This window comes from Streptomyces sp. B8-7, from assembly GCF_058833805.1.
In genome coordinates, this window is record NZ_JBYRRL010000002.1 from 346029 (window position 1) to 403699 (window position 57671).

Here is a 57671-nt window from a genome sequence, read left to right on the forward strand (position 1 = left end):
AAGGAGAAGTTCGTCGTCCTGCAGGACCCGAAGAACCTGTTCGGCTTCGCCAACGTGACGCCGCTGGTCTACAAGAGCGGCCTGTCCGAGGAGGGCGTCGCCGCGCTGAACGCGGTCTCCGCCGAGCTGGACACCAAGACGCTGCTCGAACTGGACTCGCAGGTGCAGCTGGAGAACAAGGACCCGCTGGACGTGGCCAAGGCCTGGCTGGAGACCGCCGGCCTGAACTGACCGGGCTGAACTGACCGGCCTGAAGGGACCGGCCTGAAGGGACCGGCTTGGAGTGACCGGCTTGGAGTGACCCGGCCTCACCGTGCCGCCCGGCCTCACCGTGCCGCCCGGCCTCACCGTGCCGCCCGGCCTCACCGTGCCGTGCGGGCCCACCGTGCCGTGCGGGCCCACCGTGCCGTGCGGGCCCACCGTGCCGTGCGGGCCCGGCCGGAGCCGGGCGCCGGCCCGCTGCCCGCCGCCCTGCCCCCTCGCCGGGCGGCGGAGCGGCCGGGCGGCGGGCCGGCGTTCAGCGCGCGGCGGCCTCGGCCTCGCGGCGGCGGCGCCTGCGGGAGCGGCGGGGCTCCTGGTCGGGCAGCCAGCCGAAGGCCAGGCAGCTGCCCGTGATCCCCAGCAGCAGGCCGAGCAGGAAGCCGCCGAGGTTGGAGGTGGCCCAGGTGCCCAGTGAGAGCAGCAGGCCGGTGAGCGAGTAGAACAGCCGCTGCGCGGGGCTGAACAGGATCAGCAGTCCGCAGAGCACCATCAGCACCGGCAGCAGGTACCCGGCCAGCCCCTGCATCCCGACGTGCAGCACCACCTTCAGCGACGCCGTCATGGTGAGCAGGATCTCCGCCCCGGCCAGGGCCAGCAGCAGCCCGCCCCAGAACGGCCGCCGGCCCCGCCAGCGGCGGAAGGCGGCCCGTGCGCCGCCCCGGGTGCGCCCCGCGGTCACCGGGTCAGCAACCCGACTCGCTGAAGCGGAGCTTCAGACCGGGCAGCTTGAACACGGCTGCGGTGGTGGCGTAGTTGGTCTGCCGCAGGTCGGCGATGCGCACGGTGTCGGCCTGCTGGCTGAACACGCCGATCGGCCCCTGGACGCCGCCCTTGGTCAGGGTGCTGGCGTCGTTGCCGATCTCGATGTTGCCGAACGAGGCGTCACCCGACAGCTGCGTGGAGTCGGTGGCCAGATGCGTCGCGCTGACCTTCTGGGCACCCCGGCCCGCGGTGATGAGCAGGTTGGTGCCGCCCAGGTCGACGCTCTGGCACAGGTCGGTCAGCGTGGCGTTCTTGATCACGGAGGTGACGACCAGCACCTGACCGCCGGTGTCGCCCTCGTTCGGGCTGCCCTCCGCCATCGAGTCCAGGGCGCCGAACTGTTCGAAGCCGGTGCCCTCCAGCTCGGTGGCGGTGACCGTGAACGGCATGCCGGAGATCGCGAACTGCACTCCGAGGGCGCCCTGCGCGGTGAGGATCGCCAGCCCGGCGACCGCGGCGACGGCCGCGACGGCGGGCACCGCGGCCCGGCGCAGCCGCACCCGGCCGCGTCCGGCCGGCTGTGGGGCGTCCCCCGGGACCGAGGCGGTGGCCGGGGCCCGGCCGGAGCCGCTCTCCGGGGGATCGGGGGTGGGGCCGGGGTGCGGCGGGTGTTCCGAGGACGAGGCCATGACTGCTCCCCTGTACAGGATGAATGCTCTACGGGTTCCAGTGGCGCGGTGTCCTGGCGCGGACGGCGGCCACGGCGGTCCGCACGCTCGCGACTCCCGGCGGACGCAAGGGTTCCTCCGCGTCCCGCAGTGGCCTGTCCCGGAAGTTACCGGGGGTTACAGGGAGGGGTCAATGGCCCTCGGTGCTTTTGTTGACGCACCATCAATTTGTGTTCGAAGCATTGACGTTGACGGAACGTCAGCTCTACAACACTCGATGTCTCGTCCCGGATCCGTGGCGCCGGATCCGGCCCGTCACCGCGGCACGGCCGCGTACCCGGACCGGCACGGCCGCCACTCCCCTCCGGAAGAAGAGGCATCCCTCATGCGCACTCGCACGCTGCTCACGCTCGCCGCGGCCGCCGCCGCCCTCGCCCTGCCCGCCACCGCCGTCCCGGCCGGCGCGGCCGCCGGCCCGGTGCTGACCACCGGCTCGGCCGGCGGCACGCCCGTCGCCGTCGGGGACACCCTGACCGCGTCCCTGGCCGCCGGTACCGACGCCACCTTCTACTCCAGTGCCACCGGCACCAGCGGCATCCGCTGCACCGCCTCGCAGTTCACGGCCACCGTCACCGGCAACCCCGCCGCGCCGGGCACCGCCACGGAGTCCGTCACCTCGCACACCTTCGACGCCGCGAGCTGTTCCAGCAACGTCCTCGGGGTGACCGGCGTCCTCGGCATCACCGTCGACAACCTGCCCTACACCGCGAGCGTGACCTCCGCCGGCGTCCTCACGGTCACCCCGCCCAGCGGGTCCGCCATCCGCACCACGGTCCGGCTGCGCACCCTGCTGGGCTCCGTCACCTGCGTCTACCAGGGCCCCAGCCTGAACGGCACGGCCGACAACGCCGACAACAGCATCGCCTTCGCCACGCAGCACTTCACCAAGGTCTCGGGCTCGTCCCTGTGCTTCTCCCACGCGTACTTCTCGGCGAGGTACGCCCCGGTGACCGACGCGGGCGCGGCCGTCTTCGTCAACTGAGCCGTCCGCAGGCCCGTTCCCCCGCGCGGCGGCCGCCGCACGGGCAGGGCGGTGCCGCCTCCGGCCAGTGCCCCGGCGGCGGCACCGCCCGAGCGCTTTTCCGCCGCCCCCGCGCGAACCCTCCGCGGGCCCCCGCCCGTTCCCCCGCGCGCAGGGCGGGTCAAAGAGGGCATCCCCCCTCAACCGGCGGACGGCGAGGGTGGGTTTCCGGCCTGATCAAGGGTTTCCCCTGTACCCCTACGCGGGCCCCGTTGCCTATCGTTCCAGCACTGCTGACCCACAGGTAACCCCCACGTCGGGTCGGTGCACCAAGCGCCTGGCCGGCCATCGCGACCGCTTTTCGAACAGCCCCCACCGCTTCGACGACGAAGCGCTCGAACCGCCGCTCCGCGCTGCCGGAGCCGGCCACGAAAGGCACTCACTTGCGAACCTCCCCCACCCCGCGGCGCAGACTCGTGTCCGCCGCCGCGGTCACCGCCGCTCTTCTCACCGCCGCCACCGCCACGGCCGCCGTCGCACAGGACGCCCCCACACCCGTCCCGTCCGCCGGCCTCGCGGCCCGCACCGAGGCCGCCCCCGGCGTCACCGCCGAGCGGCTGATCGTCGGCTACCGGCCCGGCGCCGCCGAGTCCACGTCGGACAAGGCCGCCGAGGCCGACGCCCGGGCCAAGGGCAAGGAGACCGGCGAGAGCCTCGACTTCGAGCGCCGCCTCGGCACCGGCGCCGCCCTCGTCGGCCTCGGCGAGCGGCCCAGCGGTACGGACGTCGCCGACGTCGTCGCCGAGTACGAGGCCGACCCCCAGGTCGCCTACGTCGTACCGGACCGCCTGAACCTGCCGCAGGCCACCCCGAACGACACCGACTACGCCAAGCAGTGGGACCTCTTCGAGAGCACCGCGGGCATGAACGTGCCCGGTGCCTGGGACACCACCACCGGCTCCGGCGTGACCGTCGCCGTCATCGACACCGGCTACGTCACCCACTCCGACCTCGCCGCGAACATCGTCGCCGGATACGACTTCATATCCGACACCGCCGTCTCCGTCGACGGCAACGGCCGTGACTCCAACCCGGCCGACCCCGGTGACTGGTACAGCGCCAACGAGTGCGGTGCCGGCGTCCCCGCCAGCAACTCCTCCTGGCACGGCACCCACGTGGCCGGCACCATCGCCGCGGTCACCGACAACAGCAAGGGCATGGCCGGCATCGCCTACGGCGCCAAGATCTCCCCGCTGCGGGTGCTCGGCAAGTGCGGCGGCTACGACTCCGACATCATCGACGCCATCACCTGGGCCTCCGGCGGCAGCGTCGCCGGCGTTCCCGCCAACGGCAACGTCGCCAAGGTCATCAACATGAGCCTCGGCGGCGACGGTGCGTGCACCACCGCCACCCAGTCGGCGATCAACGCGGCCGTGGGCCGCGGCACCACGGTCGTCGTCGCCGCGGGCAACGACAACGACAACGTCGCCAACCACTCGCCCGGCAACTGCAGCAACGTCATCTCCGTCGCGGCCACCAGCCGCACCGGCGCCAAGGCGTCCTACTCCAACTACGGCTCCCTTGTGGACATCTCGGCGCCCGGCGGCCAGACCAGCACCGGCACCGCCAACGGCATCTACTCCACGCTGAACTCCGGCACCAAGACGCCGTCCACCGAGTCGTACGCCTACTACCAGGGCACCAGCATGGCCACCCCGCACATCGCGGGCCTGGTGGCGCTGATGAAGTCGGCGAACCCCTCGCTGACCCCGGCCCAGATCGAGTCGGCCATCAAGTCCAACGCCCGGGCGCTGCCCGGCTCCTGCTCCGGCGGCTGCGGTGCGGGCCTGGCCGACGCCGCCAGGACCGTCGCGGCCGTCAGCGGCGGCACCGGCACCGGCTCCACCTTCTCCAGCACCTCCTCCGTGGCCATCCCCGACGCCGGTTCCGCGATCGAGTCCCCGATCACCGTCAGCGGCGTCAGCGGCAACGCGCCCTCCACCCTCAAGGTCGGGGTGAACATCACCCACACCTACCGCGGTGACCTGGTCGTCGACCTGGTCGCCCCGGACGGCTCGACCTACCGGCTGAAGTCCTCCAACTCCTCGGACTCCGCGGACAACGTCATCGGCACGTACACCGTGAACGCCTCCGGGGAGACCGCCAACGGCACCTGGAAGCTGCGGGTGCAGGACGTCTACTCCGCCGACACCGGCACGCTCAACAGCTGGAACCTGACCTTCTGAGGTCACCCGGAACGGGTGGGCCGGCCGGCGCGGATGGGCGCCGGCCGGCCCACCTCACCCCGCCCGCCTTCCCCGTCCGGGCCCGGGACGCGGAAGGCGGGACCGGGCGTCCCGTCACAGACAGGGGGTGTGACAGGACGCCGGCGGAGCGGGGTGCGGGGCCCGCCGCCGGAACGTACCCACCGCGCCCTCGCGGCCTTTTCGGGCACGGTTCACGCGATGGTGTGATCACGGTGGGCCGAACGGATGTATCCGGTACCCCCCGGGTAGGGCCCGGCCATGACCCAGCCGTTCGAACTCCCGCACTTCTACCTGCCGCATCCGGCGCGCCTGAACCCGCACCTGGAGGAGGCCCGGACCCACTCCACCGCGTGGGCCCGGGAGATGGGCATGCTGGAAGGCTCCGGGATCTGGGAGCAGGCCGACCTCGACGCACACGACTACGGCCTGCTCTGCGCCTACACCCACCCCGACTGCGACGGCCCCGCCCTGTCGCTGATCACCGACTGGTACGTGTGGGTGTTCTTCTTCGACGACCACTTCCTCGACATGTACAAGCGCACCCAGGACCGCGCCGCCGGCAAGGCCCATCTCGACCGGCTGCCGCTGTTCATGCCGCTGGACCCGGCCGCGCCGATGCCCCAGCCGGGCAACCCGGTGGAGGCGGGCCTGGCCGACCTGTGGAAGCGCACCGTGCCGTCGATGTCCGAGGACTGGCGGCGCCGCTTCGCCGTCGCCACCGAGCAGCTCCTGAACGAGTCCCTGTGGGAGCTGTCCAACATCAACGAGGGCCGGATCGCCAACCCGGTCGAGTACATCGAGATGCGCCGCAAGGTCGGCGGCGCCCCCTGGTCGGCCGGCCTCGTCGAGTACGCCACCGCCGAGGTACCCGCCTCCATCGCCGGCACCCGGCCGATGCGGGTGCTGATGGAGACCTTCTCCGACGCCGTCCACCTGCGCAACGACCTCTTCTCCTACCAGCGCGAGGTCGAGGACGAGGGCGAGAACAGCAACGGCGTGCTCGTCCTGGAGACCTTCTTCGGCTGCACCACCCAGCAGGCGGCCGACACCGTGAACGACGTCCTCACCTCCCGCCTCCACCAGTTCGAGCACACCGCGTTCACCGAGGTCCCCGCACTCGCCCTGGAACGCGGCCTCACCCCCGCCGACGCCGCCGCCGTCGGCGCCTACACCAAGGGACTGCAGGACTGGCAGTCCGGCGGCCACGAGTGGCACCTGCGCTCCAGCCGCTACATGAACGGCGACGCCGCCCCCGCCGCGCCGTGGAACCGGCCCCTCGGCGGCGCGGCCGGCATCCACGCCCTGCTCGCCTCGGCGAGCGCCGAGCGGCTGCGCGCCCACACCCACCGGCCGTTCCAGAAGGTCGGCCCGTCCGTCATCCCCGACATCCGCATGCCCTACCCGCTGCGCCTGAACCCCGGGCTCGACGGGGCCCGCAGCGCCCTGCTCGGCTGGATGCACCGCACCGGCATGCTCACCGAGGGCGTCTGGGACGAGGACAAGCTCGCCGCCTACGACCTCGCCCTGTGCTCGGCCGGCCTCGACCCCGACGGCAGCCAGGACGCGCTCGACCTCAGCGCCCAGTGGCTGGCCTTCGGCACCTACGCCGACGACTACTACCCCCTCGTCTTCGGCACCCGCCGCGACCTCGCCGCCGCCCGCCTGTCCACCGAGCGCCTCTCGGCCTGCATGCCCCTGGACGGCGAGCAGCCCCTCGTCCCGGCGAACGGCATGGAGCGCGGCCTGACCGACCTGTGGCAGCGCACCACCGCCCGGATGGGCCCGGACGCCAAGCGCACCCTGAAGGCCGCGGTCGACGTGATGACCCGGAGCTGGCTCTGGGAACTCGCCAACCAGCTCCACCACCGGGTCCCCGACCCCGTGGACTACCTGGAGATGCGCCGCGCCACCTTCGGCTCCGACCTCACCCTCGGCCTGTGCCGCATGGGCCACGCCCCCGACATCGCCCCCGAGGTGTACCGCAGCGGCCCCGTCCGCTCCCTGGAGAACGCCGCCATCGACTTCGCGTGCCTGCTCAACGACGTCTTCTCCTACCAGAAGGAGATCGAGTACGAGGGCGAGGTGCACAACGCGATCCTGGTCGTGCAGAACTTCTTCGGCTGCGACTACCCGACCGGGCTGCGGATCGTCGCGGACCTCATGAACCAGCGCATGGCGCAGTTCGAACACGTCGTCGCCGTCGAACTCCCCGTCGTGTACGAGGACTTCGCCCTGTCCGCGGAGGACCGCAGGGCCATGGAGAGCTATGTGGCCGCCCTGCAGGACTGGATGTCCGGCATCCTGAACTGGCATCGCCAGGTGGACCGCTACGACGCGGGCTTCCTCGCCCGCCGCGCCCACGGCTTCCTCCCCGACCCGCCTCCCGCCCCGGCCCCGTCCCTGCCCCCGGCCCGGCCGCGCCCCCCGTCCCTGCCGGTCGGCTGACCTCACTCCTCCCACCCCGCCGCGCCGTCCACCGGACGGCCGGGCCGGGGGCGGGGCGCCGTCCCCGGACGTCCCCGGACACAGCCGCCGGACCGTGGTCCGGCCCCCGCCCGGCAGCCGCAGTTCCCGCCCGACGGGTGCGCCCGGCGTGATCCCGCAGGCCCGGCGCCCCGCCGCGGCCGCGGGACCACGCCGGGCGCCGCCGCACCGCCTCCCCGGCCCGCCTCCCCGGCCCGCCTCCCCGGACCGTCCGGACCGGACCCCGCGCACCGACAACCGGTCCAGGAACGCTTCCCGCCGCCGGCCCCGGCCCAGTCTCACTCGTTCGGGGATCGTCGCACTCCGCGGCGCCGGGTAGAGCACCAGCCGGAGGCGAACCATGGACCAGACCGCGTTGCGTCCCAAACCGATGCCCGGCCAGGAGCCCGGCCGACAGGACGGACCCGCGCCCGGCCGCCGCCCGCACGCCGCACGGCGGCGCGGGCGGCGCCTGACGACCCTGCTGCTCGGGCTGCTCACCGGCACCGTGCTGGTGCTGGCCGGGGTGGGGATCGGGGCCGTCGGCGCCACCGTGATCGGTATGGGCCGAGTCGCCGGACTCCAGCACGGCGGTCACCGGCCCGCCGCTGCCGGTCCCGTACCGGCGGCCACACCCGTACCGGCGGCCACCCCGGCCCCGCCGCCCGCCGCCCCGCGGGCCACCCTCGGGGTGGAGGCGGTCGACGACGAGCGGCCCGGTGCCCTCGTCGTCGGGCTGCACACGCCCGGCCCGGGACACGCGGCCGGCCTGGTGCGCGGGGACGTCCTGCTCGACTTCGACGGCACCCGGGTCGACACCGCCGCCGACCTGGCCCGCGCGGTGGCCGCGGCCCGTCCGGGCACCGGGGTGCGGGTGACCGTACGGCACGAGAGCGGCGGCTACCAGCAGTTGACCGTCGTCCCCGGCTTCGTCGTGTGACCCGGGCGCCCCGGCGCCGGCCGGGGCCCCCGCCGCACGTCCCCCTCCGCGGCCTCCCGGTCTTCGCGGCCTCCCGGTCTTCGCGGCCTCCCGGTCTTCGCGGCCTCCCGGTCTCCGCGACCTCCCGGTCTCCCCGGTCTCCACGGCTCTCCGGCCCCGGGCGATCCGCCGCCGGGGCGGCACGGGCCCGTCCGGGGAACGGTCCGGCGCCGCCCGGACGGTCCGCCGGCACCCGCCGCCGGGCACCGGCCCTCACCCCGCCGTCGCGCCACCCGCCCGCGTACGTCCGGTGGGCAGCCGATGCCCTGCCCCGCCCCGCCCCGCCCCGCCCCGCCCCGCGAGTTTCCCGCCAGGCGCTTCCGGTCGCGGCGCCCCGTCGCAGCGCCCGGACGCGCGCGAAGTGTGCCCGACCGGCTCGCGCCACCCCTCCCGGCCGGGCAGGATGCTGCCCGTAGGCCCCTCACACCCGCTCAGGGAGGCCCGGATGAACGGCGTGCCCGCGCCCTCCACCGCCGACGGCCCCGGCCCGTACGCCCGGCCTCCGCACCACGGGGCCGGGAACCGGGCTCCGGCTCGCGGCGGCATAGTGGACTGACCGGGCGACCCCGCCCGGACCCCGCACCGACCCCACCTCCGAGCGACAGCGGCGCGACCATGACCCAGCCACCCACACCCACCGCCGACACCGTCCGCACCCTGGTCCACGACCTCCTCAAGGGCGGTGCGGGGGACCCCGCCGGCCCCGACGTACGGCCGATCCCCGAGAGCACGGGGCGGACCGCCTGGTGGGTGGGCGGCCGCCATGTGCTGCGCCTCGCCCCCGACCCCGAGGGCACCGTCCGGCTGCGCCGCGAGCTGCGGCTGCGCGACCTCGTCCGGCCCCACGTCCCCGTCGCCGTGCCGGTCAGTGTGGCCCAGGGCGAGTGGGCGCCCGGCCTCGCCTGCTCCCTGGACACCAAGGTGCCCGGCGGTTCCGGGGACCGGCAGGACGTCTCCGCGATCGGCGAGGCCGACCTCGCCGGGCTCCTCACCGGCCTGCGTGCGGTCCCCGTCGCCCAGGCCGAGGCCCTCGGCGTGCCGCGCGCCGCGCCGCGCTCTCTCGAATCACTGCGCCGGACCGCGGAAGCGGCCGCCGGACGCCTCGGCCCGGCCGACGAGTTCGATCCGGCCCGGCTGCACCAGCTCACCCAGCCCGCGGCCCGGCAGCTCGCCGTGCAGCCCGGCGCCGCCGTCCTCGTGCACCACGCCCTCACCGGCGACCACCTGGTGGTCAACGCCGAGGGCCGGGTGCGCGGCGCCCTCGGCTGGGCGGACGCCGTCGCGGGCGACCCCGCGGAGGACATCGCCGGACTCGCCCTCGCCGTCGGAGCGCCCGCCGCGGTGCGCGCCGCCACCCTCGCGGGCTACGGCGCCCGCCCCTGTCTGCGCGGCCTCTGGCTGGCCCGCTGCGACACGCTGATCCGCCTCGCGGCCCGCCTCGACGGCCGTGACACCGCCGTCGCGCTGCCCCTGCTGCGCACCCAGCTGCGGCACGCCTGGGAGGCCATCCTCCTCGAACGCGTCAGCGATCTGCGCGGGGCCGACGAGGGGGACGCGCCGGCGGACGCGCACGGAGACGCCCACTGACGTCGCGGCGTCCTGACGTCCGCCGGCCCGGTGGCCGCGGTCCCCGCCCGGCCGTGTCCCGGCCCGCCCCCGGCTCAGTCCTGCGCCAGCAGCACGCACGACCGGCCGGGCAGCCGCAGCACCCCGTCCTCGCCGGGCGCCCCGACCGGCTCCCACGCGGCGAGCACCCGCACCGGGCGGGTGCCCAGCGGGACCCCGGCGGGCTCCCGCCCGAAGTTGACCGCGACCCTCAGGTCCCCGCGCCGGAAGGCCAGCCAGCGGGCCTCCTCGTCGAAGGCGACCTTCGTGTCGGTGAGGTCGGGGTCGGTCAGGTCGGGCAGCTCCCGGCGCAGCGCGATCAGCAGCCGGTACCAGTCCAGCACGCGCGCGTGCGGCGCGGCGCGGAGCTCGGACCAGTCCAGGCAGGACCGCTCACGGGTCGCCGGATCCTGCGGGTCGGGCACCTCGTCCTCGGCCCACCCGTGCGCGGCGAACTCCCGCCGTCTGCCCTGCCGTACGGCCTCGGCCAGCTCCGGGTCGGTGTGGTCGGTGAAGAACTGCCACGGCGTGCCCGCGGCCCACTCCTCGCCCATGAACAGCATCGGCGTGAAGGGCGCGGTCAGCGTCAGGGCCGCCGCGCACGCCAGCAGCCCGGGCGGGACCAGGCCGGCCAGCCGCTCGCCCCGGGCGCGGTTGCCGACCTGGTCGTGGGTCTGGCTGTAGCCCAGCAGCCGCCACCCGGCGACCCGCCCCCGGTCCAGCGGGCGCCCGTGGTGGCGCCCCCGGAAGCTGGAGTAGGTGCCGTCGTGGAAGAACCCGCCGGTCAGCGTCTTGGCCAGGGCGGCGACGGGGGCGCGCGAGAAGTCCGCGTAGTAGCCCCGGGACTCCCCGGTCAGGCAGGCGTGCAGGGCGTGGTGGAAGTCGTCGCTCCACTGCGCGTGGACCCCCAGCCCGCCCTCCCCGCGCGGTGTGACCGTCCGCGGGTCGTTCCGGTCCGACTCGGCGATCAGGAACAGCGGCCGGCCCAGCTCCGCGGCCAGCGCGTCGACGGCCGCCGCCAGCTCCTCCAGGAACGAGAACGCGCGCGTGTCCGCCAGCGAGTGCACCGCGTCCAGCCGCAGCCCGTCCAGCCGGTGGTCCCGCAGCCAGGCCAGCGCGCTGCCCACCAGGAACGCCCGCACCTCGTCGGAGCCGGGCGCGTCCAGGTTGACGGCCGAACCCCACGGCGTGTGGTGCGTGTCCGTGAAGTACGGCCCGAACGCGGGCAGGTGGTTGCCGTCCGGGCCCAGATGGTTGTGCACCACGTCCAGGACCACGCCCAGCCCCAGCTCGTGCGCCCGGTCCACGAAGCGCTTCAGCGCCGCCGGCCCGCCGTACGGCTCGTGCACCGCCCACAGCGACACCCCCTCGTACCCCCACCCGTGGCGGCCCGGAAACGGGCACAGCGGCATCAGCTCGACGTGCGTGACGCCCAGCTCCGCCAGGTGCCCGAGCCGCTCCGCGGCCGCGTCCAGCGTGCCCTCGGGGGTGTAGGTGCCGACGTGCAGCTCGTACAGGACCGCGCCCTGCAGCGGCCGTCCCGCCCACGGGGCGCGCCAGATGTGGCTCCCCTGGTCGACGACCGCGCTCAGCCCGTGCGGGCCGTCCGGCTGGCGCCGCGAGCGCGGGTCGGGCAGGACGGGGCCGTCGTCCACGGCGAAGCCGTAGCGTGAGCCGTCGGACGCCCGGGCCCGTGCCGTCCACCATCCCTCGCGTTCCGGATCGCGCTCCATCGGCGTGGCCGCCCCGTCGCACTGGAGCGTCACACGGCCGGCCTGCGGTGCCCACACCTCGAACTGCACGGACGGTTCCCCTTCGTCTGCTCACCGTGATGTAGCCCCACCATGGTGCGGCACCCGAGATCGATTCGCGGGGCGATCCGCAATCCCCGGCGGCCTCCCGGTGGCGTCCGGCGGGCCGTCCGGCGGGCCGGGACGCGGCGGCCGTCCGGCCCGTTTCTGGACAGCCGGGGAGCACTGACCGACAATCACGAGCGTGACGTCGTCCTTCGAGTTCCCCGCCTGTCCCGCGCGGCTCTCCGACGCGGAACGCGACAAGGCGCTGAAGGTGCTGCGCGACGGCGTCGCCGCGGGCAGGCTGTCCCACGACACGTTCGTCCGGCGCATGGAGCTGGCGCTCGCCGCCCGCAGCCCCGACGAACTCGCCGCGCTCACCGCCGACCTGCACCGCGAGAACCGGCTGGCGCGCCTGGTGTTCGGCACGGTCGAGGCGGTGTCCGGGTTCACCGTACGGCTGCGCAGGGCCTGGCAGGCCGAGCGGCTGCCGAAGCTCCTGCTGCCCCATCCCGCCACCGGCCACCCCCTGCGGATAGGCCGCGACCCCGCCTGCGGGCTCCGCCTCAACCACGAGACGGTCTCCCGGGTGCACGCCGAGCTGACCCGCCAGGGCGGGCTGTGGGTGCTGCGCGACCTCGGGTCCACCAACGGTACGACCGTCAACGGCCGGCGGGTGACCGGCTCCGCCGTCGTCCGCGACGGCGACCAGGTCGCCTTCGGGCACATGGCGTTCCGGCTCTCCGCGGTCTGACCGCACCCAGCCCGCACGGCCCGCACGGCCCGCGGAGCCCCGCCCCGGCCCGCCTCACCCCGTCCGGTCGGGTGCGCGAACGGGTGCCGCCGTTCAGGTCGCGCCCGCGCGTGCGTACAGCGCGGCCGCGAGCACGGTGCGCACCTGGTGCTCCACCTGGTGCTCCAACGGCACCCAGCGGGCCTGGAACCGCTCGGCGAAGGCATCGCTCCACTCCACCACCAGCCGCTCCAGCAGCGGCGCGGCACGGTCGTCGGCCGCGCTCAGCACCCTCAGCAGCATCGCCGCGGCCCGCAGCGGCAGCCGCCGGGCGAAGGCCTCCACGCTGCCGACGTACGCCCGGGAGCCGTCCGCGGGCGGAGCGCCGGCCCAGTCCGCGGCCAGGCCGGGCGTCAGTTCCAGTGCCCAGGTCGAGGCCCGCAGCAGCGGCCCGCCGTCCACGCCGTCGAGCCGGGGCAGCGCGTCGGACAGCACCCGCTCCACCTGCCGTGCCTCGCGCAGCAGCCGCTGGGCCAGCCACCGCAGCGCCGCGGCCGGAGCGGGGTGCGGGGCCGCGTCGCCCACCAGGTCGCTCGCCCACATCGGCACCTCCACGACCGCCGTGAGACCGCCGTAGCGGTGCGCGTGGAACCAGGTGCTGTCGCGCGCGTCGTCCGGCATGCTCGGGTACGGCGCCCCCGAGCCGCTCGTCGGCATCACCCGCACACCCGGCCCGGACGCGGGCCAGCCCGCGGCGTCCGACGCGCCCGCCTCCACGGGGATGTTCAGCTCCGCCGCCGACTTCGCGAACGGCTCGGCCAGGCCCGGCACGTCCCGGGTCAGCTGCACCCAGCTGCCGCCCAGGTCGGTGCCGTGCAGGCTCACCTGGAGGTAGGGGCGCAGCTCGTCGATCAGCCCGGTCAGGGTGCGGGTCTCGGGCGGCAGCAGGTCCGGCGGCAGCACCGACGGCGACCACTCCGGCTGCTCGGGCCCGGCCGGGCGGAAGAAGCCCCGGTGGTAGTCGAGCAGACTGTGCGGTGCGGGCGTGTGGTGCAGGCTCGCACCGTCCGGGTCCGCGCACAGCAGGAGGTGCCAGGAGGTGCCGTCCCGCAGCGCCCGCTCGTGCAGCACCCGTTCGGCGAGGGCCAGCAGGGTGGGGCCGCCCGCGGGTTCGTTGGCGTGTGCGCCCGCGACGACCAGGACGGCCCGCCCGGCGTGCCCCACGGACAGCAGGTGCAGCGGGCGTCCGGCCCGGGACCGCCCCACCTCGCGCAGGACGCACAGGCCGGGATGGAGCGCGGCCAGGGTCCGGGCGGACGCGACCAGTTCGGGCAGGGTGGGATAGCGCAGCTCCGGCAGGAGACTCACCCCCGCACTGTCCGGCCGGCCTTCGCACCCGCAGTACCCCACGGAGTTGAGCGGGTGTCAAGAATGTGCGCCGGAGCCGCTGCGGGGCGCCCGGATGCGCCCGGGGGAGCCAGGTGGCGCGGCCGCGCGCAGCCGGACCCCAAGCGCCGCCCCGCCCCGCCGCTGTACGCACGGCTGGCCAAAGTGATGCTCTCCGACATTCCGGGACCCGGGCTGGCTGCTGGGGGTGGCTCTGCCCCCGTGAGGCTGCGCCCTCATCCGCGTATCCGTCGAGGTATACGACGCGCTTGTCGTGGGAATGCGTGCCCGTCATCCCGCCGAACTGCGGCAGATACCGCTTGAGGAGATCGTGCTCGAACACACTGGGAAGCGCTCTATCCGCCCAGTAACTCCCGCCTGTGCCCGACGACATCGCCCCACCCCTAGATGAGCCGTAGTTTTCTGATAGCAGATGGTGAGGCGCCGGTGGGAACAGAGCAAGAGGCACTGGCCGTGCCCGCGTGCGGAACGTGCCGCCCGCTCTCAACGCCTTCGACATCACCTTCGGCGGACGACTCTCAGCCGCCCACCGCTGAAGCTCCGACAACTCCAGAACCACCGTTCACTGGGCTCTGTCTCGTATTCGGTGGTGACAGAGCGTCATCGCTGATGTACCTGGTCCGAGCCGCGCTGACCAGGCCCTGGAGAACATCGGCGTCAACGGCTGTGACGTGTTGCGAGCACTGTGCATCACGAAACGTGCACGGTGCTCGTGGGTCAAGGACTCGCACGGGCAGCGGCCTAGGCGTGGACGGTGAGGAATGGTCGTTCAATCAACGCCTGGCGATCGGACGGCAACGGGTGCTGAGGAACTCAGCAGGAAGATGCGGGAACCGCGGTGGTGGAAAGCTGTCCGTCGTCGCCGGGGGCGGGCCGGGTGAAGCGGTAGCACTGGGTGATCGTTGTGCCCGGGCTGGAGACAAGGATGGAAACCATGACAGAGTCCCGCTTGTGCACTGCGCTCTTGACGTCGTAGGAGCGTAGCCGTCCGGTGGGGTCGAGGGCCTTCTGCACTCCGGTGCGGGTCAGTTCCTCGGCAGGCATCCGCGAGATACGTGTCTGGGTCAGGCGGACCAGGCCGTCGATCTCGGTGCCCGGACGGCATACATCGTCGTCTCGGTCGGAAACCCGCGATGTCCATGCCTGGCCGGGACGGTGAATGTAGGTGAAGACGAAACAGCGGGTCACCTCGACGGGGCCTCCGCCGGGCAGGATGGCCTCTTCGTCGTAGTGGGTGGATTTCGCGGCCGTGGCGGTGAACTCGCGGCGAGACGCGTCGTAGGTGATCACCGGGGCTTCGGAGTGCTGCCAGATCACCCTGGTGAGAGTGTCGGCGTTGGTGGCGCCACTCGTGTCGAGTGCGCGGACCGTGTTGTCCGCCGTGGCACGGGCCTGCTGCAGGATTGACGCGAGTGCCTTCTCCCTGCGGTTGTCGTTGAGGTTCCCGTCGTGCCAGGCCGAATACCACAACCAGGAGACGACGGTGCCGAGAGCGACAATCAGAGCGATCAGAATGGTCAGGCAGCCGGAGGTCACAGGGCGGTTCGACCGCCCTGTGACCACAGCGCTGCCGGTCTTGTCAGGTACCACTAGCTGCCCTTGTATCCGATGTCGGCCAGCGCTTGGTTCATGACCTGGGCGTAGCCCGTGGTGCCGGCGTTCTTCGGGTGGAACGATTCCAGGCTGGCGCAGATGTCTTCACCCGGCCAGGGTAGGCAGGGAACCTGGTTGGCCGGGTCACCGGCGTGGAAGTCGCCGTCGCCGTTCGGTCCGGCCACGAGGCGGTTGATCCACTCGTCGCTGTCGCAGATCCCATGTCCCTGGAACGCGGGGATCGGATCGGCGAAAGCCACCTTGACCCCCGCCTTGCTCAACTCGCCTACCTTGGCCTTCTGCTTGTCGCGGACGTAGTCGGCCAGGTAGTTCAGGGCGTCGAAGTCGGCTGTCACGCAGGGCTCGTCACCAACCAGGCGAGGGTAGCCCATGAGCACGATCTGCGCGTTCGGCGCGACGCTCGCGATCTGGCGGAGGAGGTCCCCGGTAGCCGTGACCGATTGGTCGACGTTGGCTGTGTAGTCGGCCGGGTCGCACACCCCGATGATGTAGCAGTCCGTGACGGCGTTGGTGAAGTTGTCACCGTCGTTTCCGCCGATGGTCAGTATGACCAATGTGGTGTCCGCACTGAGGACGCCGGAGTCGATCTGGCTCTTCTCGTGGTAGTTGCCGATCCTTCCCCACGGTGTGGGGTCTCCGGTGGTCAGCTGCGAGGTGTGCGCGCCGGAACAGCTGACGTCCAGGAAGTCGATGGTGGAGCTGCCATTGTCCGCGAGGTCGCCGAGGCTGGTGCTCTGGCCGGGCAGCAGCACCTTGCGCGGCCAGGAGTTGGCGCTGCGTCGGCACGCATTCCAGCCGCTCTCCCCGTGGTTTCTGTCGGACTCAGGCGAGTATGCCCCGGAACCTTCACCGGAGGTGTAGGAGTCGCCCATGGCGACAACCATGTGCTGCGGCTTGGCCGAAAGCGGTTGGAAGGCGACGGCGTCCCAGGCCACGTCTTCATCGGCGGAGCCGTCCTCGGTGGCGTTGGTCAGGGTCACGCGCGGCGTTCCGCTGAAGCGGTAGACGCCAAGTTCGACCCAGGTGTTGGCGCTGTAGTGGGTGTTGACGTAGCGGTCACGGTCGCCGCCCACGCCCCCCTTGATCACGTAGTGGGCCTGCTGGGTGTGGGCTCCGGTATCCGGCATGTGCGCGAAGACGCGGGTCCATTTGTCCAGGCTCTGGCCGAGGGTCCAGGTGCCGTTGATGGTCATCCGGCCGCCGCTGCCGCCGAGATGGCCGGTGTCGCGGGTGTGGGTGTACCAGAAGTGACCGCCGTAGCCGCCGCCGATCTGGTGCAGATCACCCTTGGCCTCGTACTGGTTGTCGGTGTCGGAGTAGAAGGAGAACTGGAAGCTTCCGTCCGACTCGACCGCGCCGCAGTCGCTCCAGGTGGGCTTGCCTGCCGCGATCGCCTCGACGACGAGAGCCCCAGAGGGCAGACCGGTGTTGAAGCACTCGGGTTCGCCGTACTGGAGGCGGTAGCCGCGGCCCGGCTCCGAACGCAGGGTCACGTACTTGATGTTCTCGTGCCCACAGGCGCGGTCGCAGTCCTCCTTCCACGTCACGTTCGGCGCGTGGAACCAATGCAAGGTGTAGCAGGCTTCGGTGCTGCACTCGGGCGGGTTGTCGGGGTCGCAGTCGTTCGCGGCGTTGCAGAAGGCGTCCAGCGGTGGGCTGACGTCACTGCGCTGGAGGTCATTGACCCACCAGGCGGGGCGGAAGCCGGCCGAGGCGAACCCGGACTCGCCGGGCCAGTCCTGCCGTCCGGAGGTGGCGTAGGAGTAGCCGGCGTCGATGGACCAGGCGGCCCAGCCCATCACCTTCTCCTCGTAGGGCCAGTCCTGCGGGTGTGCCGCGTCGTGGTTGGCATCCGGGTTGAGGCTGGTGTCCAGGAACGGCAGCCGGTGCGGCGGGTAGAGCGGGTTGGCGGGGTTGTTGTACCAGCCCAGGCCCCACGGTTCGCTCGGGGCGCCGGCCGGGTTGAAGCCGAGGTTGTAGTTCCACAGGGCGGCGAACCAGTTCTCCGGCTTGGAGGGGTCGTCGTTGTTGATGGTGATGGTCTGCCCGTTGGTGTGGAGCTCGTTCCACTTGTCCGCGAGGATGTACATGGACGCGGCGATGTTGACCGTGTAGTCGAGGGCGACGGCCCGCTGCACGTTCGCATCCAGGCCGGTCTCACCCTTCTTCTCGTGTCCGGCCAGGCGCATGCCGTCGGTGACCTGGCCGACGCCGTAGCCGCAGTCGGATTCGTCCCAGTTGATTTTCCAGTACGCGTCGGAGGTGCTGCCCTTGTGGCCGTAGAAGCCGGCCACGGCCGCGAGCGGGTTGCCCATCTGGCCCGGTATCGCCCCTGACTCCGCCTGCCACAGGTTCGACTCCTGTGCGAGCACCCCCAGCAGGACCTGGGCCGGGATGCGTCCGTTGCCCTCCAACGTCGGCTTCGGGAACAATCCCTGCGGGTCGATCGTGCCAAGACCGGCCTGAGAGCGCCAGCCGCCCTGATCGATCCAGCCGGACCGCAGCTCGCCGCGGACGGCCATGTCCACGGCCCACTCGACCTGGTTCGGCGTCGGCTGGAGCGCCATGCTGTCCACGTCGTTGCGGGGGACGGAACACCAGCGGTCGGTGTCGACCGGGTTGGTGGAGACACCGGCGGCCACGGCGGTGCGCATCAGATGGGTGTGCGCCGCACCGTCGCTGCCGGCCTCGGTGAGAGCGGGCGAGAGGGTGTCGCTGCCGGATCCGCTGTCCTGCGTCGGCACGGACTGTGTGATCTTCTTTCCGGTCTCCGTTGCCGTGGAGGTCACCGTCAGCGGCTTTGCCTCCCCTGCCTGCGGCGGCTGCGCACTGTCGTCCTGCGGTGCCGGCTCGGGCGTCGTGAAGCCCTTTCCGCTCCCCTTGATCCGCTTCAGGCCGGCGCGGACACCCGGTGAGAGGACCGGGTCGACGGCCAGCCTGCCGTGGCTGGAGACATCGGCGTCGGCCGGCGCGTCGAGGACGGTGACCCCGGTTCCCTTGGTGCCCGGCGTCCCGGCGGGGGCACCGGTGAGGAACACCCGTGTGGTGCCGCCCTGCTTGAGGGCGAGGTCGCCTAGCTTGCCCGAGGCGAACGTCGAGGGGCGGCCCTGCCCCTTCCATAGCTTGGCGTGGGCCGTGTCGTCGCCCTCGCGGTCGAGGAAGGCGACCTGGCCCTTGCCCGTCACCCGGATGTCGAACGGCGCGTTCTCCGTGTCGACGAGGTTCTTGACCTTCCCCGACCGGCTGACGTGCACCAAGTGGCTGCCGCGCGCGGCCACCGTGCCGTCCGCGACCGGAACGGCCGAGGTCACCTGTCCGTCGGCGACCGTGTCGGCCACGGTGTCACCGGACGTGTTGACGGTGACGATACGGCTCTTGTTGTCCCGGAAGGCCGTGAAGGCGGCCGTGCGCGTGTCCGGGTTGCATGTCGGATCGAAGTAGGCGAGCGACGCCGTGAACGGCAGCTTCGCGACCTCGCCCCTCTTGAGGTCGACGACGGCGGTGAACGCACCACCCAGCATCAGGTCCTGATGGTTGGTGAAGGTGCGCGGGGCGTAGGCGACCGCGGCGTGCGTACGGTCCATCACGCACGCGTTGCCGATCCAGGTGTCCGCCGGCATGCCCGGTTCCGCGAGGACGGCAGCGGTCTTCCACGCGTACGCCTCGGCGCTGTCCGCGATGAGGATGCGCAGCCCGTCGGTGTCGGCCACAGCAGTGACGGCTCGGTCCGGCGAGGCCTTCCAGCTCTTGCCGAGCTTCTTGCCCGGATTTTCCACCTGGCCCGCGGAGGCCTGGAGGACGGCCGGTTTGGGTGATGGCTTCGATGGGGGGTCAGCGAACGCCGGTGCGGCCTGTATGAGCCCCGCCAGGACGCTCGTGGCCGCAAGCCCTGCGACTACGACACGACCCTGATGGACCGGTCTGAGCACGTTCAACGCATCCACTCCTATGTGTACTAGGCATGACATGACGCCGTCAGGGCGTGGTGGCCAACTCGAAAGCAACCGGGGAGGCGGGGCTTGTGCGCGGGCCACCCCGGGAAGGGGGTCCCACGCCCGCTCGACCGTTCGGAACCGACTGCCAGCATGGCGACACAGTCCGGTGAACGGCTTACACCTTCAGTACGGGATCAGTGAACTGCCAGCGACCGGAGAAACCATCGCCACTTCGGCGACGGCATATCAGAGCACCCAATACCGGAAAGACGCGTTGTCGTTGTAAACGTTCACGAACCGCGCTCGACTTTCGTACGGATTCAATACGTCCTGCGCGCCTCGGTAGCCGCTGTTGTAATATACGCGGGCGGTGTACTTGTAGTGGTCATTCCGCGCGGATGCCGCGTTGTTCTTGATTCTCTGACTCGAACCCGGCCATGGGCTGGACGCACCGAAGTAACAGAACCTCAGCGGGTGAGTACTAGGATCAGACCCTCCCGGACGCAATGTATCAAAATCGTACACTCCATACTTCAAATTCCGGTACGACCCCTCCAGGTTCGAATTGTAGAAGATCGTAAAGGGGAACGCAGAGCTCCATTGGTCGTAACACCCCCACGAACTGAACAGGGTGTCATCGTCAGTATTGGTCCCGTTGTTGAAGGGGTCGTACCCAGCATGAGCAGGGACCGTCAGGGTCATGGTCGCGACGAGCGCCGCTGCGAATATACCAAGTCTCCTGACCACCTTGCGCATTAATGTCTCCTTGGGGGAAATTGCGGGCTAACAGGAGGCACCTCTTACGTCACCTGCTCGAGGTTTTATACTGCTCAAGTGCCTTGAGATTCTTGCTGATCTGCGACCGCTGGATTGCGGCCTCGGCGTCGAACCACGCCTTCTCTACGCGGTGTTCGTCACGGCACTCCACATCCGCGACCGCCGTGTCGATCTCCTGCTGTGTCAGACCTCCAGCCGCGGCCCATCGCGGGTCGTCGTTGGCGTCCATCGGCGCTTCGTACTCGTACCCCTTGGCCTTCATGCACGCCGACCACTGCTTGAAGACACTGCGCACGGCCGGGTCGCTCTTGGAATCGCGGTACGAGTACCAAGCGATCTCCTCCGCCAAAGTGGGCTCTTGAGCAACGTCCAGCGACTCGCCGGGTCTTCCGTCAACCTTGCCCACACACTCCTGCAGGACTTCCCGGTCGGTCTCCATGGAGTGGTCTTCCGTGAGCGCCTCGTTGTACGCCTTCACCTTGTCCGGATCAGGGTGGTAGCCGCTCTTCCGCGCCTGCTCCAAGGAGTGGATCCCGTAGCGGTCTGCAGTGAGGGAATCGCCGCTGCCAAGAGAGGGAAGGTCGGGTGCGGGTTCCCAATCGGCAAAGCCGGCGTCGGCCATGCATGCGTCGATGCGTTCATCCCGTGCCGAGGAGGCATCGAAAGCAGCCGCGCCCTTCGCGGCTCCGGGCAGGTACGCCTCAATCGGCAGCCGCCATGCCGCAGGGCCGTCCGCTTCGCTCGCGGAGGCTCTCTGCGGTGCAGTGGAGTTGGACGCCTGCCCCTGGTGCGATTCCTTCTGCAGCCCGCTCGACCACGTGATCGAGAAAGCCAGGGCAGCAACAGCGGCTGCAACTGTGGCCGGTGCCACTATCCTGGCCGGCCTCTGCCACTTCTGACTCATCCAATCCTCCCCGTCTCTCACTCTTCGCCCAACGCAGGGGCGAGGTGCTTACGTTGCTGGCATCCAGGCTGCGTCCGCTGAGCGGCAAGGTGGACCTACGGGTCTGCCTTCTTCGCTCAAGCCGTAGTGCGGGACTCGACAGAGGCAGAGCGCGCCAGCCGAGAGGTTCCAGTGGCAGAGGAGGCGCGGACCGCTGCGCGTTTCTCCGGTCCCGGCATGCCGCAGGCCGCGTTGCCAAGGTCGGCATGACGGGCCGCGCCAACGTGGCCATCGACACATTCGTTCACACAGCTCACACCCCCCTGCGTGCGCAGAATGGAGGACGCGATTGTGTAGCGCCGTCCCCCTGGCTGTGGCGTTCAACGACCTGGATTCACTTCGTTGCAAGCTTGATCACTCTAGTCACCACGCCGTCACACCGGGCAAGGGTCGGTCAGGGGCATGGCTAGAAATGAACCCAGCATGAACGCCCCCTCGGCCCAGGCACCTGCAACCGCTTACCTCGTGAAACTCCTGTAATAGAACCCGATCTGAGAGGTGAAGCCACAGTCAGCAGGTTGGCCGATTGCACGCCCCGTGAGGTTCCCCGGGCCCTCCCCCGCGAGAGTGGACACGCGTTCGGGTGGTTATGCGGCCAGCGTGAGCCTATCGGGCTCCTGCTGGTGCTGGTGTTCGTAGTCGACGGGGCTGAGATGTCCGTTGGCGGAGTGCCTGCGGCGGGGTGTTCACGAGTACCGCCGACCAGGTGGGACAGAAGCGACGGTTCTGGTGACCAGTACGCCGTCGTGTTCGATCCGGCCGGGGTATTCCTCTACGGGTTCGATCACGAGAGTGATGCCACGCCATGGCGAGAGTGGCCCCGTGCGCATATCGGCCTGGCCTCCTCGACGGTCCACCCCCGTCGCTCGCGCGCCATGCGGCGGCACCGGAGTTCCGGTTCGACGGCTTCTTCGACGCGACGGTGCGCGTCTGGCGTGAGAAGGACGCTGAGGCGTGGCAGTGCGGTCAGGTCAAGTTCGACGACGAGTCAGACGGGATCGACTGGCTGTTCGACCTTCTCACCGACGGCAGCACGAACGCGTACGTCAGCTTTGCCGAGAACTGTTTTGAGCGGACCATCGACCATGACGCAGTAGCGGCCGTCCTGGCTGGGGCGCCGCTGAGCCACGGGACGGTGAGGGGACATCGCCGCACGGATCTTGTGGTGGTCGTCCAGGACGGCGTGGTGGAAGCACACAACCAGTCCCAGCGCGACTTCCGCCGCTGTCAGGCCGGCGTCGCTGATCTCGGTGCGCAGCAGGCGTACGATCAGTCCGCCCGCTCCAGCAGTGCGACCGGTCGCCCCTCGAAGAGTTCCTCCAGCGGCACCTCCCGGGTGAACTCCCGCCCGGGCGTCAGCAGGTCGCTCCAGCGGCCCGGCGGGAGCGGCAGCCGGGTGTCCCGCCAGCCGCCCGCCTCGGCCAGCCGGAGCGACAGCCGGGTCACGGCGGTGACGACCTGCCCGGACCGGGCGAAGGCGGCGCAGTGCCCGGCCGCCGGGCCCCGCGCGGCCAGCGGCGTGTAGGCGGCGCCCGCGCCGAACGCCTGCGGCCGCCGCGACCGCAGCCGCAGCGCGGCCGCGGTCACCGCGGCCTTCTCGCCGGGGTCGGCCGGCGGCAGCACGGCGGGCCGCCGGTTGTCCGGGTCCACCAGGGCCCGGTACTCGGCCTCCGTGCCCTGGTACACGTCCGGCACACCCGGCATGGTCAGGTGGACCAGCGCCACCCCCAGCACGTTCGCCCGGATGTGCGGCTCAAGGGACTTGCGGAAGGCCGCCACCCGCTCACCGGCGACCCCGCACGGCCCGGCCGCCGCGAACGCCTCGACCGCCTCCTCGTACGCCGGCTCCGGCTCGGTCCAGGTCGTGAACAGCCCGGCCTCCCGGGCGTGCTTCAGCAGTGCTCCCCGCACCCGCGCCGGGTCCGCCGGGCCGAGGCCGAACACCGTCTGCCAGGCCGCCCAGGCCAGCTGCGCGTCCGGCACGGCCTCACCGGCAGCGCCGCCGGCCCGCGACAGCTCCGCCAGCAGGCGCGCCCAGCGCCCGGGACACTCGGTCAGCACGGCCAGCGCGGCCCGCACGTCGGCACTGCGCTTGGTGTCGTGGGTCGACACCACCGTCCCGGTCAGCGGCCAGTCGCGCTGCAGGCGCGCGCAGTAGGCGTGGAAGTCCTCCGGGGACACCCCGGGCGCGCCGGGGTCGCCGCCGACCTCCGTCGCCGACAGCAGCGGCACGTACCGGTAGAACGCCGTGTCCTCCACGGACTTCGCCCGCAGCGCCGACGACAGCTGGGCGAACCGGGTGCGCAGCTCCCGCTGGCGGGGTCCGTCCCCGTGCCGTCCGAGCAGCAGTTCCCGGACCACGTCCACGGCGTCGGCCTCCTCAGGCACCACGAAGGCGAGGCGGGCCTCGGCGGCGGCGTCCTCGGTGAGCACGCGGGCCGCGTCGGCGGAGCCGTACGGGCGGTACACCTCCATGCGCACCAGCAGCTCACGCAGGGCCGTGGCGAGCGCCCAGGGGGCGCGGTCGCGCAGCCGGGGCTCGGGCGAGGCGGCGCAGGCCCGGACCGCGGTCCGGGTCAGCCGGTCCAGCTCGGCCGCCAGCTCGTGGCCGAGCACGCCGTACGCCGCCCGCCGGACGGTCGCTCGGAACTCGCCGCCCCGGTCCGTCAGGGGAGTCGCGAACCGCCGGTAGTGGCCACGGAGTTCCACCGCGCCCGCCCGGTCCGTGAACAGCCCGTCGATCCGGCGCAGCGCGTCGTAGCCGGTGGTGCCCGCGACCGGCCAGGACGACGGCAGGTGCTCGGCGTCGGCGAGGATCTTCTCCACCACCGTCCAGCGGCCGCCGGTCGCCTCGGCGAGCCGCGCCAGGTACGCGCCCGGGTCGGCGAGGCCGTCGGGGTGGTCCACGCGCAGTCCGTCGATCACGCCCTCGCGCAGCAGCGCGAGAATCGTGCCGTGGGTGGCCGCGAAGACCTCCGGGTCCTCCACCCGCACCCCGATCAGCTCCGAGATGCTGAAGAACCGCCGGTAGTTGAGCTCGGTGCGGGCCAGCCGCCACCACACCGGGCGGTACCACTGGGCGTCCAGCAGCTGTGGCAGCGGCAGGCCTTCGGTGCCCTCGCGCAGGGGAAACACATGGTCGTGGTAGCGCAGGGCGCCGCCCTCGACGCTGAGTGCGGCCATCTCCGCGCCGGCCGGCGCCCCGAGCACCGGCAGCAGCAGCTGCCCGCCCTGCGCCTCCCAGTCGATGTCGAACCAGCGCGCGCAGGGCGACGCGGGCCCCTCGCGCAGCACCTCCCACAGGGGTCTGTTGTACGCCGGGGCCATGGCCATGTGGTTGGGCACGATGTCCACCACCAGGCCGAGCCCGTGCTCGCGCGCCGTCGCCGAGAGCGCCCGCAGGCCCTGCTCCCCGCCGAGTTCGCCCCGCACGCGCGTGTGGTCCACGACGTCGTAGCCGTGCGCCGACCCGGGCACGGCCTCCAGGACGGGCGACAGGTGCAGGTGGGAGACGCCGGTCGAGGCCAGGTAGGGCACGGCCGCCGCGGCGGCCGCGAACGGGAACGAGGGCTGGAGCTGGAGCCGGTAGGTGGAGGCGGGCACCGGCGGGGCGGGGCGCTCAGGTGTCATGCAGGGCTACGTACCCGCCCCGCCGCCCTTCCTGTCATCGCCCCGCCACGCGGCGGTACCCGGCCGGGCACCGCCGCGTAGGCACCGCGGGCCTGCCCGGGGCGGCCGTCCGGGGTGCCCGGGACCCGGCCTGTGCCTGCCCGGGCCTGCCCGGGGCGGCCTGCGGGAGCGGCCGGACCACCGCCCGCCCGGGGTGTGCCCGTCCGCCGCGCCGGTCCGGCCGGGCCGTTTCGGACGCGTCGCGCGATCGCCCGTACGGGTCAGCGGACGCCCCTGAGCCGGGGGAGGCCTCCCGTGGGGCCCTGAGCCGTCGGGCACGGCCCGGAACCTCCGCGGGCGGTCCGCGGCGCGCCGGGCGGCCACCGGGCCGGGCGGTCCGCCCCGCGGTCCCCGGCGCCGCAGGCCGGCCGCCCTGCCCGGAACGGCCGTACCGGCCCGGCCGGCGCAGGCCGGGCCCCGGTCGCCGCCGTGCCGCCCGCGGGAGGCGGCCGGGGACCCGGGCCCCTCCCGCGGGCCGGGCGCCCGGGCTTCCCGCGGGCCCGGGCTCCCGGCCCGCAGGGGCCCGTGACCTCGACTACGCCGGCCGCTGGAGCACCGTCATGCTGCGGTCCGGGAGCCTCAGCCGCTCTCCGGCCGCGACCTTCGGGCCGGTGCCCGGCGGGACGCCGTCCTCCCGGGCGGTGTCGACGACGACCTGCCACTGCCGCCCGTGGTCGACCGGCACCACGAACTCCAGCTCCTTCGGCGAGGCGTTGAACATCAGCAGGAAGGAGTCGTCGCCGATGCGCTCCCCCCGCATGCCCGGTTCGGAGATGGCGTTGCCGTTGAGGAACACGGTCAGCGCCGACGCCCGCGTGGAGTTCCAGTCGCGCTGGGTCATCTCGGCACCCTCGGGCGTGAACCAGGCGATGTCCGAGAGGTCGTCGTGGGTGCCTTCCACCGGACGGCCGTGGAAGAAGCGGCGGCGCCGGAAGACGGGATGGTCCTTGCGCAGCCACACCATCGCCCGCGTGAACTCGAACAGCGCCCGTGCCGGCGCCGGCGTCGGCCCCGTCTCGCCGGCCCGGGCGTCCGCCTCCCCGCCGTCCGCCTCCCCGGCTCTTGCTCCGGTCCCTGCTCCGGCCCCTGCTCCGGTCCCTGCTCCGGTCCCTGCTCCGGCCCCTGCTCCGGTCCCTGCTCCGGTCCCTGCCCCGGTCCCGTCCCCGCGCTCCGCACCGGCCGCGCCCGGCGCACCGCCCGCGCCCTCCGCACCGTCCTCGTCCCCGGGGCCCGGCCAGCGCACCCAGGCCAGTTCGCTGTCCTGGCAGTAGGCGTTGTTGTTGCCGCGCTGGGTACGGGCGAACTCGTCGCCGTGGCTGATCATCGGCACGCCCTGGGACAGCATCAGCGTCGCGATGAAGTTGCGCATCTGCCGGGCGCGCAGCCGCAGCACGTCCGGGTCGTCGGTGTCGCCCTCGGCGCCGCAGTTCCAGGACCGGTTGTGGCTCTCGCCGTCCCGGTTGCCCTCGCCGTTGGCGTCGTTGTGCTTGTGGTCGTAGGCCACCAGGTCGTGCAGGGTGAACCCGTCGTGGCAGGTGACGAAGTTGATGGAGGCCAGTGGCCGGCGCCCGTCGTCCTGGTACAGGTCGGAGGATCCGGTCAGCCGGGAGGCGAACTCGGCGAGTGTGCGCGGCTCGCCCCGCCACAGGTCGCGGACGGTGTCGCGGTACTTGCCGTTCCACTCGGTCCACAGCGGCGGGAAGTTGCCCACCTGGTAGCCGCCCTCGCCGACGTCCCACGGCTCGGCGATCAGCTTCACCTGCGAGACCACCGGGTCCTGCTGCACCAGGTCGAAGAACGACGACAGCCGGTCCACCTCGTGGAACTGCCGTGCCAGCGTGGCGGCCAGATCGAAGCGGAACCCGTCGACATGCATCTCGGTGACCCAGTAGCGCAGCGAGTCCATGATCAGTTGCAGGACGTGCGGGGACCGCATGAGCAGCGAGTTGCCGGTCCCGGTGGTGTCCATGTAGTAGCGCCTGTCGGCGGTGAGCCGGTAGTACGACCGGTTGTCCAGGCCCCGGAAGGACAGGGTCGGGCCGAGGTGGTTGCCCTCGGCGGTGTGGTTGTAGACGACGTCGAGGATGACCTCGATGCCGGCCTCGTGCAGGGCGCGCACCGCCGACTTGAACTCCAGCACCTGCTGCCCGCGGTCGCCCCAGGAGGCGTACGCGTTGTGCGGGGCGAAGAAGCCGATGGTGTTGTAGCCCCAGTAGTTGTTGAGACCCATGTCGACCAGCCGGTGGTCGTTCACGAACTGGTGTACGGGCATCAGCTCCAGGGCCGTCACACCCAGTTCGGTCAGGTGCTCGATGACCGCCGGGTGTGCCAGGGCCGCGTAGGTGCCGCGCAGTTCCTCCGGCAGCCCCGGGTGCCGCATGGTGAGGCCCTTGACGTGGGCCTCGTAGATCACCGTGTGGTGGTACTCGGTCCGCGGCCGCCGGTCGTCGCCCCAGTCGAAGTAGGGGTTGACCACGACGGACGACATGGTGTGCGGGGCCGAGTCCAGGTCGTTGCGCCGTTCGGGTGCGTCGAAGTGGTAGCCGTAGACCTCCTCGCCCCACTGGATCGCACCGCTGACCGCCTTCGCGTACGGGTCGAGCAGCAGCTTCGCCGAGTTGCAGCGCTGCCCTCGCTCCGGGGCGTACGGACCGTGCACCCTGAATCCGTACCGTTGCCCCGGCATCACGCCCGGCAGGTACGCGTGCCGGACGAACGCGTCACTCTCCCGTAGCTCCACCGCCGTCTCCGAGCCGTCGTCGTGCAGCAGACACAGCTCTACTCGGTCCGCGGCCTCCGTGAAGACCGCGAAGTTCGTGCCGGCGCCGTCGTACGTGGCGCCGAGGGGATACGCCTGTCCAGGCCAGACCTGCATGGAACGACTCTTCCAGGTGTGCCGTGCCGGTGGGGTGCCTTGGCTCCGAGTCTCCCCCGAAAGTGAGGGAACCACCCGGGACGGGGCGGACTCCGCCCGGTCCCGGCCCGTTCGGGTCCGTGCCGGGGCCGGAACCGGCGCTGCGACCGGCAGGTCCGCGGCGAGCCGGTGAGCCGTCCCGGCCGCAGCACGGGGGGTGCACAGGCGGGTGGCCGGGGGCGCGGGCCCGCACGCCGGGAGCGCATGCCTCGCGCGTGCGCCGCCCCACGGGTGCCGCGCCCCCGCTCCGGTGCGGCACCCGTACGGCGGCGGGCGGGGACCGGGCGCCCCGGGCGCACCGCCGGGCGCGCCGCGCCGCCGGCGCCGGCGACCGGGACGGCCCGCAGCGGGGCCGGGGGCCGGGCGGCAGCGCCGCGGGGCGCCGCGGGGCGCCGCGGTCCTGTGGAGGCGACGTGGTCCCGCGGGGGGTGCCGCGCCCCTGCGGGGCGGGGCGCGGGGGTGCCGCGCCCGGCGCCCGGCACGCCGCACCATGAATCCGCTCACTCCCGGTGAGCGCCCGTGACGGAACGCCCTGCAGGGGCCGCGCAGTTGGGAAATGACCCGCTCCATCCGGCTGCACCGCGGACCACTCCCGGAGTACGCTTCCTTGATCGTTGGGACGGGGAGAGCTCGGGGGAGCGGAAGGCGGTGCGCGGGTGGGCTCGGGAGGGCTGGAGCTGCCCCCTGGTGACGAGGGTCACGAGGGAGACTCCACTGACGTCCCGCCCGGCACGGTGTCGCTGGCCCGTCCCATGGAGACGGGTGCCATCGGGCCGGAGCTGGAGTGGGACGCCGAGGCCTGGCGCGAGGTGCGTACCCGCGCCCAGCGGGCCGGACGCGCCTACATCTGGCTGAACCTGGTCGAACAGCGGCTGCGCGCGGTCGTCGCCGCCGTGCTCCGCCCCGTCTACGAACCCGTCCACGGCGACGACTGGGTGGTCGCCGCCGCCGGTCCGGCCGGACAGGAGTGGGTGCAGCGCGCGGTCGCCGTCCGCGAGGTCAGCCGCCGCAAGGGCTACCTGCTCGACCCCGCCGACGACAACGTGCTCAGCTTCCTCACCCTGCCCCAGCTGCGCGAGCTGATCGTGCAGCACTGGCCGTGCTTCGAGCCGTACCTGGACGACCGCCGGGACGTCGAACTCGCGCTGGACGAACTGGAGGTGACCCGCAACGTCGTCTCCCGCAACCGCGCCCTGTCCGAGGCGGTCCTCAACCAGGCCGAACGAGCCTCCGCCCGGCTGCTGGAGGCGCTCGGCGCGGGCGGGGACGTGCCCTCCGCGCGCCGGCTGCCCGTGGACGCCGTGGAGGAACTCGTCGGCGACCGGTACGCGGACGTGGTCGCGGTGCACCCCGACCGGGTGCGGCTGCTGCGGCAGTTCCCCGCCGAGGACATCTTCGGCGGCGCGCGCCGCCTGGACGCCGTCGGCATCGGCCTGAACCTGCTGGTGCAGAACTTCTCCGGGCGCCGCCTGGTCCGGCTGGCCGAGGCCGGCTGCCGGGTGCGGCTGCTGTTCCTCAACCCCGCCTCCAGCGCGGTCAAGCGGCGGGAGCGGGAGCTGGGCCTCAAACGGGGCGAACTGGCCCGCGCCGTCGAGATGAACATCCTGCACATGCGCCGGGTGCGGGCCCGGCTGCGCGACCCCGGCGCCTTCGAGATCCAGGTGTACGACGAGACCCCCCGGTTCACCGCCTACCTGGTGGACGGCGACGCCTCCGACGGCATAGCGGTCGTCCAGTCCTATCTGCGCCGGTCGCGGGGGATGGAGGCGCCGGTGCTGGTGCTGCGGGCCGGCGGGCGGCTGGTCAAGGCGGGCCAGGAGCACCACGCGGACGACGCCGGGCTCCTCCCCACCTACCGGGAGGAGTTCGACACGGCCTGGGCCGATGCGCGGCCTGTGTCGTGAAAGATCCGTCGAACGGGGTGCGCCCGCCCCGGACCGCCCCGGACTGTCAGTGGTCCGTGCGAAGGTGGGAACCACCGGGGGAGAGCACCACCAAGGAGGGGGACCGCCCATGGTCTGGCACCGCGAGCTGCTGATCGGCTTCGACCTGGAGACGACCGGCACCGACCCGCGCGAGGCGCGCATCGTCACGGGCGCCGTGACGGAGGTCAGAGGCGGCCGGCTGCTGGGCCGCCGGGAGTGGCTGGCCGACCCCGGCGTGGAGATCCCGCCGGACGCGGTGGCGGTGCACGGCATCACCACCGAGCGCGCGGCGGCCGAGGGCCGCCCCGCCGACCAGGTCGCCGACGCCATCGCCGACGTCCTGACCGGGTACTGGAGCACCGGCGTCCCGGTGGTGGCGTACAACGCCACGTTCGACCTGAGCCTGCTCTCCGCCGAACTGCACCGGCACAACCTGCCGTCCCTGCGTGAGCGCCTCGGCGGCGCGGAGCCCGCACCGGTCGTCGACCCGTACACGGTCGACCGCTGGGCCGACCGCTACCGCCGCGGCAAGCGCAACCTCGAAGCGGTCTGCGCCGAGTACGGAGTACCGCTCGACTCGGCGCACAACGCCTTCGCCGACGCCTTCGCCGCTGCCCGGCTCGCCTGCGCGATAGCCGAACGGCACCCGAAGGTCGCCGCGCTGACCGCTGCGGAGTTGCACCTCCACCAGATCGGCTGGTACGCGGAGTGGGCCGCCGACCTCCAGCGCTTCCTGCGCCGCAAGGGCGACACCGACGCGGTCGTCGACGGCACCTGGCCGGTGCGCGAGCCGGTGAGCGAGACCGTCTGACCCGCTGCGGCCCGGCCCGGGGCACATCCTCGTACCGCCGGACGCCGGACGCCGGACGCCTGGACGCCGGACACCCGGACGCCCGGACGCCCGACGCCCGGGCGGCCGCGGATCACGCCGGGAGCCGTCGACCGGGCGGCCCCGCGCGGGAGGCGGAGAGGGCCGGCACGCCGGACGTCGGCTGCGGTGGGCACGGGTCCGGCGCGGCGGGCACGGGTCCGGCGCGGCGGGCGGGCCGGCGCACCACCGGGCCCCGCTCGGCGCGGGGCGGGGCCGGGGCACGGCCGGGGGCGTGTGCCGGGGCGGTTCAGAACGAGTGCCAGCGCACCGACGCGTCGCCGTCGCGCAGGGAGGCTACCCGGCGCGAGAACTCGGCCAGCGCCTTCGGCCCGTTCGGCGTGTGCTGGGCCACCCAGGCGCAGCTCGCCGTCTCCCGCGCACCCCGCAGCACCGCGCACCCTTCCCAGTCCCGTACGTCCCAGCCGTACGCGTCGGTGAACGCGGCGTAGGACCCGGCCGTGAGGCCGTACCGGTCCCGCGAGAGCGCCATGACCACCAGGTCGTGCTCGCGCAGGTCGGCGGAGAAGGTCTCCAGGTCGACCAGGACCGGACCGTCCGGGACGACCTGCACGTTGCGCGGCAGCGCGTCCCCGTGGATCGGGCCGGGCGGCAGATGCGGGGTGAGCGCGGCCACGGCCTCAGCGAAGGCGTCCCTCCGGGCGCGCAGATACGCGGCGTCCGCCGGGTCGATCGTGTCCCCGGCCAGCCGCAGCCAGCGCTCCACCCCCGACAGCAGATCGCGGCGGGGCAGCGCGAACGAGGGCGCGGGCAGCGCGTGCACCCGACTCAGCAGCGCCGCCAGGTCCTCGGGCCCGGCCGGCCGCACCGGCTCCGGCAGCCGCTGCCACACCGTCACCGGGTGCCCCTCGACCAGCCGCGCCTCGTCCGAGGCCGCCCGGACGGCCGGCACCGAGGCCTCGGCCAGCCACGCCGCCACCCGCAGCTCCCGGCGCGCCCGGTCCAGCAGGGCGGCCTCCCGGCCCACCTTCACCACCAGATCCCCGGCGGCGAACACGGCGTTCTCGCCGAGGGCCAGCAGACGCGCCCGGCCGGGCGCCCCCGGCAGCACCGCCGCCGCGGCCAGTACGTCCCGCGCCCGCGCCTCGTCCATCGGTCCGTCCGCCTTCCCGCCCGGAGAGCCCCGCCCGCCGCCCCGGGGGACCGCCCAGGAGCCCGGGACCGAGTCGCCCGGGGTGCCCGGGGGCCCGCCCAGTCTCCCATCCGCCGCGACCCGGCCCGTGCGCACCCGGCCGCCGCACCCGTGCGCGTGCCCGCCGGATCCGGCGTCAGCGGGCCCCCGGTCCGCGTACGGCGAGATCCCGCCGGCCCCCGGGAGGAGGCCGGCGGGACCCGGACCGCGACCGGACGTCAGCCCCCGGGAACATCAGCTCTCCGGAACGTCAGCCCACCGGAACGCCGGCCCTGCGGGGAAGGACCGCTCCTTCACGGAACGTCAGACCCGCACGGGAGGCCGGACCCGCACGGACCGTCAGACCTTCACGGCCTCGTGCGCGGGGCCGTCCGGCGTCCCGGCCGGCTCCGGCACATCGTCGTGCGAGAGGTCCGGCAGCCGGTTCATCCACCGCGGCCGATACCAGTTGCGCTCGCCGAGCAGGGCCATCACCGCCGGCAGCAGAACCCCGCGGATGACGGTCGCGTCGATGAGCACCGCGGCCGCGAGACCCACGCCCATCTGCTTCATCGACTGCATCGACAAGGTGCCGAAGATCGCGAACACGGCGACCATGATGACGGCGGCGCTGGTGACGACGCCCGCCGTGGTGACGACCCCGTGGGTGATCGCCTCGGTGGTGCTCCGGCCGCGCAGCCGGGCCTCGCGGATCCGCGAGACCACGAACACGTGGTAGTCCATCGACACGCCGAAGAGGATCACGAACAGGAACAGCGGCAGCCAGCTGATGATGGCGCCGACGCCCTCGGCGCCCACCAGCGAGGCGCCCCAGCCGTGCTGGAAGACCGCCACGAGAATGCCGTAGGCGGCGCCCACCGACAGCAGGTTGAGCACGATCGAGGTGATCGCGACGGTCAGCGAGCGGAACGACAGCAGCATCAGCAGGGAGGCGAAGACCACCACGAAGGCGAAGACCGGGACGACCGAGCCGACCAGCTGGTCGTTGAAGTCGCTGGACCCGGCGACCTGTCCGGTGATCGGCGCCTGCACCCCGTCGACCCGGCCCAGGGTCGCCGGCCGCACCTCGTCGCGCAGCGTGTCCAGGCTCTCGCCCGCCTTGTCCAGGTCGGAGCCGCCCACCAGCGGGACGTAGACGAACGCCAGGTTCTGCGCGTCGTGCAGCTCGATCTCGACCGGTCCGCGGGAGGCACCCGAACTGACCGCCCGCGCACGGAAGTCGGCGAGCGCCGCCGTCACCTCCGGCGCGTCGATGTCGTCGGCCTTGACCACGACCTCGGCCGGGTCCGAGCCGCCGGGGAAGGCCTCGTTGACGCGCTGGTAGGTCTGCACGATGGGCAGCGAGTCGCCGAACTCCTGCTCCAGGGTCAGGTTCTGGGTCTTCATGCCGACGGCGGGCGCGGCGACGGCCAGCAGCGCACCGGTCGCCACCGCCACCGACAGCACCGGCCTGGCCAGCACACCCTTCAGCACGGCCGTCCAGAAGCGGCTCTCGCCACCGCCGGACCCGCTGCGCCGCAGGAACGGGATGCGGCCCTTCTCCACCCGCTCACCCAGCAGCGACAGCAGCGCGGGCAGCACGGTGACGGAGCCGATCATGGCGACCGCGACGGCCATCAGCGAGGCCAGGCCCATCGCCTCGAACTCGGCGAGCCCGGTGAACAGCATGCCCGCCATGGCCACGCACACGGTGACGCCGGAGACCACGATGGCCCGGCCGCTGGTGGCGGCGGCGATCCGCAGCGCGGTCTGCGGGTCCCGGCCGGCCGCCCGCTCCTCGCGCTCGCGGCGCAGATAGAACAGGCAGTAGTCGACGCCGACCGCCAGACCGACCAGCAGCATCACGGAGCTCGCGCTGTCCCCCATCGGCTGCACATGGCTCGCCAGCCCCATCAGGCCCATCGTGGCCATGATCGCGGTGACCGCCAGCGCCACCGGCAGCAGTGCGGCCACCAGGGCGCCGAAGGCGATGAGCAGGATGCCGAGCGCCACCGGCACCGCGGAGTACTCCGCCTGCTGGAAGTCGTCGCCGAACGCGTCGTCGAACGTCTTGCGCATGCTGGCGCCGCCGATCTCCTCGATCCGCAGCGACTCGTGCTCCCGCTGGACCTTCTCGACCGCGTTCAGCACCGGCTCCACGCGCTCGCCCGCGGTGTCGGACGCCCCGCGGATGTCGAACTGCACCAGGGCGCTGCGGCCGTCCTCCGAGATCGTCCGCGTGTCGTACGGGGAGCGCACGTCGGTGACCTCGCCGGTGCCCTCGACGGCCTTCATCACGGCGTCCACGGCGGCCCGGAACTCCGCGTCCCCGGCCGAGACCGACCCGTCCTTCGCCTGGACCAGCACGGTCTCGCCGGCCGGCTCCTCGATGCCGGCGTCCTCGATGATCTTCGCGGCGGTGTGCGTCTCGCCCTTCAGCTGGTCGCTGTCCTTGACCTCGACCATGCCGGCCGCCGAGCCGAGCACCATCGCCAGGACGACGAACGCCACCCAGATGCCCACGGCCGCCCATCGATGGCGGGCGCTCCAGCCGCCGGCCCGCGCGGCCAGGCCGCGCACTCTTGTCTCTCCGTTCGCCATGACGGGCTCGCCCCCCTGGTGAGCGGTGGCGGCCCGCTGCCGTCACCTCACGTGTCGAAGGTAAGCGCGGCATAAGCGCCTCTCGTCGTGCTGTCCGGTGAAACCGGGCGGCCCGGTTCATCCGTACGGAGGCCGGAAAGCTCCCCTTCACGGAGGAGGGTGCCCCTTACACCGGTGCGGGCGGTTCGGGGGAGGTGATCAGGGTGCAGACATCCGGTTTGTGATCGGGAAGACCTGTTGAACGCGTCACAGCTGCGTGGAGGTGTTGATCCACGCCGTCCCGTCCGCCAGAGTTTCGCGCAGTCTCCCGAGCCCGCGAGCAGGGGAGACACCGCAACGCGGCCACCGTGCCCGCCCCCACGGGGCACGGCGGCCGCCCAGCGCCCCGGACCCCGGCACGAACCCCGGCACGAACCCCGGTACGACCCCGGCACCGTCTTAGGGTGTGTCCATGACGATGTATGCGGCCCTGCTGCGCGGGATCAACGTGGGCGGCGGCAGAAAAGTCCCGATGGCCGAACTGCGCACCCTCATGGAGGGCCTCGGCCTCGACGGAGTGCGCACCCACCTCCAGAGCGGTCAGGCCGTGTTCTCCACCGGCCGCGGCGACGAGGACGCTCTCGCCGCCGACCTGGCCGCCGCGATCGCCGCGCACTTCGGGTTCGACGTGGACGTCGTCGTGCGCGACCACGCCTACCTGCGGGCCGTCGCCGACGACTGCCCCTTCCCGGCCGCCGGCCTGGAGCCCCGGCAGCTGCACGTCACCTACTTCTCGGGCCCCGTCACCGAGGAGCGGTTCGCCGAACTCGACCGTGCCGCCTACCTCCCCGAGGAGTTCCGCCTGGGCGACCGCGTGCTGTACCTGTACGCGCCGGACGGCCTCGGCCGCTCCCGGCTGGCCGGGGACCTCGCCAAGCCCCGGCTGACCAGAGGCCTGATCGCGACGAGCCGCAACTGGAACACCGTACGGAAACTGGTCGAGCTGACCGCGGAGACCTGACCGGGCCGGGCCGGAGCCGCCGACGGCTCCGGCCCGCCCTGCCGAGGGCCGGCCCCTCAGGCGCTGCGCCGCAGGTCCCCCGGCCCCGGGCGCCCTTCCACGACGTCCCGGGGGGCCCGGCCGTGGTGGGCGAGGACCGCGTCGTGGCGTTCCAGCACCAGCCGCGCGACCTCCGGCGCCGGGCCCAGCACCCGGGCCAGCACGTCCGCCCCGGCCGCGCCCCGGGCGATACGGTCCGGCAGGAAGCCCGGCGCCAGGACGTACGGCGCCACCGCCACCCGGGCACAGCCCCCGTCCCTCAGTTCGCGCACCGCGTCCTCGGTGCGCGGCAGGGACGCGGAGGCGAACGCGGGCCGCACGGCGCACCAGCCGGTGCGCCGCCACTCCCGCGCGATTGCTGCGATCACCGCGCTCGCCTCCGGGTCGGTGGACCCCGCCGAGGCCAGGACGACCCCGGTCGAGGACTTGTCGGCGGGCGTCAGGCCCGCCTCGTACAGGCGGCGTTCCAGGGCCGCCAGCAGCAGCGGCGACGGGCCGAGGACGTCCGCCAGATGGATCCGCAGCCCGCGCGGCGCCTCCCGCAGCACCGCGGGAATGTCCGCCTTGGCGTGGAAGGCGCGGGTCAGCAGCAGCGGCAGGGCCACCACGTCGCGCACCCCCTCCGCCGCGAGCGACTCCAGCAGCCCGTGCACGGACGGGATGTTGAAGTCGAGGAACCCCGTCTCCACGCGCAGCCCGGGGCGCGCCGAGCGCACCCGCTCCACGAGGGCGTGCACGGTCGCGGCGTGCCGCGGGTCGCGGCTGCCGTGGGCGACGACCAGCAGGACCGGCTGACGGGACATGGCGTCTCAGCTCCTCACCAGCAGCCCGCGGCCGCGCAGCACCGCCCGCTCCAGCGGGCTGAAGATCAGCAGGTCGATCGCGATGCCGACGACCAGGATCAGCAGGATCGCGAGGAACACCATCGGCATGGAGCTGGCGTTGCGCCCGTTCTCCAGCAACTGTCCCAGCCCCACTCCCAGTTCCGGCGAGGAGGCGATGATCTCGGCGGCCATCAGGGAGCGCCAGGAGAACGCCCAGCCCTGCTTCAGGCCGGCCAGGTAGCCGGGCAGCGCGGCCGGCATCACGACGTGCCGGGCTCCCCTGAGGCCGGTGGCGCCCATGGTGCGGCCCGCCCGCAGGAACAGCGGCGGCACCTGGTCGATGCCGGACACCAGCCCGTTGGCGACGGAGGGGACCGCGCCGAGCAGGATGACCGCGTACATCATCGAGTTGTCCAGGCCCAGCCACAGCACGGCCGGCGGCACCCAGGCCACCGACGGCAGCGACTGCAGCCCGGACAGGATCGGGCCGATCGCGGCGCGTACGAACTTCACCCGGGCGACCAGCAGCCCCAGCGGGGTGCCGATCGCCAGCGCCAGCAGGAAGCCCAGCAGACCGCGCGAGACGCTGGTCCAGATGTAGCCGAGGAGGGTGCCCTCCAGCCAGGCCCGCTCCACCTCGCCCCACACCTCGCCCGGCGAGGGCAGCTTCGTCGGGTCGTCGACGATCTCCAGCGAGACCAGCGCCTGCCATACGGCCAGCACCAGCACCACCGCCACGAACGGCGGGAGGATCTTGTCGACGAAGGTACGGCGGAACGGGGTCCGCGCGGCGGCAGGGGACTCCAGCGCGTCCAGCCCGGCCTCCAGGCCGTCGAGCCCCGCGGCGTCCCTGCCGGGGGACTCCGCGGCGCCCTGGGCGGGGGAGCCCGCGGCGTCCGGGGCCGGACCGTCCGCGCCGTCCCGGGCGGAGGCGTCCGCGGCGTCCCGGGCGGAGGCGTCCGCGGCGCCGGTCGTCTCAGTGCTTGCCATGGCGGCGGATCTCCCCACGCAGTACTTCGGTGATCTCCAGGGACAGCTCCGCCACCGGAGCGTCCTCGATGCGGCGCGGCTGCGGGATGTCCACCCGCCACTCGCGGGCGATCCGGCCGGGCTTGGACGACAGCAGCACCACGCGCTCGGCCAGCCGTACCGCCTCCCGCACGTTGTGCGTCACGAACAGCACGGACAGGCCCGTCTCGGTCCAGATCCGGGTCAGCTCGTCGTGCAGCACGTCCCGGGTGATGGCGTCGAGCGCGGCGAACGGCTCGTCCATCAGCAGCAGCCGGCTGTCCTGCGCGAGGGCGCGGGCCAGGGCCACGCGCTGGCGCATCCCGCCGGACAGTTCGTGCACCCGCTTGCCGTAGGCGCCCTGGAGCCGGACCAGTTCCAGCAGCTCCTCGGCGCGGCCGCGGCGGGCCGCCTTGGCGACGCCCCGCAGCTTGAGGGCGAGTTCGATGTTCTTGCCCGCGGTCAGCCACGGGAAGAGGGCGTGTTCCTGGAACATCAGCGCGGGCCGCCCGTCGGTGACGATCCGGCCGGCCGACGGCCGGTCGAGGCCCGCCACCAGGTTGAGCAGCGTGGACTTGCCGCAGCCGGAGGCCCCCAGGAGGGTGACGAACTCGCCGGGCGCGACGTCGAGGGTGATGTCGTCGAGGACGAGCTGCGGTCCGGCGGGGCCGGTGAAGGACTTCGAGACGTGCTCGACACGTGCGGCGTACTGGACCGACTGCGCGGCCTCGGCCTGGGCGATCGCGGTGGCCATGGTCGTCACCTCCTGGGGACTGAAGCGGGTCTGCGGGGTTGCTGCGCGCCGGCTACCGGGCGCCGAGTCCGGCGTCGTCGACGGTGTCCGCGCCCGCGGCCCTGAGGACCCGGTTCAGCGGCCTCAGGTCGTAGATGCCGTCCAGCCGGGGGTCCTGGAGCAGGCCCGCCGACACGGCGTGCTCCGCCTGGGTGGTGAGGGTCTTCGCCAGCGGGTCGTCGGTGAACGTGATCGACTCCCACGCAGGGTCGAGGATCTCGGCGGGCAGCTCCTTGCCGGAGTCGGTGCCGAGCTGGGCGTTGGCCGCGGCCTTCGCCTCGCCGGGATGCGCGTTGATCCACGCGTTGGTCTCGACCGACGCGGCCAGCACCGCCTCCACGGCCTGCGGGTGCTCGGTGAGGAACTTCTGCGACACGACGACGTTCGTGATCACGAACTTCCGGTCGGGCCACAGGTCCGCCTCGTCCAGCAGCACCTTCGCGCCCTGGGCGACGAGCCTGGACGCGGTGGGCTCGGGGACCCAGGCGCCGTCGATCGAGCCCGACCGGTAGGCGTCCGGGGTCACCTTGTTGTCGGTGCGGACCACGAGGACGTCGCCCTTGCCGCTCTCCGCGTCGACCGTCCAGCCCTGCCGGGCGATCCAGTCCAGCAGCGCCACGTCCTGGGTGTTGCCCAGCTGCGGGGTCGCGATCCGCTTGCCCCTGACGTCCTGCACGGAGCGGATCCGGTCCGGGTCGACCACCAGCTTCACCCCGCCGGACGCCGAGCCCGACACGATCCGCAGGTTGCCGCCCCTGGCACGGGTGTAGCCGTTGACCGCGGGGGAGGGGCCGATCCAGCCGATGTCGACCGCGCCGGAGTTGAGCGCCTCGATCTCGGACGGCCCGGCGTTGAAGACCTGGTACCTCGCCTCCGTGCCGCCGAGCGCCTTCTGGAAGAAGCCCTGCTGCCTGCCGACCAGCGCGGTCGCGTGGGTCAGGTTGCCGAAGTAGCCGATCCGTACGGAGTCGAGGCCGTCGGTCTTCTCGGCGCCGGCGGCGATCCGCTGGCGCGCCGGGACGGCGTCCTTGGCCTGGGAGCCGTAGCCGCAGGCGGCGAGGGCGAGCAGGGGCAGTGCGGCGGCGACCGCGAGGGTACGGCGGAGGGCGGGACTGGCTGGCACGGGAGGTGTTCCTCTCGCTGGCCCGGCGGTCACGGCCCGTCAGGGCGTGGCCGGGGGGTCGGAAGGTCTTCGTCGGGCAGGGGGGAGGCGGCCGCGCATGCGGTGCGGGCCGGTCAGCGCGCACATCGCGCCACTCCGCCCTGACCTCTTCCGACGTGCGTGCGGGCGGTGCCGTGTCCGCTGCCGCGGACCTCCCCGCCGGATCCGCCGGATGCAGAGGACCGGCCGGACGGGGCGTACGCGGCGGGCCCGTCCGGTCCGGTCGGTCCGGCCGGTCCGGTCGGCGCGGTGCGGCTGTGGGCGGCGTCCATGGTCAGAAGTCCCATCCGTCGTCCTCGGGGTGGTCCTTGACCGGCTCCGGGGAGGCGAAGGACTCGCCGACCATGCCCGCGGTGAGCGTGGTGCCGTCGGCCGGGTCGATCAGGATGAACGAGCCGGTGCGGCGGGAGTCGGCGTAGGAGTCGACGGGCAGCGGCTCCGCGGTGCGGATCTTCACCCGGCCGATGTCGTTGGCGGCGAGCTGCCCGGGGTGCGGGTGCAGGGACAGGTCGTCGAGGGTGAGCCGGGACGGGATGTCCTTCACGACCGCCTTGACCGTGCGGGTGCCGTGCTTGATGAGCACCCGGTGTCCGACGGTGAGCGGCTGGTCGGCGACGTGGCAGACGGTGGCCTCCACGTCCTGGGTGGTCGCGGGCGCGTCCTTGGCCGGCACGATCAGGTCGCCGCGCGAGACGTCGACGTCGTCGGCGAGGCGCAGGGTCACCGACTGGGCGGTCCACGCCACCTCGACCGGCTCGCCGAGCAGGTCGATGCCGGCGATCTTCGTGGTGCGGCCGTACGGCAGCACGGTGACCTCCTCGCCGACCCGGAACGTGCCGGCGGCGATCTGGCCCGCGTAGCCGCGGTAGTCGGGGTGCTCCGCGGTCTGCGGACGGATCACGTACTGCACGGGCAGCCGCGCGTGGCAGTGCGCCAGGTCGTGGCTGACGGGCACGGTCTCCAGGTGCTCCAGGACGGTGGGGCCGCCGTACCAGTCCATGTGGGCGGACGGCTCCACCACGTTGTCGCCCTCCAGCGCCGAGATGGGGATCGCGGTGACCTCGGGGACGCCGAGTTCGGTGGCGTACGCGGTGAACTCCTCGGCGATCTGGGCGAAGACGGGCTCCCGGTAGCCCACCAGGTCCATCTTGTTGACCGCGAGGACGACGTGCGGGACACGCAGCAGCGCCGCGATCGCGGCGTGCCGGCGGGTCTGCTCGACGACGCCGTTGCGAGCGTCCACGAGGATCACCGTCAGCTCGGCGGTGGAGGCGCCGGTGACCATGTTGCGGGTGTACTGCACATGGCCGGGGGTGTCGGCGAGGATGAACCGGCGCCGCGGTGTGGCGAAGTAGCGGTAGGCCACGTCGATGGTGATGCCCTGCTCCCGCTCGGCACGCAGCCCGTCGGTGAGCAGCGCCAGGTCGGGGGCCTCCTGCCCGCGGCTGAGGGAGGCGCGCTCCACCGCCTCCAGCTGGTCCGTGAGGACCGACTTGGAGTCGTGCAGCAGCCGTCCCACCAGGGTGGACTTGCCGTCGTCGACGGAGCCGGCGGTGGCGAACCGCAGCAGGGTGGTGGCCGAGAGCTGCTCGGTCGTGGTGGTGCTCATGGCTAGAAGTACCCCTCGCGCTTGCGGTCTTCCATCGCGGCTTCGGAGAGCTTGTCGTCGGCGCGGGTCGCGCCGCGCTCGGTCAGCCGCGAGGCGGCGATCTCGGTGATCACGGCGTCCAGCGTGGTCGCGTCGGAGTCGACGGCGCCGGTGCAGGACATGTCGCCGACGGTGCGGTAGCGGACCAGCCGCTTCTCCACACTCTCGCCGTCCTTCGGGCCGCCCCAGGCGCCGGCGGTGAGCCACATGCCGCTGCGGCGGAACACCTCGCGCTCGTGTGCGAAGTAGATCTGCGGCAGTTCGATGTCCTCGCGGGCGATGTACTGCCACACGTCCAGCTCGGTCCAGTTGGACAGCGGGAACACCCGCACGTGCTCGCCGGGGGCGTGCCGGCCGTTGTACAGGTTCCACAGCTCGGGGCGCTGGCGGCGCGGGTCCCACTGGGAGAACTCGTCGCGCAGGGAGAACACACGCTCCTTGGCGCGGGCCTTCTCCTCGTCGCGGCGGCCGCCGCCGAAGACCGCGTCGAACCGCTCCGCCTGGATCTTCTCGGTCAGCGGCAGCGTCTGCAGCGGGTTGCGGGTGCCGTCCGGGCGTTCCTTGAGGACGCCGCGGTCGATGTAGTCCTGCACGGACGCCACGTGCAGGCGAAGGCCGTGCCGGGCGACCGCGCGGTCCCGGTAGTCGAGCACCTCGGGGAAGTTGTGCCCGGTGTCGACGTGCAGCAGCGCGAACGGCACCGCGGCCGGGGCGAACGCCTTCAGCGCCAGGTGCAGCATGACGATGGAGTCCTTGCCGCCGGAGAACAGGATCACCGGGTTCTCGAACTCGCCCGCCACCTCGCGGAAGATGTGCACCGCCTCGGACTCCAGGGCGTCCAGGTGGGAGAGGGCGTAGGGGGTGCCGGTGCCCTCGTCGATCGTGGCAGCGGTGGTCATGCCAGGCCCCTTTCACTGAGCAGGGCGTACACCGACGCCGCGGATTCCTGCACGGTCTGGTGCTGCGACTCGATCCGCAGATCGGGCTTCTCGGGCTCTTCGTAGGGGTCGTCCACGCCGGTCAGGCCGGTGAGTTCGCCGGCGGCCTGCCTGGCGTAGAGGCCCTTCACGTCGCGGTCGGAGCACACCTCGACGGGGGTGGCCACGTGGATCTCGACGTACGGGGTGGTCTGCGCGTCGTGCCGCGCGCGTACGGCGTCGCGGCTGTCGGCGTAGGGCGCGATGACCGGGACGAGGGCGAGGACGCCGTTGCGGGCGAGGAGTTCGGCGACGAACCCGATGCGCTGCACGTTGGTGTGGCGGTCCTCGCGGGTGAAGCCGAGGCCGGCGGAGAGGAAGGTGCGGATCTCGTCGCCGTCGAGGACCTCGACACGGCGGCCGTCCTCGCGCAGCCGGGTGGCGAGCGCGTGGGCGATCGTGGTCTTGCCGGCGCTCGGCAGACCCGTGAGCCAGACGGTGGCTCCGGTCGTCACGTGATTCTCCAGGGGGTCATGGGGGGTGTGGGGGGCCGGGGGGACCCGGTGGCCCCGGGGGACCTGAGGGGCCTGAGGGGGCTCGACGGTGGTCCCGGCGGGTCCGGGCGCGGTCATCCGTGCAGTCCGCACTCGGTCTTGGCGCGGCCCGCCCAGCGGCCGGCGCGGGCGTCCTCGCCCGCCCCGACCCGGCGGGTGCAGGGGGCGCAGCCGATGGAGGGGTAGCCGTCCGCCAGCAGCGGGTTGGTCAGCACCCCGTGCTCGGCGACGTAGGCGTCGACGTCGTCCTGCGTCCAGCGGGCGATCGGCGAGACCTTCACCTTCTGCCGCCGGCCGTCCCAGCCGACGACCGGGGTGCCGGCCCGGGTGGGCGACTCCTCGCGGCGCAGGCCCGTGGCCCACGCCAGGTAGCCGGCCAGGCCCTCCTCCAGCGGCCGCACCTTGCGCAGCAGGCAGCACAGGTCCGGGTCGCGCTCGTGCAGCCGCGGACCGTACTGCGCGTCCTGCTCGGCCACCGACTGCCGCGGCGTGAGCGTGAGCACCCGCACGTCCATCACGGCCCCGACCGCGTCCCGGGTGCCGATGGTCTCCTCGAAGTGGTAGCCGGTGTCGAGGAACACCACGTCCACCCCGGGCATCACCCGCGACGCCAGATGCGCCACCACCGCGTCCTCCATCGAGGACGTCACACAGAACCGCTCCCCGAAGGTGTCCGCCGCCCACCGCAGGATCTCCGGCGCGGAGGCGTCCTCCAGCTCCCGGCCCGCCCGCTCGGCCAGCGCCTTCAGCTCGTCTGCGGCGAGTTCGTGCCGAGGTGCCGTCATGATGCTTCCCCTCCGGTCGGGTTCGGCGTGAGTCCGCGGGCGAGCAGGCCCAGGAACTTCAGCTGGAAGGCGCGGTTGCAGGCTCCGCATTCCCAGGCGCCGTGGCCCTGTTCGCCGGGGCGCAGGTCCTCGTCGCCGCAGTAGGGGCAGTAGAAGGGGGCGGCACGTCCGCTCATGACAGGGCCTCCTCGGAGGCGCGGGCGGCCCAGGCGGCGAACCGCTCGCCGTCCGCGCGGTCGGCCTGGAACCGCTTGAGCACCCGCTCGACGTAGTCGGGCAGTTCCTCGGAGGTGACCTTCAGGCCGCGCACCTTGCGGCCGAAGCCGGCCTGCAGGCCGAGCGCGCCGCCGAGGTGCACCTGGAAGCCCTCGACCTGCCGGCCCTGGTCGTCGAGGACCAGCTGGCCCTTGAGGCCGATGTCGGCGACCTGGATGCGGGCGCAGGCGTTGGGGCAGCCGTTGATGTTGATGGTGACCGGTTCGTCGAAGTCCGGGATGCGCCGCTCCAGTTCGTCGATGAGCGAGGCGCCGCGGGCCTTGGTCTCGACGATGGCGAGCTTGCAGTACTCGATGCCGGTGCAGGCCATGGTGCCGCGCCGGAACACCGAGGGCCGGGCGGTGAGGTCGAGCGCCTCCAGTGCCTCGACGAGCGAGTCGACCCGGGTCTCCTCGACGTCCAGGACGATCATCTTCTGCTCGACCGTGGTGCGGACCCGGCCGGAGCCGTGGGCCTCCGCCAGGTCGGCGATCTTGGTGAGGGTGGTGCCGTCGACGCGGCCGACGCGCGGGGCGAAGCCGACGTAGAAGCGGCCGTCCTTCTGCCGGTGCACACCCACGTGGTCGCGCCAGCGGGCGACCGGCTGGTCGGGGGCGGGCCCGTCGGTGAGCCGGCGCCCGAGGTACTCGTCCTCCAGCACCCGGCGGAACCTCTCCGCGCCCCAGTCGGCGACGAGGAACTTCAGCCGGGCCCGGGTGCGCAGGCGCCGGTAGCCGTAGTCGCGGAAGATCGAGATGACGCCCTCGTAGACGTCCGGCACCTCGGCCAGCGGCACCCAGGCACCGAGCCGGACGCCGATCTTGGGATTGGTGGAGAGACCGCCGCCGACCCACACGTCGAAGCCCGGACCGTGCTCGGGGTGCTCCACGCCCACGAACGCGATGTCGTTGATCTCGTGCGCCACGTCCAGCAGCGGCGAGCCGGAGATCGCCGACTTGAACTTCCGCGGCAGGTTGGAGAAGGCCTTGTCGCCGACGATCCGGCGCTGGATCTCCTCGATGGCCGGGGTGCCGTCGATGATCTCGTCCTCGGCGATGCCCGCGACCGGGGAGCCGAGGACCACGCGGGGGGTGTCACCGCAGGCCTCGGTGGTGGACAGGCCGACGGCCTCCAGGCGGTTCCAGATCTCGGGCACGTCCTCGATCCGGATCCAGTGGTACTGGACGTTCTGCCGGTCGGTGAGGTCGGCGGTGCCCCGCGCGAACTCCTGCGAGATCTCCCCGATCACCCGGAGCTGTCCGGTGGTGAGCCGGCCGCCGTCGATGCGGACGCGCAGCATGAAGTACCGGTCCTCCAGCTCCTCGGGCTCCAGGACCGCCGTCCTGCCGCCGTCGATGCCGGGCTTGCGCTGGGTGTACAGGCCCCACCAGCGCATCCGGCCGCGCAGGTCGTTCGGGTCGATCGAGTCGAAACCGCGCTTGGCGTAGATCGTCTCAATGCGTGTCCGCACATTGAGACCGTCGTCGTCCTTCTTGAGCTGCTCGTTGCCGTTGAGCGGGGTGTGGTGTCCCGCGGCCCACTGCCCCTCACCGCGGTGACGGCTCACCTTGCGGCGGGAGGTCGCGGCGGCGGGGTTCTGCGGGGTGGCGGCCATGGTGGATACGTCCTTCGGGACCGGTGGAGGGGAGCGGGCGCGCGGCACCGCCGGGGCGAGAAGGTGGTCGAGTGCCTGGCAGAGGGCTCTGACCTGCGCAGACATATGCTCACCGGCATGCGTGCGCGTCGTCGCGCGAAGGGGGTGAGCGGGCGGGTGGAGAAGGCCGGACGCCGGGGCGCCGGTGCTGTCAGCCCGCGGGACAGATGGCGCTGGACATGCGGCCGAGGTCGACGTGTCGCCGACTCACCAAGGCAATTCCAGTTCCAGGCATGGCGGAAGCGTGTCACGGCGTTCTGGACACAGTCCAGCTTCGTCCAAAATGTGGACACCCTTGTCCCGGAATGCGGGACAAGGGTGTCGTCGGTCACATCGCGGACAGGCGGGTCCGCCGGTGCGGGTCAGGAGGCGTGGGCGCCGGGCCAGGGGCCGGGCGTGGCCTGCACGCGCTCCTCCTCGACCCTGGTGTCGAACAGCTTGAACCCCCGGCGCAGGTAGTTGTCCATCGCGAACTCGCCGTCCTTGCTGCAGGTGTGCAGCCACACCCGCTTCGTCGGGGTCCGCCGGGGCCAGCGCTCGGCCAGGTCCCAGGCGCGGGCGGTGCCGTACGACAGCAGGTGGCCGCCGATGCGCCGGCCGCGGAACGCCGGGATCAGTCCGAAGTACTCGATCTCCACGACCCCCTCGTCGTGCGCCGAGAGCTCCACGTAGCCGGCCGGGGTGCCCTGCTCGTAGGCCACCCAGGTCTCGGTGCCCGGCCGCTGGAGGTGCTCCTGCCAGCGCGCGTACGTCCAGCCGAGCCGGTCGGTCCACAGGATGTCGCCGCCGACGGACGCGTACAGGAACCGGCTGAACTCCGGCGAGGGCACCGCGGCGCGCACGATGCGCACGTCCCCCTCCGGCGCGGCGGCCGGCAGGAGGTCGGTGGGCGCGGTCTGCTCCAGGGACCAGGTGGTCACGGCGATGTGAGTCATGCCCGTCAGGGAATCATCCCGTCCGAAGATCTGTCGATCGGGTCCGGGATGCGGGCGTCGGCGCGGCCCCCTGCGGTCTGGTGCGGTCTGGTGCGGCGTGGTGCCGCCCGGTGCAGCTCGGTGCTGCCCGGTACCGTCCGGTGGCGGGGGCCGGGCGGGGGCCGGGCGGGGGCCGGGCGGGGGCCGGGCGGGAGTGCGGGCCCGGGGCCGCGTGGGGTCGCGGGGCGGTGCGCCCGCGTGTCCCGCGGGGGTGCTTCGGTGCGCGTGCGGCGGCCGGGCGGGCAGCGGTCCGGTCCGGTCCGGTCCGGTTCAGTCTGGTCCAGTCCGGTTCAGTCTGGTCCGGAAACGGTGCGCCTGAGCTGCGGCTTCGACGCGACGGCCGTGCGGGCGGGGGTCCGGTGTTCGTCCGGGGCTCCTGCCCCGGGTTCCGTGTGGGCGCGGGCGTCCGCCGCTACGGCCCCCAGCCGAGCGCCCGGTCGATCTCCCGCAGCGGCAGCGCGAACAGCACGCGCCCCGACTGGGCCCACACCTCGCCGGTGCGTTCCGCGTAGGACAGGGACGGCGTCGAGGTGCTCCAGCAGTGCGGGGTGCGGTCGGGACCGCAGCCGACGACGCGCGCGCCCTCGGTGTCCTGGCGCCACAGCGAACCGGGTCCGTCGTCGCCCGCCCGGCTGACGTACCAGCCCGAGCGGTACGACAGCACGCCGCGCACGTCGTCGGCCTCGGTGCGGAACGCCTCGCGGGGGGCCGCGACCCCGTCGGAGTCCGTGGCGAGCAGGCCGTGCCGTGCCGGGTCGGTGCTGAAGGAGTAGCGCCACAGCCGGGTGCCCGCCGTGCCCGCCCGCTGGTCCCGCGAGCCCGCCCCGTCGTCCGTCCGCTCGGCCGCGACCAGGCTGTCCGGAGCCGTGCTGCGGTCCAGGGAGAGGGCGGCCAGCCGGGGGCCGCCGGGGCTGAACCGGTAGGCGCCCACGGCGGGCAGCACGTAGGGCAGGCCGTGCGCCGACCAGCCCTCCCGCACCCGCCCGACCTCGGGTCCGTTCATCGTGGCGCGCAGCAGGCGCCGCAGGTCGTAGACGTACAGCGCGTCCTCCGCGGTGACCAGCAGCTTGTCCTGGTACCAGACCATGCCGGAGAGGTCGGAGGCGAGCGGCCGGTAGTCGCGGCCCGCGCGGACGGGGACGACCAGCAGGGCCGAGGCGTAGGCGGGCCGGGTCGCGGCCGCGGCGTCGACGAAGGAGACCCGGGCGAGGCGGCGGCCGTCGGACGCGCCCGCCAGGACCACCCGGTGGGCTCCCCAGGCCCCGTCGTCGTCCGCGTCCGCGGAGGTGGTGACCGCTCCCGCCCGCCAGCCGCGTGCGTCGTCGTCCGTCCAGCAGTGGGCGCGGGTGGCGGCCGGGGCGAGGGGCAGGGCCGCGCGGGCGGCGTCGCCGCACTCGGCGGCCGGGCGCAGGGCGCGCCGGGCGGTGGAGAGCAGGGTGCCGACGGACACCGGGCGGCCCATCCGGTGCGTCAGCCGGTCCAGGGCGCGGGCGGGGACGAGGTCCTCGGCCAGGGGTGCGATCCCGTCGGCGGCGAGCGGCCTCAGTGCGCCCGGGTCGTCGTCGACGGTGGCCTGGGAGGCGGAGATCATGGTGGCGGCCGCGGTGAGCGCGAGCGCCGTCCCGGTGAGGAACGCGCGCAGCGCTCTGCCCCGTCTGCGTCGGCGATGTCTGCCGCGATGCTTCATGAGCTCCCTCTCCAGGCCGGCCCGAGCCGGGCCAACTGCTCCTGCCGGCTGGCGCGTTGCTCAAGAAGCGTTCGAGACGGCCTGAGCCGATGCTACGTCAGCCCGGTGCGCCGGGGGACGCGGACCCGGCAATTCGGCGGACGCAACCACCGGATTCCGTGACACCGGCACCGGGCCGCCCACGCGGTCGGGCGGCCCGCCCCGGTCGGTCTTCACGCCGTCGTGGCCCCGGCCGTCCACGCGTCGTCCACGCGTCGGTCGCGCGTCGGTCGCGCGTCGGTCGCGCGTCGGTCGTGGGTCGGTCGTGGGTCGGGCCGGGCGTGCGTGGCGGCGGTCGCTCGGTGGTCCGGTCGTCCCGGCGGGGCCGCTCACCCGCCCGGTCGCTTCACCCGCCGGGCGGCCCTCGCGGTCGGGCGGCCTGTCCCGGTCGGTCTTCACGCCGTCGCGGTCCCGGCCGTCCATGCGTCGTCCACGCGTCGGTCGCGCGTCGGTCGTGGGTCGGTCGTGGGTCGGGCCGGGCGTGCGGGGCGGCGGCGGTGGCAGCGGTCGCTCGGCGGTCCGGTCGTCCCGGCGTGGCCGCTCACCCGCCCGGTCGCTTCACCCGCCGGGCGGCCCTCGCGGTCGGGCGGCCTGTCCCGGTCGGTCTTCACGCCGTCGTGGCCCCGGCCGTCCATGCGTCGTCCACGCGTCGGTCGCGCGTCGGTCGTGGGTCGGTCGTGGGTCGGGCCGGGCGTGCGTGGCGGCGGCGGTGGCAGCGGTCGCTCGGCGGTCCGGTCGTCCCGGCGGGGCCGCTCACCCGCCCGGTCGCTGCGGCGTGGTGGGCCGTCCCGGCCTGGCCGGTCGTCCCCGCCGGGCCGGTCACGCCTCGGGCCGGGCCCGTGCGACGATCGACGCCAGGTCCAGTGTGTGCGGCAGCGTCCCGAAGGCCGCGCCCCCGTCGCCGCCCAGCCGGGCCGCGCAGAACGCATCCGCCACCGCGGGCGGCGCGTACCGCACCAGCAGCGCCCCCTGCAGCACCAGCGCCAGCCGCTCCGCCAGCCGGCGCGCCCGCGCCTCCACGCCCTCCAGGTCGGCCAGCTCCGTCAGCAGCCCCTTGATCGCCGCGTCCAGCCGGTGGTCGGCCCCGCGCGCCCGGCCGACCTCCCGCAGATACGCGTCCAGCGCGGCCGGCTCGCGGCGCAGCGCCCGCAGCACGTCCAGGGCCTGCACGTTCCCCGCGCCCTCCCATACGGAGTTCAGCGGCGACTCGCGCACCAGCCGTGGCAGTCCCGACTCCTCGACGTAGCCGTTCCCGCCCAGGCACTCCGCGGCCTCCACCACGAGCGGCGGGCAGCGCTTGGTCACCCAGTACTTCGCCGCCGGCACCGCCAGCCGCAGCAGCGCCCGCTCCTGTTCCCCGCCGTCGTCGTACGCCGCCGCGAGCCGCAGCGCCAGGGTCGTCGCCGCCTCCGACTCCAGCGCCAGATCGGCCAGCACGTTCCGCATCAGCGGCTGGTCGGCCAGCCGTGCGCCGAAGGCCTCCCGGTACGCGCAGTGGTGCACGGCCTGCGCCACCGCCTGCCGCATCAGGCCCGCCGACCCCAGGACGCAGTCCAGCCGGGTCGCCGCCACCATGTCGATGATGGTCCGCACCCCGCGGCCCTCGGCGCCCACCCGGCGCGCCCACGTGCCGTCGAACTCGACCTCCGCCGACGCGTTGGACCGGTTGCCCAGCTTGTCCTTCAGCCGCTGCAGCAGGAACGTGTTCCGTGTGCCGTCCTCCAGCACCCGCGGCACCAGGAAGCAGGTCGGACCGGCCGGTTCCGTCCCCGACCCGGTCCGCGCGAGCACCAGGAAGCCGTCCGACATCGGCGCCGAGCAGAACCACTTGTGCCCGGTCAGCTCGTACGCGCCGGCCTCCGCGAGCGGCCGCGCCACCGTCCGGTTCGCCCGTACGTCGCTGCCACCCTGCTTCTCCGTCATGCCCATGCCGAACAGGGCGCCCGCCTTCAGCCGGGCCGGCCGCAGCTCGCGGTCGTAGACCGGCGAGGTCAGCAGCGGCTCCCACTCGGCGGCCAGCGCCGGATCCGTGCGCAGCGCCGGGACGGCCGCGTGCGTCATCGACAGCGGGCACAGGTTGCCCGCCTCGACCTGCGTCCACACCACGAACGCCGCGGCCCGCCGCACATGCCCGCCCGGCCGCGTCCACGCCGAGGTCAACCCCGCCGACACCCCCTTGCCGAGCAGCCGGTGCCAGGCCGGATGGAAGTCGACCTCGTCGATCCGGTGGCCGTACCGGTCGTGCGTGCGCAGCCGCGGCGGGCTGCCGTCGGCCTGCGCCCCCCACTCCTGCACCTGTGCCGACCCCGACGAACGCCCGAGCACCCCCAGCTCCTCCAGCGCCGGTCTCAGCAGCTCCGGAGCCAGATGCCGCTCCACCGCGGCGGTCAGGACCCGGTCGGCGGCGAAGACGTCGTAGCCGGTGAGCGGCGGGGGCTGATTGGTCACGGTGTGGGTGCTGCGCGCCATGCCCGGAACCTACCCCGGGCCGCCCGCCCGCTCACGGCCGGGACACGGGCCGCCTCCCACCAGGGTGAGGGCACGCCGGTCCGGCGGATACCGTTGGCTCGTGCAGCCAGCAAGAGACATCCCCGAGAGGCGGCCGGCCGGCCGCCTCCACCGCGCGCGTGCCCTCTACCGGAACGTGTCCAAGCGCCGCACCGCCTGGCTGCTGCTGAAGGACACCGTCAACTCGTGCATCGAGTACCGCATCCTCGGTCTCGCCGCCGAGGCCGCGTTCTTCACCCTGCTGTCCGTGCCGCCCCTGCTGCTGAGCCTGATCGGCATGCTCGGCTACGTCGACGGCTGGACCGGCACCGACACCATCACCAGCCTGGAGACCAACCTCCTGGAGGCGTCCCGCACCGTCCTGTCCGACCAGGGCGTGCAGCAGATCGCACGGCCCGTGCTGGACGACGTCATGCAGGGCGGCCGGCCCGACATCATCTCCATCGGTTTCCTGTTCTCCCTGTGGTCCGGCTCGCGTGCCGTCAACGTCTTCATCGACACCATCACCGTCATGTACGGCCTCGACGGCGTCCGCGGCATCGTCAAGACCCGGCTGCTCGCCTTCCTGCTGTTCATCGTGGCCCTGCTCATCGGCTCCGTCGCCCTGCCGCTGATGGTGGCCGGCCCCGATGCCGTCCTGCGGGTCCTGCCCTGGTCCACGACCGTCGTCCAGGTGCTCTACTGGCCCGTCGTCATCGTGCTGTCCATCGCCTTCCTGACCACGCTGTACCACGTGTCCGTGCCGGTGCGCTCCCCGTGGATCGAGGACGTCCCCGGCGCGCTCGTCGCCCTCGGCATGTGGGTCCTCGGCAGCTTCCTGCTGCGCATCTACCTCACCAACACCGTCGAGGGCGCCACCATCTACGGCTCCCTCGCCGCGGCCGTCGCCGTCCTGCTGTGGATCGGCGTGTCCGCCTTCGCCGTCCTCGCCGGCGCCGCGGTCAACGCCGCCATCGACCGCGTCTGGCCCGCCGCCGCCACCGCCGCCGCCCGCGAGGCCAACGAGCGGCTCCGGCAGCAGCAGGTCGCCGAGTACGTCGCCCGCTCCGCCGCCCACTGCGACGACAACGACCCCGACGACCCGGACATGCCGTCGGAGTTCCCCGAACGCTGGTCCCGCTTCCTGCCGCCGGAGGACGTGACCTCCCGGCTGCGCACCCAGGCCAGAACCCCTGGCCGGGCGGGCGCCGGGGCGGACCAGCAGCCCGAGAAGTGACACGCGCCCCGCGCCGCCCGGCCGCGGGACGCCCGGTGCCGTGGCCCGGAACGCCCGCCGGGCACCCACAGCCCGGCGGGCAGGCCGGGGCGGGTGTCCCGTCCGGGGGCCGCCGTCCCGAGCCGTCGTCCCGTCCGGCGACCGCCGTCCTGTCCGGCGACCGCCGTCCTGTCCGGCGACCGTCGTCCTGTCCGGCGACCGTCGTTCGCCGGCTGCTGTCCGCTGGTGGCTGGTGGCTGGTGGCCGTTCGCCGACTGCTGTCCCGCTGGTTGCCGACGGCCGTTCGCAAACGGCTGGTGTCCGCTGGTCTCCGGTGGCCGTTCGCCACGGCTGGCGTCCGCTGGTCGCCGGTGGCCGTTCGCCGGCTGGCGTCGCTGGTCGCCGGTGGCCGACCGGCAGGGACGTGGCCGGACGGCCCGGTGGCCGGGTGGCCGGGTGGCCCGGGGCGTGGGCCGGGGGCCGGGGGCCGGGGGCACCGTGTCCCCGCCCCGTACGGGCCGGCCGCGGCGGAGCAGGCCGGAGTCAGGGGCCCGCAGCGGGCCTCCCGGGCACGGCGCGCGCCCGCGGCGGCCGGTGGCCGCGCACGGGACCAGGAGACGGAGAAGCGGCACGGTGCCGCGTCCGCGGCGGGCCGGTACGCCTCCGAGTGCCCGGGACCGTCACCGTGCGGCCCACCGGTGTCCCGCCCGGCGGGCCGGGCTCAGACCTTCCAGGCCCCCGCCGCCTCCCGCACGAACTCCGCGAAGTCGCGCGGTGCGCGGCCCAGCACCTCCTGGACGCCGTCCGAGAGATGGGCGTTGTGCCCGTCGAGCAGCGTCTCGAACAGCTCGACCAGGAAGTCGGCCTCAGCGGCCGGCACCCCGAACCCGGTGAGCATGTCGCCGAAGTCCCTGGCCGGCACCGGCCGGTAGGGCAGCTCCCGGCCCGCCGCCGCGGACACCTCCGCCATCGCCTCCCCGAACGACAGCAGCCTCGGACCGGACACCTCGATCTCGCGCCCCGCGTACCGCTCCCCGTCCAGCAGCGTGGCCACCACCACCTCCGCGATGTCCTGCGCGTCGATGAACGGCTCCCGCACGTCACCGCCTGGGAACACCAGCTCACCACCCGCCCGGATGCCGTCCGCGAGCAGACCCTCGCTGAAGTTCTGCATGAACCAGGCCGCCCGCACCACCGTCCACCGCGCACCCGAGGCCCGGACCGCCTCCTCCGTCGCCAGCGCCTGCTCCTCACCGCGCGCCGACAGCAGCACCAGCCGCCGTACGCCCAGCCGCACCGCCTCCCGGGCCAGTGCGCCCACCTCCCGTGTCGCCTGCGGCGCGCCCACGTCGGCGGGGTGCATCAGATAGGCGGCGTCCGCGCCGCTCAGCGTCCGCTCCCACGTGGCCGGGTCGCTCCAGTCGAAGCCGTGCGCCCGGGACGCCGGCCGGACCGCCAGCCCCGCCGCGCGCGCCGTCTCGGCCACACGGCTCCCGGTACGCCCCGAGACGCCCGTCACCACCACCGTCGTCATCTGCGTGTTCTCCGTCCTCGTGTTCTCCGTCCGCGTGTCTTCCGTCTGCGTGCTCTGGCTCTGCGTGCTCTGGCTCTGCGCGTTCTGCGACCGCGTGTTCTGCGTCATGCCTCAAGTCAACGGCCCGGCCGGGCCGGGGCACATCGCTGAACGGCTCGGGTCCATACGCGCGCGTCTACGCTGACCCCATGACCGCTGTGCCCCACCCGCCCGTGCCCCCGGGCTCGGATCCTCTCGCCGACCTGCTGGACGGGCCGCGGGCCCGCGGCGCCTTCATGATCCGGGCCTGCTTCGACCCGCCCTGGAGCGTGCGCGTGGAGGACCGGGCCCCGCTCACCGTGATGCTCGTGGTGCGCGGTGACGCCTGGGTCCTCCCGGACTCCGCCGAACGCGTCCGGCTGCGGGCCGGTGACCTCGCCATCGTCCGCGGCCCCGACTCCTACACCTGCGCCGACGACCCCGGCACCGCACCCCAGGCCCTCGTCCTGCCGGCCGGCGAGTGCAGCTACCCCGACGGGCGGCCCCTCAACGGCTCCATGGACCTCGGCGTACGGACCTGGGGCGACACCCTGGACGGGGAGACCGTCGTCCTGATCGGCACCTACCTGTGGCCCGGCGAGGTCAGCGGCCGGCTGCTGGACGCCCTGCCGCCGCTGCTCACCCTCACCTCCGACACCTGGCAGTGCCCCCTGACGCCGCTGCTCATGACGGAGATCGTCCGCGACGAACCCGGCCAGGAGGTCGTCCTGGACCGGCTCCTGGACCTGCTGGTGATCGCCGCGCTGCGGGCCTGGTTCTCCCGTCCCCAGGCCCACACCCCCGGCTGGTACCGCGCCCTGGCCGATCCCGTCGTCGGGCGCGCCCTCCGGCTCGTCCACGACGACCCCGCCCACCCCTGGACGGTCGCCTCCCTCGCCGCGAAGTCGGGCGTCTCCCGGGCGGCGCTGGCCCGCCGGTTCGCCGAACTGGTCGGCGAGCCGCCCATGAGCTACCTCACCCGGTGGCGGATGGCCCTCGCCGCGGACGCCCTCCGCGACACCGACGACACCCTCGAAGCCATCGCCCGCCGTACCGGCTACGGCAGCGCCTTCGCCCTCTCCGGCGCCTTCAAACGCGTCTACGGCATAAGCCCCCAGGACCACCGCCGCCGCACTCCGGTGCGTCCACCGAACCCCGCCGCGACCTGAAACGGAGGTCCGAGCTCGGTATTGCGCCACGCATGTGGCAGCTCCCAGGGCGTGCATGCACCACAGTGCACTACAGGCCGGCCCGCCGGGAGATCCGCCGCGACCGCACGCCGCTGCGTGGGAACCGCACCCGATGGGTCAACCGCCTTCACGCCGCCCAGCGCCGGACCGTGAACGCCAGGCCACCGACACCCTCAGCGTCGCACCCCACGGCCCGGAGGGCGGCGAGCCGACGCACGACGACGCCCCTCCCCTCTGCGGCACATCGTCCCCTGATGCTGCCGTCGACCAGGCCGTCAGGCGTCGACGTAGCGGCGCCGTCAGGCCCGGTGGCCGGTGCTGGCGCCCCTTCTGGCCTCGTCGGTCATGGCCGGATATATCGGGCGACTGTGTACGCAGTGGGGCCCGTAAGCCCTGTCTCTGTGCCGTCGTTCATGTCCAGGACCTCGAAGCCGACGCCCTCCGCGTAGCGTTCCAGTTCGCGGGGGAACAGGACACGTCTGCGGATCTCGTCTCGGGCCTCGTCGCCCGAGGGGAGCGCCCAGTGTCGGTGCATGGTGTTGATCTGGGTCCGCAGACCAGGCGGGGCGGGGCCGTACGCGGCCCCGCCCCGCCGCACGACACCGCAGCGCGGCTTCGACGGCCGGGACGCCGGTGATCAGGTCCCCGGTGAGCAGCTCGTCCACGTTCACCGTTTCCCCCCTTACGGTCTTCAGTGGACTGCGCGGCGGATGCTGCGGAGTTGGACCCGTCTGGCTGCCGGACCCTTGCGAAGAAGGCAGCCGGGCGGGGTGCCCACCGCTTCCGGCGGCAGGCCCCCTCAGCGTCAACTACTGCCGTCACAGCGCCCTAAGGCCCGCCAAGGCATACCTAATTACGCTTTTGATTTGCTGTCGCTACCGAGGCAGCCGAGAGAGCATCTGCGCGAGCTCGTCAGGGAACTCTGACAAATGCGGCTCGGCACAGTACCTCACGGTGCAGGCGGCAGAGAGCAACTCCATCTCCGAGTAATCTCCGCTTGACAGCATTCTTGCAGACATTCCCAAAGGAACCATGAAGTCCGACTGGGCGCCGTCCGATAGCGAATCGAGGAGATCGGAATCCTCTGAGAGGGCGAACTCCACGATTGATTTGAGGGCACCCTTCAGTTCGGAGATATCCACATTTCTGGAAATCTCTATCATGTCTTCGTATTCGGCGAAACCGAAGCGATTCACTCGGAGGTGCTGCCTACTCACATCATTTCCCTCAGTAGCTGATTCCCTGGTGATCCAGCCTGGGTTGACAGACCAGTGAACATGGGCTGGCGGGGGTGCCGTGGGCGCCACCTGGCGGAGAGTTCAATCCTCTCACCTTCACCACTTCGAACGTCCCTCCTCTGAGTCCAGCGGCACCCTCGGCGGCCTCAGCCTGAATGAGACACATCGTCTCTGCGCATCCCGCATGGTAACGGCCACCTTCCGGCGCGAACCGCCGAACAAGGGAGTCCACTTCCCCACCAGGACTTGGACTCAGATCATGACCTGAATGACCGAAATAGGTTCGCCCTGATGGAGAGGTGTATTTCGCCGCAAAGAACGGACCGTCTACCTTGTTGAACCCCGGGCGCAGACTGTCTGCGTACTCCGCCAACGATGTGTTGCAGTTGTGAACGAGGACCGGCGTCGCCCCCGCGAGCACATAGTACGTATGTGAGCCGGAGACGGTGAGGTTGTGGACGGTGGAGTGTGCTGCCGTCCAGCGCTTGACTGCCGTGACTTGTACGTGCGTGCCGGCGCTGGTCCGCAGCAGCTGTCCCACCGTGAGGTCGGTGGCGTCGATCCACTCGCCCAGTTCGGCTACCCAGAAGGGATGGCCGTCAGTGGCGGTGACGGATGCGGTCTTGTCGCCGTGCCGGCCGTCGATGTCGACCGTTACCTCGACCAGGTGCTTGACGCCCACTCCCTTGATCACCGCGGTGACGGTCTGGGTGAACGTCTCGCCCGTTTCGGGGTCGGTGGCCAGAACCCGGTCGCCCAGCGCCACGTCCTTGATTCTCTTGACGCTTCCGTCGGCCAACAGGACGAGTGTGCCCGGAGTGAAGCTGTTTCCCGGTGAGCGGACCGTGCAGGCAGCGGCTTCTTCGAGGCGGCGGGTCTCCTTCCCGGCCTTGCGCCAGTCCTTGAAGGTGTCGAGGAGCTCGACGGTGAGGTTCTTGACGCGCTTGGCCAGAGCCCGAGCCTTGTCCCACTTGTTCCAGTACTTGCGAACGAGCTTGGTGAGTGGCCCGCCGCCGAGGAAGGCCGAGGCGACGTTGAGCACCGTCTCACCGCACGCTCCGAGATTGCCCGTCGTGAAGCAGTCGAGGGCATCCTTGATGCCCAGCTCCTCCATGACGATGTCCGCCAGTTCGAGGGCGATCTTCTTGGCGCGCTGCTGGGCGTCGTTCTGCCGGCCTCGTGACTGCTCGGCCCGGTACTCGGCGTCCGAGAAGGTGTGATCGGTCGCCGCGACCCTTCCGGTGCCGTCGGCCTTCTTGGTCATGGGCCCGGGCTTCGTGGGAGACGGGCCGCAGGCATTCCAGCCGCCCTGGCACTCGGCCAGACGCAGGCCGGACGCGTCGTGGAAGCTGATGGGATTGTTGTTGGCGTAGGCGTAGCCGTTGATCTGCTGAGGGTCGGTGTGGTCGATGATCGGGTCGGCCGACAGGAAACGGCCGGTATCGGCGTCGTATTCGCGTGCGCCGAGTGTGGTCAGACCGGTCGACTCCTGGATGGTGCCGCCCACGAAGCCCTTGTCGTTGACCCAGCCTGCGGGGGACGAGGTCGCCTCGTCGCGGGCGACACCGAACGGGCCGGTCCGGCGACGGGTGGTCTCGCCGGTCTTGGGGTCGACTGCCAGCTGGGCCGTGCCGTGGTGGTCGGACGCGAGGAACTTGACGCCGTCCGCGTCGCGCATGGCGACGGTCGTGCCCGCGAACGTGTAGTAGCGCGTGGCGGTGACCTTGGCGGTGGACTTGTCCAGCCGGAGTTCCATACCCGGCAGGTAGAACGTCTTCTCCTTCGGGGTGTTCCTGAGGACGCGCTCACCGCCGGCGTCGTACCGGTAGGTGGTGACGGCTCCGTCGGCGTTGGTGACCTTGGTCAGTCTGCCCTGCCGGTCCCAGTCGAAGTGCTGTGTGTCGCCGTACAGGACCCGGGTGCCGGTGTTCCCTGACGTGTCGTACGAGTAGGTGTTCTTGGAGGTCACCTCCGGTGTCGACTGGGTCGCCTCGGTCTTCTCGGTGACCGAGGCGACCGTGTGCGGTCCGGAGTCGCTGCCGTCGGGGCCGGCACCCGTGCCGTAGGCGTAGGTCCGGGTGGTGGTCCCCGCGCCGTTCACACCGTGCCGCACCTCGTCGGTGCGGTTGCCGATGGCGTCGTAGCCGAACTCGGTCCAGAACGGGGCCACACCGCCGACCGTCGAGGATGACGCACCGGAGGTGCAGGCGGCGTCCGTGCTGCCTGTGCCCTTCGCGCCGTCCGGGGTCCGGGAGGATGTCCAGGCCGACGTGAGGCGGCGCAGACCGTCGTAGGTGAAGCACTGGACGTCCCGGGTGCCGCCTGACGGGGTGTCGGCGATGGACCGGATGTTGCCGATGGCGTCGTAGGTG

41 protein-coding genes and 1 pseudogene (2 of these 42 cut by a window edge) are annotated in these 57671 nt (G+C 72.8%); 12 read left to right on the forward strand and 30 right to left on the reverse strand.

The genetic code is table 11. The features are described 5' to 3' along the window. Positions 1-231, forward strand: the 3' end of a protein-coding gene (locus AC5K6T_RS10315) for an ABC transporter substrate-binding protein (RefSeq protein WP_493207779.1). It extends 729 nt beyond the left edge of the window; only the last 231 of its 960 coding nucleotides appear in the window; its start codon lies beyond the left edge, outside the window; it ends in the stop codon at positions 229-231. 286 nt (positions 232-517) lie between these two features. Here the strand turns inward: AC5K6T_RS10315 and AC5K6T_RS10320 are convergent, their stop codons facing one another. Together AC5K6T_RS10320 and AC5K6T_RS10325 are read right to left on the reverse strand one after the other, a co-directional pair. Then, positions 518-940: a DUF6114 domain-containing protein gene (locus AC5K6T_RS10320; RefSeq protein ID WP_493207781.1), complete on the reverse strand. Its 423-nt coding sequence runs from the start codon at positions 938-940 to the stop codon at positions 518-520. Between the two features lie 4 nt (positions 941-944). Further along, positions 945-1652 carry a DUF6230 family protein gene (locus tag AC5K6T_RS10325; RefSeq protein WP_493207783.1) on the reverse strand — a complete coding sequence of 236 codons (708 nt, stop codon included), beginning with the start codon at positions 1650-1652 and terminating at the stop codon, positions 945-947. A gap of 364 nt (positions 1653-2016) precedes the next feature. Between AC5K6T_RS10325 and AC5K6T_RS10330 the strand changes: the two genes are divergently transcribed. The 5 genes from AC5K6T_RS10330 to AC5K6T_RS10350 all read left to right on the forward strand — a co-directional run bounded on the left by AC5K6T_RS10330 (position 2017) and on the right by AC5K6T_RS10350 (position 9948). Beyond that, on the forward strand, positions 2017-2673 hold the full coding sequence (locus AC5K6T_RS10330; RefSeq protein WP_493207785.1) for a Tat pathway signal sequence domain protein: 657 nt from the start codon (positions 2017-2019) through the stop codon (positions 2671-2673). Positions 2674-3095: 422 nt separating this feature from the next. After that, positions 3096-4898, forward strand: coding sequence for a S8 family peptidase (locus AC5K6T_RS10335; protein WP_493207787.1), 1803 nt, complete (start codon positions 3096-3098; stop codon positions 4896-4898). 279 nt (positions 4899-5177) lie between these two features. Further along, positions 5178-7364: a germacradienol/geosmin synthase Cyc2 gene (gene cyc2, locus AC5K6T_RS10340; protein ID WP_493207789.1), complete on the forward strand. Its 2187-nt coding sequence runs from the start codon at positions 5178-5180 to the stop codon at positions 7362-7364. 379 nt (positions 7365-7743) lie between these two features. Further along, the gene (locus AC5K6T_RS10345) at positions 7744-8322 is read left to right on the forward strand and encodes a PDZ domain-containing protein (protein ID WP_493207791.1); all 579 of its coding nucleotides are present in this window, start codon (positions 7744-7746) and stop codon (positions 8320-8322) included. Between the two features lie 654 nt (positions 8323-8976). Next, the gene (locus tag AC5K6T_RS10350) at positions 8977-9948 is read left to right on the forward strand and encodes an aminoglycoside phosphotransferase family protein (RefSeq protein WP_493207793.1); all 972 of its coding nucleotides are present in this window, start codon (positions 8977-8979) and stop codon (positions 9946-9948) included. 74 nt (positions 9949-10022) lie between these two features. Here the strand turns inward: AC5K6T_RS10350 and treZ are convergent, their stop codons facing one another. Then, entirely contained in the window at positions 10023-11768 is a 1746-nt protein-coding gene (gene treZ / locus AC5K6T_RS10355; RefSeq protein WP_493207795.1) for a malto-oligosyltrehalose trehalohydrolase, read from the reverse strand. A 193-nt stretch (positions 11769-11961) separates the two neighbouring features. Between treZ and AC5K6T_RS10360 the strand changes: the two genes are divergently transcribed. Continuing rightward, positions 11962-12513: an FHA domain-containing protein gene (locus AC5K6T_RS10360; protein WP_493207797.1), complete on the forward strand. Its 552-nt coding sequence runs from the start codon at positions 11962-11964 to the stop codon at positions 12511-12513. A gap of 93 nt (positions 12514-12606) precedes the next feature. Here the strand turns inward: AC5K6T_RS10360 and AC5K6T_RS10365 are convergent, their stop codons facing one another. The 7 genes from AC5K6T_RS10365 to glgX form a co-directional block, all read right to left on the reverse strand. Further along, a complete protein-coding gene (locus AC5K6T_RS10365; protein ID WP_493207799.1) occupies positions 12607-13860 on the reverse strand; it encodes a M14 family zinc carboxypeptidase in 1254 nt (417 codons plus the stop codon). Positions 13861-14712: 852 nt separating this feature from the next. Continuing rightward, positions 14713-15489, reverse strand: a complete 777-nt coding sequence (locus AC5K6T_RS10370) for a hypothetical protein (protein WP_493207801.1) — start codon at positions 15487-15489, stop codon at positions 14713-14715. After that, positions 15489-19289 (reverse strand): SGNH/GDSL hydrolase family protein, encoded by a 3801-nt coding sequence (locus tag AC5K6T_RS10375; RefSeq protein ID WP_493207803.1) that lies wholly within the window; start codon positions 19287-19289, stop codon positions 15489-15491. The genes AC5K6T_RS10370 and AC5K6T_RS10375 overlap by 1 nt, the downstream gene beginning before the upstream one ends. 964 nt (positions 19290-20253) lie before the next feature. After that, positions 20254-21129, reverse strand: coding sequence for a hypothetical protein (locus AC5K6T_RS10380; protein ID WP_493207805.1), 876 nt, complete (start codon positions 21127-21129; stop codon positions 20254-20256). 1027 nt (positions 21130-22156) lie between these two features. Next, positions 22157-22366 (reverse strand): hypothetical protein, encoded by a 210-nt coding sequence (locus AC5K6T_RS10385; protein WP_493207807.1) that lies wholly within the window; start codon positions 22364-22366, stop codon positions 22157-22159. Positions 22367-22437: 71 nt separating this feature from the next. After that, a complete protein-coding gene (treY, locus tag AC5K6T_RS10390) occupies positions 22438-24798 on the reverse strand; it encodes a malto-oligosyltrehalose synthase (RefSeq protein WP_493207809.1) in 2361 nt (786 codons plus the stop codon). 574 nt (positions 24799-25372) lie between these two features. Next, the gene (glgX, locus tag AC5K6T_RS10395) at positions 25373-27712 is read right to left on the reverse strand and encodes a glycogen debranching protein GlgX (RefSeq protein WP_493207811.1); all 2340 of its coding nucleotides are present in this window, start codon (positions 27710-27712) and stop codon (positions 25373-25375) included. A gap of 695 nt (positions 27713-28407) precedes the next feature. On the opposite strand from glgX, the gene AC5K6T_RS10400 reads away from it, so the two are divergent. Together AC5K6T_RS10400 and AC5K6T_RS10405 are read left to right on the forward strand one after the other, a co-directional pair. Continuing rightward, positions 28408-29655 carry a DUF5919 domain-containing protein gene (locus AC5K6T_RS10400; protein WP_493207813.1) on the forward strand — a complete coding sequence of 416 codons (1248 nt, stop codon included), beginning with the start codon at positions 28408-28410 and terminating at the stop codon, positions 29653-29655. A 109-nt stretch (positions 29656-29764) separates the two neighbouring features. Next, positions 29765-30487, forward strand: coding sequence for a 3'-5' exonuclease (locus tag AC5K6T_RS10405; RefSeq protein ID WP_493207815.1), 723 nt, complete (start codon positions 29765-29767; stop codon positions 30485-30487). A 307-nt stretch (positions 30488-30794) separates the two neighbouring features. Here AC5K6T_RS10405 and AC5K6T_RS10410 read toward each other — a convergent pair whose 3' ends face one another. Both AC5K6T_RS10410 and AC5K6T_RS10415 read right to left on the reverse strand, forming a co-directional pair. Next, positions 30795-31658 (reverse strand): phosphotransferase enzyme family protein, encoded by an 864-nt coding sequence (locus AC5K6T_RS10410; protein WP_493207817.1) that lies wholly within the window; start codon positions 31656-31658, stop codon positions 30795-30797. 378 nt (positions 31659-32036) lie between these two features. Beyond that, on the reverse strand, positions 32037-34277 hold the full coding sequence (locus tag AC5K6T_RS10415; protein WP_493207819.1) for an MMPL family transporter: 2241 nt from the start codon (positions 34275-34277) through the stop codon (positions 32037-32039). A gap of 451 nt (positions 34278-34728) precedes the next feature. Between AC5K6T_RS10415 and AC5K6T_RS10420 the strand changes: the two genes are divergently transcribed. Beyond that, positions 34729-35277, forward strand: coding sequence for a DUF1697 domain-containing protein (locus AC5K6T_RS10420; RefSeq protein ID WP_493207821.1), 549 nt, complete (start codon positions 34729-34731; stop codon positions 35275-35277). Between the two features lie 56 nt (positions 35278-35333). Here AC5K6T_RS10420 and AC5K6T_RS10425 read toward each other — a convergent pair whose 3' ends face one another. The 14 genes from AC5K6T_RS10425 to AC5K6T_RS10490 all read right to left on the reverse strand — a co-directional run bounded on the left by AC5K6T_RS10425 (position 35334) and on the right by AC5K6T_RS10490 (position 50085). After that, the gene (locus AC5K6T_RS10425) at positions 35334-36119 is read right to left on the reverse strand and encodes a sirohydrochlorin chelatase (RefSeq protein WP_493207823.1); all 786 of its coding nucleotides are present in this window, start codon (positions 36117-36119) and stop codon (positions 35334-35336) included. 6 nt (positions 36120-36125) lie between these two features. Next, positions 36126-37130: an ABC transporter permease gene (locus tag AC5K6T_RS10430; protein ID WP_493207825.1), complete on the reverse strand. Its 1005-nt coding sequence runs from the start codon at positions 37128-37130 to the stop codon at positions 36126-36128. Then, complete coding sequence (locus AC5K6T_RS10435) at positions 37117-37902, reverse strand: ABC transporter ATP-binding protein (RefSeq protein WP_493207827.1); 786 nt, start codon at positions 37900-37902, stop codon at positions 37117-37119. The genes AC5K6T_RS10430 and AC5K6T_RS10435 overlap by 14 nt, the downstream gene beginning before the upstream one ends. A gap of 52 nt (positions 37903-37954) precedes the next feature. Continuing rightward, on the reverse strand, positions 37955-39064 hold the full coding sequence (locus tag AC5K6T_RS10440) for an aliphatic sulfonate ABC transporter substrate-binding protein (RefSeq protein ID WP_493207829.1): 1110 nt from the start codon (positions 39062-39064) through the stop codon (positions 37955-37957). 313 nt (positions 39065-39377) lie between these two features. Further along, positions 39378-40712: a sulfate adenylyltransferase subunit 1 gene (locus AC5K6T_RS10445; protein WP_493207831.1), complete on the reverse strand. Its 1335-nt coding sequence runs from the start codon at positions 40710-40712 to the stop codon at positions 39378-39380. A 2-nt stretch (positions 40713-40714) separates the two neighbouring features. Continuing rightward, positions 40715-41650, reverse strand: coding sequence for a sulfate adenylyltransferase subunit CysD (gene cysD / locus AC5K6T_RS10450; RefSeq protein WP_493207833.1), 936 nt, complete (start codon positions 41648-41650; stop codon positions 40715-40717). Next, a complete protein-coding gene (gene cysC, locus AC5K6T_RS10455) occupies positions 41647-42183 on the reverse strand; it encodes an adenylyl-sulfate kinase (RefSeq protein ID WP_493207835.1) in 537 nt (178 codons plus the stop codon). The genes cysD and cysC overlap by 4 nt, the downstream gene beginning before the upstream one ends. A 113-nt stretch (positions 42184-42296) precedes the next feature. Beyond that, complete coding sequence (locus tag AC5K6T_RS10460) at positions 42297-43007, reverse strand: phosphoadenylyl-sulfate reductase (protein WP_493207837.1); 711 nt, start codon at positions 43005-43007, stop codon at positions 42297-42299. Continuing rightward, entirely contained in the window at positions 43004-43183 is a 180-nt protein-coding gene (locus tag AC5K6T_RS10465; RefSeq protein WP_493207839.1) for a hypothetical protein, read from the reverse strand. Before AC5K6T_RS10465 ends, AC5K6T_RS10460 begins: the two co-directional genes overlap by 4 nt. Continuing rightward, the gene (locus tag AC5K6T_RS10470) at positions 43180-44877 is read right to left on the reverse strand and encodes a nitrite/sulfite reductase (protein ID WP_493207841.1); all 1698 of its coding nucleotides are present in this window, start codon (positions 44875-44877) and stop codon (positions 43180-43182) included. The genes AC5K6T_RS10465 and AC5K6T_RS10470 overlap by 4 nt, the downstream gene beginning before the upstream one ends. Positions 44878-45067: 190 nt before the next feature. Continuing rightward, positions 45068-45151: a putative leader peptide gene (locus AC5K6T_RS10475; protein WP_316248393.1), complete on the reverse strand. Its 84-nt coding sequence runs from the start codon at positions 45149-45151 to the stop codon at positions 45068-45070. A gap of 127 nt (positions 45152-45278) precedes the next feature. Next, positions 45279-45851 carry a GNAT family N-acetyltransferase gene (locus AC5K6T_RS10480; RefSeq protein ID WP_493207843.1) on the reverse strand — a complete coding sequence of 191 codons (573 nt, stop codon included), beginning with the start codon at positions 45849-45851 and terminating at the stop codon, positions 45279-45281. A gap of 451 nt (positions 45852-46302) precedes the next feature. Next, positions 46303-47577, reverse strand: a complete 1275-nt coding sequence (locus AC5K6T_RS10485) for a hypothetical protein (RefSeq protein WP_493207844.1) — start codon at positions 47575-47577, stop codon at positions 46303-46305. A gap of 858 nt (positions 47578-48435) precedes the next feature. Beyond that, complete coding sequence (locus tag AC5K6T_RS10490) at positions 48436-50085, reverse strand: acyl-CoA dehydrogenase family protein (protein WP_493207845.1); 1650 nt, start codon at positions 50083-50085, stop codon at positions 48436-48438. 100 nt (positions 50086-50185) lie between these two features. On the opposite strand from AC5K6T_RS10490, the gene AC5K6T_RS10495 reads away from it, so the two are divergent. Continuing rightward, complete coding sequence (locus AC5K6T_RS10495) at positions 50186-51340, forward strand: YihY/virulence factor BrkB family protein (protein ID WP_493207847.1); 1155 nt, start codon at positions 50186-50188, stop codon at positions 51338-51340. 700 nt (positions 51341-52040) lie between these two features. Here AC5K6T_RS10495 and AC5K6T_RS10500 read toward each other — a convergent pair. Next, the gene (locus AC5K6T_RS10500) at positions 52041-52853 is read right to left on the reverse strand and encodes an NmrA family NAD(P)-binding protein (RefSeq protein ID WP_493209273.1); all 813 of its coding nucleotides are present in this window, start codon (positions 52851-52853) and stop codon (positions 52041-52043) included. Between the two features lie 188 nt (positions 52854-53041). On the opposite strand from AC5K6T_RS10500, the gene AC5K6T_RS10505 reads away from it, so the two are divergent. After that, positions 53042-54040: an AraC family transcriptional regulator gene (locus AC5K6T_RS10505; RefSeq protein WP_493207848.1), complete on the forward strand. Its 999-nt coding sequence runs from the start codon at positions 53042-53044 to the stop codon at positions 54038-54040. Positions 54041-54404: 364 nt separating this feature from the next. Here AC5K6T_RS10505 and AC5K6T_RS10510 read toward each other — a convergent pair. The 3 genes and pseudogenes from AC5K6T_RS10510 to AC5K6T_RS10520 form a co-directional block, all read right to left on the reverse strand. Then, positions 54405-54617: pseudogene (locus tag AC5K6T_RS10510) on the reverse strand (SAM-dependent methyltransferase); the annotation flags it as partial. Positions 54618-54936: 319 nt separating this feature from the next. Further along, the gene (locus tag AC5K6T_RS10515) at positions 54937-55278 is read right to left on the reverse strand and encodes a hypothetical protein (RefSeq protein ID WP_371238436.1); all 342 of its coding nucleotides are present in this window, start codon (positions 55276-55278) and stop codon (positions 54937-54939) included. 10 nt (positions 55279-55288) lie between these two features. Then, positions 55289-57671 carry the 3' portion of an RHS repeat-associated core domain-containing protein gene (locus AC5K6T_RS10520; RefSeq protein ID WP_493209275.1) on the reverse strand. 1754 nt of this gene lie beyond the right edge of the window, so the window shows 2383 of its 4137 coding nt (coding positions 1755-4137); its start codon lies off the right edge, out of view; the stop codon is at positions 55289-55291.

Bases quoted from the DNA above. Each gene is read 5' to 3' on its own strand.
- AC5K6T_RS10325 (WP_493207783.1), bottom strand. From the start codon at position 1,652: ATGGCCTCGTCCTCGGAACACCCGCCGCACCCCGGCCCCACCCCCGAT.
- AC5K6T_RS10330 (WP_493207785.1), top strand. From the start codon at position 2,017: ATGCGCACTCGCACGCTGCTCACGCTCGCCGCGGCCGCCGCCGCCCTC.
- cyc2 (WP_493207789.1), top strand. From the start codon at position 5,178: ATGACCCAGCCGTTCGAACTCCCGCACTTCTACCTGCCGCATCCGGCG.
- AC5K6T_RS10345 (WP_493207791.1), top strand. From the start codon at position 7,744: ATGGACCAGACCGCGTTGCGTCCCAAACCGATGCCCGGCCAGGAGCCC.
- AC5K6T_RS10350 (WP_493207793.1), top strand. From the start codon at position 8,977: ATGACCCAGCCACCCACACCCACCGCCGACACCGTCCGCACCCTGGTC.
- AC5K6T_RS10380 (WP_493207805.1), bottom strand. From the start codon at position 21,129: ATGAGTCAGAAGTGGCAGAGGCCGGCCAGGATAGTGGCACCGGCCACA.
- treY (WP_493207809.1), bottom strand. From the start codon at position 24,798: ATGACACCTGAGCGCCCCGCCCCGCCGGTGCCCGCCTCCACCTACCGG.
- glgX (WP_493207811.1), bottom strand. From the start codon at position 27,712: ATGCAGGTCTGGCCTGGACAGGCGTATCCCCTCGGCGCCACGTACGAC.
- AC5K6T_RS10405 (WP_493207815.1), top strand. From the start codon at position 29,765: ATGGTCTGGCACCGCGAGCTGCTGATCGGCTTCGACCTGGAGACGACC.
- AC5K6T_RS10410 (WP_493207817.1), bottom strand. From the start codon at position 31,658: ATGGACGAGGCGCGGGCGCGGGACGTACTGGCCGCGGCGGCGGTGCTG.
- AC5K6T_RS10415 (WP_493207819.1), bottom strand. From the start codon at position 34,277: ATGGCGAACGGAGAGACAAGAGTGCGCGGCCTGGCCGCGCGGGCCGGC.
- AC5K6T_RS10420 (WP_493207821.1), top strand. From the start codon at position 34,729: ATGACGATGTATGCGGCCCTGCTGCGCGGGATCAACGTGGGCGGCGGC.
- AC5K6T_RS10425 (WP_493207823.1), bottom strand. From the start codon at position 36,119: ATGTCCCGTCAGCCGGTCCTGCTGGTCGTCGCCCACGGCAGCCGCGAC.
- AC5K6T_RS10430 (WP_493207825.1), bottom strand. From the start codon at position 37,130: ATGGCAAGCACTGAGACGACCGGCGCCGCGGACGCCTCCGCCCGGGAC.
- AC5K6T_RS10435 (WP_493207827.1), bottom strand. From the start codon at position 37,902: ATGGCCACCGCGATCGCCCAGGCCGAGGCCGCGCAGTCGGTCCAGTAC.
- AC5K6T_RS10445 (WP_493207831.1), bottom strand. From the start codon at position 40,712: ATGAGCACCACCACGACCGAGCAGCTCTCGGCCACCACCCTGCTGCGG.
- cysD (WP_493207833.1), bottom strand. From the start codon at position 41,650: ATGACCACCGCTGCCACGATCGACGAGGGCACCGGCACCCCCTACGCC.
- AC5K6T_RS10460 (WP_493207837.1), bottom strand. From the start codon at position 43,007: ATGACGGCACCTCGGCACGAACTCGCCGCAGACGAGCTGAAGGCGCTG.
- AC5K6T_RS10465 (WP_493207839.1), bottom strand. From the start codon at position 43,183: ATGAGCGGACGTGCCGCCCCCTTCTACTGCCCCTACTGCGGCGACGAG.
- AC5K6T_RS10470 (WP_493207841.1), bottom strand. From the start codon at position 44,877: ATGGCCGCCACCCCGCAGAACCCCGCCGCCGCGACCTCCCGCCGCAAG.
- AC5K6T_RS10475 (WP_316248393.1), bottom strand. From the start codon at position 45,151: ATGCCTGGAACTGGAATTGCCTTGGTGAGTCGGCGACACGTCGACCTC.
- AC5K6T_RS10480 (WP_493207843.1), bottom strand. From the start codon at position 45,851: ATGACTCACATCGCCGTGACCACCTGGTCCCTGGAGCAGACCGCGCCC.
- AC5K6T_RS10485 (WP_493207844.1), bottom strand. From the start codon at position 47,577: ATGAAGCATCGCGGCAGACATCGCCGACGCAGACGGGGCAGAGCGCTG.
- AC5K6T_RS10490 (WP_493207845.1), bottom strand. From the start codon at position 50,085: ATGGCGCGCAGCACCCACACCGTGACCAATCAGCCCCCGCCGCTCACC.
- AC5K6T_RS10500 (WP_493209273.1), bottom strand. From the start codon at position 52,853: ATGACGACGGTGGTGGTGACGGGCGTCTCGGGGCGTACCGGGAGCCGT.
- AC5K6T_RS10505 (WP_493207848.1), top strand. From the start codon at position 53,042: ATGACCGCTGTGCCCCACCCGCCCGTGCCCCCGGGCTCGGATCCTCTC.